The 57,671-nt window shown below is 67.2% G+C and carries 45 protein-coding genes; 17 read left to right on the forward strand and 28 right to left on the reverse strand.

Annotation, left to right across the window (positions count from 1 at the left end; translation table 11 throughout):
• Nucleotides 1-91: 91 nt before the first annotated feature.
• The 6 genes from AC1DN0_RS18285 to gatC form a co-directional block, all read right to left on the reverse strand.
• A complete protein-coding gene (locus AC1DN0_RS18285) occupies nt 92-760 on the reverse strand; it encodes a DUF484 family protein (protein WP_477104649.1) in 669 nt (222 codons plus the stop codon).
• 978 nt (nt 761-1,738) lie between these two features.
• Nucleotides 1,739-3,199, reverse strand: coding sequence for an Asp-tRNA(Asn)/Glu-tRNA(Gln) amidotransferase subunit GatB (gene gatB, locus AC1DN0_RS18290; RefSeq protein ID WP_441636962.1), 1,461 nt, complete (start codon nt 3,197-3,199; stop codon nt 1,739-1,741).
• A gap of 118 nt (nt 3,200-3,317) precedes the next feature.
• Nucleotides 3,318-4,274: a dienelactone hydrolase family protein gene (locus tag AC1DN0_RS18295; RefSeq protein WP_477103969.1), complete on the reverse strand. Its 957-nt coding sequence runs from the start codon at nt 4,272-4,274 to the stop codon at nt 3,318-3,320.
• Nucleotides 4,275-4,279: 5 nt separating this feature from the next.
• Nucleotides 4,280-4,747, reverse strand: coding sequence for a hypothetical protein (locus AC1DN0_RS18300; protein ID WP_441636964.1), 468 nt, complete (start codon nt 4,745-4,747; stop codon nt 4,280-4,282).
• Nucleotides 4,744-6,249, reverse strand: coding sequence for an Asp-tRNA(Asn)/Glu-tRNA(Gln) amidotransferase subunit GatA (gene gatA / locus AC1DN0_RS18305; RefSeq protein ID WP_441636966.1), 1,506 nt, complete (start codon nt 6,247-6,249; stop codon nt 4,744-4,746). The genes AC1DN0_RS18300 and gatA overlap by 4 nt, the downstream gene beginning before the upstream one ends.
• Before the next feature lie 94 nt (nt 6,250-6,343).
• Entirely contained in the window at nt 6,344-6,643 is a 300-nt protein-coding gene (gene gatC / locus AC1DN0_RS18310) for an Asp-tRNA(Asn)/Glu-tRNA(Gln) amidotransferase subunit GatC (protein ID WP_441636968.1), read from the reverse strand.
• 626 nt (nt 6,644-7,269) lie between these two features.
• Here gatC and AC1DN0_RS18315 point away from each other — a divergent pair.
• From AC1DN0_RS18315 to AC1DN0_RS18340, 6 genes are all read left to right on the forward strand, one after another.
• Nucleotides 7,270-8,313, forward strand: a complete 1,044-nt coding sequence (locus tag AC1DN0_RS18315; protein WP_035859663.1) for a rod shape-determining protein — start codon at nt 7,270-7,272, stop codon at nt 8,311-8,313.
• A 202-nt stretch (nt 8,314-8,515) separates the two neighbouring features.
• Nucleotides 8,516-9,556 carry a rod shape-determining protein MreC gene (gene mreC, locus AC1DN0_RS18320; RefSeq protein ID WP_045238331.1) on the forward strand — a complete coding sequence of 347 codons (1,041 nt, stop codon included), beginning with the start codon at nt 8,516-8,518 and terminating at the stop codon, nt 9,554-9,556.
• Nucleotides 9,553-10,065 (forward strand): rod shape-determining protein MreD, encoded by a 513-nt coding sequence (gene mreD / locus AC1DN0_RS18325; protein WP_035859668.1) that lies wholly within the window; start codon nt 9,553-9,555, stop codon nt 10,063-10,065. The genes mreC and mreD overlap by 4 nt, the downstream gene beginning before the upstream one ends.
• Before the next feature lie 72 nt (nt 10,066-10,137).
• A complete protein-coding gene (gene mrdA, locus AC1DN0_RS18330) occupies nt 10,138-12,462 on the forward strand; it encodes a penicillin-binding protein 2 (protein ID WP_477103967.1) in 2,325 nt (774 codons plus the stop codon).
• A gap of 12 nt (nt 12,463-12,474) precedes the next feature.
• Nucleotides 12,475-13,617 carry a rod shape-determining protein RodA gene (rodA, locus tag AC1DN0_RS18335; RefSeq protein WP_441631045.1) on the forward strand — a complete coding sequence of 381 codons (1,143 nt, stop codon included), beginning with the start codon at nt 12,475-12,477 and terminating at the stop codon, nt 13,615-13,617.
• Between the two features lie 82 nt (nt 13,618-13,699).
• The gene (locus AC1DN0_RS18340) at nt 13,700-14,467 is read left to right on the forward strand and encodes a ParA family protein (protein ID WP_035859677.1); all 768 of its coding nucleotides are present in this window, start codon (nt 13,700-13,702) and stop codon (nt 14,465-14,467) included.
• Between the two features lie 771 nt (nt 14,468-15,238).
• On the opposite strand, the gene AC1DN0_RS18345 is transcribed toward AC1DN0_RS18340, so the two are convergent.
• The 6 genes from AC1DN0_RS18345 to AC1DN0_RS18370 form a co-directional block, all read right to left on the reverse strand.
• A complete protein-coding gene (locus AC1DN0_RS18345; protein WP_441631042.1) occupies nt 15,239-16,171 on the reverse strand; it encodes an alpha-E domain-containing protein in 933 nt (310 codons plus the stop codon).
• A gap of 78 nt (nt 16,172-16,249) precedes the next feature.
• Nucleotides 16,250-17,188, reverse strand: a complete 939-nt coding sequence (locus tag AC1DN0_RS18350) for a transglutaminase family protein (protein WP_441631040.1) — start codon at nt 17,186-17,188, stop codon at nt 16,250-16,252.
• An 8-nt stretch (nt 17,189-17,196) separates the two neighbouring features.
• On the reverse strand, nt 17,197-19,860 hold the full coding sequence (locus AC1DN0_RS18355) for a circularly permuted type 2 ATP-grasp protein (RefSeq protein WP_441631038.1): 2,664 nt from the start codon (nt 19,858-19,860) through the stop codon (nt 17,197-17,199).
• 27 nt (nt 19,861-19,887) lie between these two features.
• Entirely contained in the window at nt 19,888-23,433 is a 3,546-nt protein-coding gene (locus AC1DN0_RS18360; RefSeq protein WP_441631036.1) for a transglutaminase family protein, read from the reverse strand.
• A 168-nt stretch (nt 23,434-23,601) separates the two neighbouring features.
• On the reverse strand, nt 23,602-24,342 hold the full coding sequence (locus tag AC1DN0_RS18365; RefSeq protein ID WP_441631034.1) for a tetratricopeptide repeat protein: 741 nt from the start codon (nt 24,340-24,342) through the stop codon (nt 23,602-23,604).
• Nucleotides 24,343-24,434: 92 nt separating this feature from the next.
• A complete protein-coding gene (locus AC1DN0_RS18370) occupies nt 24,435-25,034 on the reverse strand; it encodes a MarR family winged helix-turn-helix transcriptional regulator (RefSeq protein WP_441631032.1) in 600 nt (199 codons plus the stop codon).
• Between the two features lie 283 nt (nt 25,035-25,317).
• Here AC1DN0_RS18370 and AC1DN0_RS18375 point away from each other — a divergent pair, with 283 nt between their 5' ends.
• The 3 genes from AC1DN0_RS18375 to AC1DN0_RS18385 all read left to right on the forward strand — a co-directional run bounded on the left by AC1DN0_RS18375 (nt 25,318) and on the right by AC1DN0_RS18385 (nt 28,804).
• Nucleotides 25,318-26,265: a tripartite tricarboxylate transporter substrate-binding protein gene (locus tag AC1DN0_RS18375; protein WP_051648081.1), complete on the forward strand. Its 948-nt coding sequence runs from the start codon at nt 25,318-25,320 to the stop codon at nt 26,263-26,265.
• Between the two features lie 158 nt (nt 26,266-26,423).
• Entirely contained in the window at nt 26,424-27,983 is a 1,560-nt protein-coding gene (locus AC1DN0_RS18380) for a sulfatase-like hydrolase/transferase (protein ID WP_441631030.1), read from the forward strand.
• A gap of 161 nt (nt 27,984-28,144) precedes the next feature.
• A complete protein-coding gene (locus AC1DN0_RS18385; RefSeq protein ID WP_441631028.1) occupies nt 28,145-28,804 on the forward strand; it encodes a response regulator transcription factor in 660 nt (219 codons plus the stop codon).
• Here the strand turns inward: AC1DN0_RS18385 and AC1DN0_RS18390 are convergent.
• The 10 genes from AC1DN0_RS18390 to AC1DN0_RS18435 all read right to left on the reverse strand — a co-directional run bounded on the left by AC1DN0_RS18390 (nt 28,771) and on the right by AC1DN0_RS18435 (nt 43,423).
• Nucleotides 28,771-30,813 (reverse strand): sensor histidine kinase, encoded by a 2,043-nt coding sequence (locus AC1DN0_RS18390; RefSeq protein ID WP_441631026.1) that lies wholly within the window; start codon nt 30,811-30,813, stop codon nt 28,771-28,773. The two genes, AC1DN0_RS18385 and AC1DN0_RS18390, sit on opposite strands and share 34 nt — an antisense overlap.
• Before the next feature lie 136 nt (nt 30,814-30,949).
• Nucleotides 30,950-31,645: a two-component system response regulator KdpE gene (gene kdpE / locus AC1DN0_RS18395; RefSeq protein WP_441631024.1), complete on the reverse strand. Its 696-nt coding sequence runs from the start codon at nt 31,643-31,645 to the stop codon at nt 30,950-30,952.
• The gene (locus tag AC1DN0_RS18400; RefSeq protein ID WP_441631022.1) at nt 31,635-34,550 is read right to left on the reverse strand and encodes a DUF4118 domain-containing protein; all 2,916 of its coding nucleotides are present in this window, start codon (nt 34,548-34,550) and stop codon (nt 31,635-31,637) included. Before AC1DN0_RS18400 ends, kdpE begins: the two co-directional genes overlap by 11 nt.
• Before the next feature lie 159 nt (nt 34,551-34,709).
• Nucleotides 34,710-35,327, reverse strand: a complete 618-nt coding sequence (gene kdpC / locus AC1DN0_RS18405; protein ID WP_441631020.1) for a potassium-transporting ATPase subunit KdpC — start codon at nt 35,325-35,327, stop codon at nt 34,710-34,712.
• A 36-nt stretch (nt 35,328-35,363) separates the two neighbouring features.
• Nucleotides 35,364-37,586 (reverse strand): potassium-transporting ATPase subunit KdpB, encoded by a 2,223-nt coding sequence (gene kdpB / locus AC1DN0_RS18410; RefSeq protein WP_441631018.1) that lies wholly within the window; start codon nt 37,584-37,586, stop codon nt 35,364-35,366.
• 129 nt (nt 37,587-37,715) lie between these two features.
• Complete coding sequence (gene kdpA, locus AC1DN0_RS18415) at nt 37,716-39,536, reverse strand: potassium-transporting ATPase subunit KdpA (protein WP_441631016.1); 1,821 nt, start codon at nt 39,534-39,536, stop codon at nt 37,716-37,718.
• Nucleotides 39,536-39,625, reverse strand: a complete 90-nt coding sequence (gene kdpF, locus AC1DN0_RS18420; RefSeq protein WP_006164365.1) for a K(+)-transporting ATPase subunit F — start codon at nt 39,623-39,625, stop codon at nt 39,536-39,538. The genes kdpA and kdpF overlap by 1 nt, the downstream gene beginning before the upstream one ends.
• A complete protein-coding gene (locus AC1DN0_RS18425) occupies nt 39,625-39,792 on the reverse strand; it encodes a hypothetical protein (RefSeq protein ID WP_200876704.1) in 168 nt (55 codons plus the stop codon). Before AC1DN0_RS18425 ends, kdpF begins: the two co-directional genes overlap by 1 nt.
• 263 nt (nt 39,793-40,055) lie before the next feature.
• On the reverse strand, nt 40,056-42,149 hold the full coding sequence (locus AC1DN0_RS18430; protein WP_477103968.1) for a hypothetical protein: 2,094 nt from the start codon (nt 42,147-42,149) through the stop codon (nt 40,056-40,058).
• A 302-nt stretch (nt 42,150-42,451) separates the two neighbouring features.
• Complete coding sequence (locus tag AC1DN0_RS18435; RefSeq protein ID WP_441631012.1) at nt 42,452-43,423, reverse strand: magnesium and cobalt transport protein CorA; 972 nt, start codon at nt 43,421-43,423, stop codon at nt 42,452-42,454.
• Nucleotides 43,424-43,642: 219 nt separating this feature from the next.
• Here AC1DN0_RS18435 and minC point away from each other — a divergent pair, with 219 nt between their 5' ends.
• From minC to AC1DN0_RS18455, 4 genes are all read left to right on the forward strand, one after another.
• The gene (minC, locus tag AC1DN0_RS18440; RefSeq protein WP_441631010.1) at nt 43,643-44,461 is read left to right on the forward strand and encodes a septum site-determining protein MinC; all 819 of its coding nucleotides are present in this window, start codon (nt 43,643-43,645) and stop codon (nt 44,459-44,461) included.
• Nucleotides 44,462-44,523: 62 nt separating this feature from the next.
• Nucleotides 44,524-45,339, forward strand: coding sequence for a septum site-determining protein MinD (gene minD, locus AC1DN0_RS18445; RefSeq protein ID WP_441631008.1), 816 nt, complete (start codon nt 44,524-44,526; stop codon nt 45,337-45,339).
• Between the two features lie 15 nt (nt 45,340-45,354).
• The gene (minE, locus tag AC1DN0_RS18450; protein ID WP_006164360.1) at nt 45,355-45,609 is read left to right on the forward strand and encodes a cell division topological specificity factor MinE; all 255 of its coding nucleotides are present in this window, start codon (nt 45,355-45,357) and stop codon (nt 45,607-45,609) included.
• 339 nt (nt 45,610-45,948) lie between these two features.
• The gene (locus AC1DN0_RS18455; RefSeq protein ID WP_441631006.1) at nt 45,949-47,031 is read left to right on the forward strand and encodes a porin; all 1,083 of its coding nucleotides are present in this window, start codon (nt 45,949-45,951) and stop codon (nt 47,029-47,031) included.
• An 81-nt stretch (nt 47,032-47,112) separates the two neighbouring features.
• On the opposite strand, the gene AC1DN0_RS18460 is transcribed toward AC1DN0_RS18455, so the two are convergent.
• Complete coding sequence (locus tag AC1DN0_RS18460; protein ID WP_441631004.1) at nt 47,113-47,928, reverse strand: histidine kinase; 816 nt, start codon at nt 47,926-47,928, stop codon at nt 47,113-47,115.
• Nucleotides 47,925-48,623, reverse strand: a complete 699-nt coding sequence (locus AC1DN0_RS18465; RefSeq protein WP_441631002.1) for a response regulator transcription factor — start codon at nt 48,621-48,623, stop codon at nt 47,925-47,927. Before AC1DN0_RS18465 ends, AC1DN0_RS18460 begins: the two co-directional genes overlap by 4 nt.
• Nucleotides 48,624-48,920: 297 nt before the next feature.
• Between AC1DN0_RS18465 and AC1DN0_RS18470 the strand changes: the two genes are divergently transcribed.
• A complete protein-coding gene (locus AC1DN0_RS18470) occupies nt 48,921-49,697 on the forward strand; it encodes a response regulator transcription factor (RefSeq protein WP_441631000.1) in 777 nt (258 codons plus the stop codon).
• On the opposite strand, the gene AC1DN0_RS18475 is transcribed toward AC1DN0_RS18470, so the two are convergent.
• The 3 genes from AC1DN0_RS18475 to AC1DN0_RS18485 all read right to left on the reverse strand — a co-directional run bounded on the left by AC1DN0_RS18475 (nt 49,684) and on the right by AC1DN0_RS18485 (nt 52,106).
• Entirely contained in the window at nt 49,684-50,673 is a 990-nt protein-coding gene (locus tag AC1DN0_RS18475) for a Bug family tripartite tricarboxylate transporter substrate binding protein (RefSeq protein ID WP_441630998.1), read from the reverse strand. The genes AC1DN0_RS18470 and AC1DN0_RS18475 overlap by 14 nt on opposite strands.
• 101 nt (nt 50,674-50,774) lie before the next feature.
• A complete protein-coding gene (locus AC1DN0_RS18480; protein WP_441630996.1) occupies nt 50,775-51,098 on the reverse strand; it encodes a hypothetical protein in 324 nt (107 codons plus the stop codon).
• A gap of 24 nt (nt 51,099-51,122) precedes the next feature.
• On the reverse strand, nt 51,123-52,106 hold the full coding sequence (locus AC1DN0_RS18485) for an EamA family transporter (protein ID WP_441630994.1): 984 nt from the start codon (nt 52,104-52,106) through the stop codon (nt 51,123-51,125).
• Nucleotides 52,107-52,228: 122 nt separating this feature from the next.
• On the opposite strand from AC1DN0_RS18485, the gene AC1DN0_RS18490 reads away from it, so the two are divergent.
• Nucleotides 52,229-52,834: a MarR family winged helix-turn-helix transcriptional regulator gene (locus tag AC1DN0_RS18490; protein ID WP_441630992.1), complete on the forward strand. Its 606-nt coding sequence runs from the start codon at nt 52,229-52,231 to the stop codon at nt 52,832-52,834.
• A 103-nt stretch (nt 52,835-52,937) separates the two neighbouring features.
• Complete coding sequence (locus AC1DN0_RS18495; protein WP_441630990.1) at nt 52,938-54,251, forward strand: M20/M25/M40 family metallo-hydrolase; 1,314 nt, start codon at nt 52,938-52,940, stop codon at nt 54,249-54,251.
• Nucleotides 54,252-54,420: 169 nt separating this feature from the next.
• On the opposite strand, the gene AC1DN0_RS18500 is transcribed toward AC1DN0_RS18495, so the two are convergent.
• Nucleotides 54,421-55,680 carry an MFS transporter gene (locus tag AC1DN0_RS18500; RefSeq protein WP_441630988.1) on the reverse strand — a complete coding sequence of 420 codons (1,260 nt, stop codon included), beginning with the start codon at nt 55,678-55,680 and terminating at the stop codon, nt 54,421-54,423.
• A gap of 110 nt (nt 55,681-55,790) precedes the next feature.
• Here AC1DN0_RS18500 and AC1DN0_RS18505 point away from each other — a divergent pair, with 110 nt between their 5' ends.
• Nucleotides 55,791-56,687, forward strand: a complete 897-nt coding sequence (locus tag AC1DN0_RS18505; protein WP_441630986.1) for an AraC family transcriptional regulator — start codon at nt 55,791-55,793, stop codon at nt 56,685-56,687.
• Nucleotides 56,688-57,671: the final 984 nt, after the last annotated feature.

The raw sequence follows: 57,671 nt of genomic DNA on the forward strand, positions 1-57,671 counted from the left end.
GCGCGGCCGCGCGGCCGCGCCACCTGATCTGGGCGGACGGGATGCCGTCATTGCCCGGCCACGGCGATGGGATTGCGGTGCATCGCCCGGTTTAGTCACGCAGCCGGTTCAGCGCGGCGCCGGCCACTTCGCCGATCTGCGCCAGGTAGGCAGTGCCCATGCCCTCGTGGAAGCGCCGCGGCTCGGGCGAACCCAGCACCAGCAGCCCGAAGGCCGCGCCAAGCGTGCCGGCTTCACGCGCGGGCACGCGCAGCGTCACCATGGCCAGCGAGGCGATATCGTCGCGCTCCAGCCAGGCCGCCGCCTCGAAGCCGCTGTTGGCGCCGCAATACGGCGCGCGCAGGCCTTCGGCGAACAGGCGGACGTCATCGCTCGCGCCCTGGGTCACTTCCATATGCGCGTAGCTCTCGGCCACGTTCCAGAGCTTGAGGGCCACACCCGGTACTTCGAACACCTGCTGCAGGCCGTCCTGCACCGCATAGGGCAGCGCGTGCGAGTCCACTTCTGCCAGCAGGCGCAGTTGCCAGGCGTGCATGCGCTGCTGGGTGCGGTCGTTGTCGTGGCCGTGACGGACGAGGTCCGCGAGCTTCAGTTCCAGGCCTTTGTTCTTCTCACGCAGGATTTCCATCTGGCGCTCTTGCAGCGAGACTGCGCGGTGGCTGTGCGGGCTGGTGAGTTGCACCGTGGCCAGCAGCTCGGCGTGATCTTCGAAGAACTGGGGGTTGGTTTGCAGGTAGGAGGCAACTTCTTGGGGGTTCATTGGCTTCAACCGGGATGTTTGGGGGGCAGTGTAGCAAATGGTTAGGGGGTGGATTTGGGGAGGGGGGGGTGTTGGCCTTTTTGGGGTGAGGGCTTGGGCTTGCTGGCTCCTTTGCGGTTTCTTTTTGCGGCGTTGGTTATTTAACCCAAAGGAATACGACATCCCCCTGCGGGGGACGCCGGTCACTCTTCTTTGCCTCGGCAAAGAAGACTAACGAGAAGAAAGCCGACCCTGCCGGGGGCAGAGCAATCGCGGGTGCGCAGGGTGCTGGTTTCGTCGTATGGGCAGCGGTTCTGCTGGTATCTGCCGTTACCGGCTTGCAGGGCAGCGCAATGGCCTGACCCATGGGTTTCGTGGTGCGGCCCCTGATCGCTTTGCTCGGTGCCTCTTCCCACATCTGCCGTTCGCGGCGCGAAGGACCGCGATCCTGCCTGCATTGGTGGTTTCGTGGTTTTGTCTCTAGCGGTGGCCGCCCAGCCATTTGATGCCCTGCCTACCGGCGCGAGCGGCACCTTGCTACCAACGCCCTTGGTTTCGTGGTGGGCACCATGGCCCGGTTCGCGAGGGTCACGCTCGAACATCACCGCGCCTGCTCTCCGAGACAAAACCACGAAACCAGCCACACTCGAAACGGCGCAGCCACTCGCGCCGCGAACGGCAGATGTGGGAATGGTCACCGCATACGAGGTCAGGGGCCCCACCACGAAACCCATGGGGCAGGCCAATGCGATGTCCTGCAAGCCGGTTGGACACGCTAGGCAACACTCAGGGCCGTACGACGCAATCACCGAGGCCTACAAGCCCGATTGCTCTGCCCCCGGCAGGGTCGGCTTTCTTCTCGTTAGTCTTCTTTGCCGAGGCAAAGAAGAGTGACCGGCGTCCCCCGCAGGGGGATGTCGTACGCACTTGGGTGCAAGAGCCAACACCGCAAAAAGAAACCGCGAAGGAGCCAGCAAGCCCCCCCCAAAAAAAGCCGCCTTACGCCCCCAACTTCTTCTTCAACAACTCATTAACCTGCGCCGGATTCCCCTTCCCCTTGGTAGCCTTCATAGCCTGCCCCACCAGCGCATTAAACGCCTTCTCCTTGCCAGCCCGGAACTCGTCGACAGACTTCGCATTGGCCGCCAGCACATCATCGATGATCTTTTCCAACTCACCTGAGTCGGACATCTGCTTCAGCCCCTTGGCCGCGATGATGGCGTCGGCGTCACCGCCCTCGTCCCCCGCCCACATGGCCGGGAAGACATCCTTCTTGGCAGTGTTGTTCGACACCGTGCCATCGGCAATGCGCACCAGCAGCCTGGCCAACTGCGCCGGCTTGACCGGGGCCGCTTCCAGCGCAATGCCTTCGCGGTTGAGCAGCGACGACACATCGCCCATCAGCCAGTTGGCAGCGGGCTTGGCATTGGCCGCACCGGCTTCGGCGACCACGGCCTCGAAGTAGCTAGCCAGTGCCTTGGACGCGGTCAGCACGCTGGCGTCATAGGCGGACAAGCCATATTGCGACACCAGGCGCGCCTGCATGGCCACCGGCAGTTCTGGCAGCGCGGCCTTCACCCGCTCGATCCAGGCCGCGTCGATCTCCAGCGGCAGCAGGTCGGGGTCGGGGAAGTAGCGGTAATCGTGCGCATCTTCCTTGGTGCGCATCGCGCGCGTCTCGCCGGTGTCCGGATCGAACAGCACGGTGGCCTGCTGGATGGCGCGGCCGTCCTCGATCTCGGCGATCTGCCACTGGACTTCGTAGTCGATGGCCTGCTGCAGGAAGCGGAACGAATTCAGGTTCTTGATCTCGCGGCGCGTGCCCAGCGTGGGGCTGCCGTAGGGGCGCACCGACACGTTGGCGTCGCAGCGGAAGCTGCCTTCCTGCATATTGCCGTCGCAGATGCCCAGCCACATCACCAGCGCGTGCAGGGCCTTGGCGTAGGCCACGGCCTCGGCCGAGCTGCGCATGTCGGGCTCGGTAACGATCTCCAGCAGCGGCGTGCCGGCGCGGTTCAGGTCGATGCCGGTCATGCCGGCGAAATCCTCGTGCAGCGACTTGCCGGCGTCTTCCTCGAGGTGGGCGCGCGTGAGCTGCACGGTCTTCTCGTAGGTCTCGCCCTTCTTGCCTTCGACCTGGATGCTGATGCTGCCGCCCTGCACCACCGGGATCTCGTACTGGCTGATCTGGTAGCCCTTGGGCAGGTCGGGGTAGAAGTAGTTCTTGCGCGCGAAGATGCTGCGCGGCGCGATGGTGGCGCCGATCGCCAGCCCGAACTCGATGGCGCGCTCGACCGCGCCGCGGTTGAGCACCGGCAACACGCCGGGCAGCGCCAGGTCGACCGGCGAGGCCTGCGTGTTCGGCGCCGCGCCGAAGGCGGTGGAGGTACCGGAAAAAATCTTGGAGGCCGTCGACAACTGCGTGTGCGTCTCGAGGCCGATCACCACTTCCCATTGCATGGCGGTATTCCTGTTCGTGTGCTGTATGTGTTGCTACGTGTTTGCTACGTCTGCTACGTGTTCATCGGCATCGCGCGCGCATTTCGCATCCGACCGCGGCGCCATGCCGGTATTCATCTCACGGATTCGGGCTGGCCAGCCACGAATCCAGTTGCGCCAGCGCCGCGCCGCGCGCGACCGGGTCGCCGCCCTCGGTCACGCCCAGGCCGGGACGCGCGCCGTTGGGCACATCGCGCCGCACCCGCAGTTCGCTGGTGCCGTCAAAGCCGTGATACGCGCCAGGGTAGATCTCCAGCCGGAAGCGCGCATCGGGCTGGCGCGCCGTGACCGCCTCGCGCAACATGGCGCAGCGGGTGGCGGGGGTCCAGTCGTCGGCGCCGCCGGTCATCAGCAGCAAGGGCGTGCGCAGGCGGTATTCATGCCGTTGCACGGCGCGCTTGCAGCCAGGATAAAAGGCCACGGCGCGCTCGATTGCCGGCGCGCCCGCCGGCCAGTCGCGGCTGGCGTCGATGGTGCTGAGCACCGCCTGCGCGCCGTTGGACCAGCCCAGCAGCACAATGCGCGCCGTGTCGATGCCGGGCTGCCGCGCGAGCCAGCGCAGCGCCGCCAGGACATCGCCGCGCCGCGTTTCGTCGTCGATGTCGCGCCCGGCCAGCGCTTCGGTGCAGATGCCCTGCGGCTTGCCGCGCGGACCGAAGCTGTCGGGCAGCAACACGGCGTAGCCGCGCGCGGAGAGCCATTGCACGTATTCCCGGTAGCGCTCCTGCAGCGCCGCGGCATCCGCGCCGCCGTTCTGGTAGAGCCCGGCGCAGCCATGCAACGCAATGACCACCGGCAATGCCTGCGCCGACGCCAGCGCGCCGCGCTGCGGCAAGAACCAGTGGGCGCTGAGCGCATTGCCCTTGTCGGCATCGGGAAAATGCACCGTCCGCGCCGGCGGCATGGCGTGCATGCCGGCCTCCGGCACGAAGGCATGCGCGAGCGCGCCGTGGCTTGCCAGCACCAGGGCGCACGCGCCAAGGCAAAAATCCCGCAGGCGGGCGGCGAGTCCGGACAGGGCGCTGAGCGGGTGCATCGGATTCATCGGGTCTGTGCACAGCCGCCAGTGCCGGGTTCGAACATCACCGGCCAGGCTTCCTCGTAGATGCCCGGCGAGCACCGTGCCTCGCAATTGGCGTGGGCCAGCGTGACCCGGCGCGGATCCTGCCAGACCATCAGCTTGCAGGCGCTGCCGTCGTTGGCGCGCAACTCGATATGCGGCTTCTTCTGCGTCTGGCGGAATTCGGCCAGGTTGAAGCTGCACGAACCGCGCTTGCCCACCCACAGCTTCCACGACAACTGCTGCACGCTGTTGTCCGCCACGCGCAGCTGGGCATCCTCGCGGAAGCCGTCTTCCTCGGTGCGGCGGCAATCGCCGGCAAGGTCGATGTCGCGGCTGGCGATCGGGGTGGGCCCGCCGCCGAAGCGCGGCAGCGGGATGCAGGCCGCCAGTGCGGCGGCCAGCCCGATGCCGAGTGCGAGCCGGACCAGCCAGCGCCGCGCGATCATGCCTTGGCAGGCCGGCGCAGGTGCCAGTCCGTTGCCTGCTGGAAAGCGTGCGCCGTCTGCAGCAGTTCGGCTTCGCCGAAGTAGTTGCCGATCAGTTGCAGGCCAACCGGCATGCCGCCCTCGCCCAGCCCGCAGGGCACGCTCATGCCGGGCAGGCCGGCCAGGCTGGTCGACAGCGTGAAGATGTCGGCCAGGTACATCTGCACCGGGTCGGCGCTCTTCTCGCCCAGCTTCCAGGCTACCGTGGGCGCCACCGGACCCATGATCACGTCGCACTGGGTAAAGGCGCGCTGGAAATCGTCGGCGATGATGCGGCGGATCTTCTGCGCCTGCAGGTAGTAGGCGTCGTAGTAGCCATGCGACAGCACATAGGCGCCCACCATGATGCGGCGCTTGACCTCGGGGCCGAAGCCTTCGGCGCGGGTCTTCTTGTACATGTCCATCAGGTCGCGGTACTCGGCGGCGCGATGGCCGTAGCGCACGCCGTCGAAACGCGACAGGTTGGACGAGGCCTCGGCCGGCGCGATCACGTAGTACACGGGGATCGACAGCTCGGTCTTGGGCAGCGACACCTCGACCAGCGTGGCGCCCAGCTTCTCGTACTCGGCGAGCGCGGCGCGCACGGCCTGTTCCACGTCTGCCGACAGCCCCTTGCCGAAATACTCGGTGGGCAGGCCGATGCGCAGCCCGGACAGTGGCCTCTCAACGCTGGCGCCGGTGCGCGGCTTGCCCAGCAGGCGCGTGTAGTCCTCGTCGACACCACCCTGGGCGGGCGCGAGGCTGGTCGAGTCGCGCTCGTCGAAGCCGGCCATGGCGCCCAGCAGCATGGCGCAGTCCTCGGCGGTATGTGCCATCGGGCCGCCCTGGTCGAGCGAGGAGGCGAAAGCGATCATGCCGTAGCGCGACACGCGGCCATAGGTGGGCTTGATGCCGGTAATACCCGAGAACGAGGCCGGCTGGCGGATCGAGCCGCCGGTGTCGGTGCCGGTGGCGGCGGGCGCGAGCCCGGCTGCCACGGCGGCGGCCGAGCCGCCCGAGGAGCCGCCCGGCACGCGGCTGGCATCCCAGGGGTTCTTCACCGGGCCGAAGTGCGAGTTCTCGTTGGACGAGCCCATCGCGAACTCGTCCATATTGGTCTTGCCCAGCGTGACCATGCCGGCGGCGGCCAGGCGCTCGACCACGGAGGCGTCGAACGGGCTTTCATAGTCGGCGAGCATGCGCGAGCCCGCTGTTGCGCGCCAGCCACGCGTGACGAACACGTCCTTGTGGGCGATCGGCACGCCGGTCAGCAGGCCGGCTTCGCCGCGCGCGCGGCGCTCGTCGGCGGCGCGGGCCTGCGCCAGCGTGAGTTCGGGGTTGACGTCGACAAAGGCGTTGAGCGCGCTGGCCTGCTCGATGCGGGCCAGGTAATCGCGCGCCAGTTCTTCGGCGGAGACGGTGCGTGCCGCCAGCGCGTCGGAGAGCTCGCGCAGGGAGGTCACGGTAGATGCGGAAAAGGACATGTCGGTCGGTTTGGCTTGGCAGGTGATGGCTGCCGGCGCCGCCTGGCGGCGGCGCGGCGCAGCCGCTGGTTCGAGGGCCGGTGTTCGATGACCTTTATTCGATGACCTTGGGCACCAGGTAGAGGCCGCCTTCGGTGGCCGGCGCGGGACGCTGGTAGTCCTCGCGGCGGTTGGGCTCGGTCACGGCGTCGTCGCGCAACCGCTGCGACATCTCGCGCACCGCGGACAGCGGGTGGGCCAGCGGCACGATGCCGGTGGTATCGACCGCCTGCATCTGTTCGACCAGGGAGAAGAATTGATTGAGCTGCACAAGCGTCTGCCCGGCCTCGGCATCGTTGATTTCGATGCGGGCAAGGTGGGCGATGCGCTTGACGTCGGATAGGTCGAGAGCCATGGCTTGGGGTCGGTGCGAAAGGCGATGCGGGCGCGGCCGGGGCGGGCCGGCGAGTGCTGCCGGGAGCGCCCGGGAATCGTCAAAGTTACAGGTTTTTTCGGGGTAGAAGCCCCCGAAACAGGGGGAATTATAAGGTATCATTGCGCGTTGCCATCCTTTGGCAGCGCCTTCGTCACATTGGTGCACATTGGTGCAAAACCGCGTGCCGCGGAGCTTTGTGGGTCACCCTACGGTCCCCCGGACCCACGGATCGCAGCATTGGCCACATCGCCAGGCCACCAGCCGGCGGTGCGATGCCGAAGGCAGGCAAGGGATACAGACAGGTTCCTCCGATTAGACCGCCCCCGCCAGCAATTAAATTGTAATTGCGGTGCCGTTCCACCGAACTTTCGCGCGTGGTCTAATCAAAGGTACCCGTACAGGTCGTTTCCGCCACCCGGCGAGACGGCCTTGGTTGGCGGCCCCGGCCCTGACAGCACGCCCCCTGTGGCAGGCTGGCAACGGCGCCGGCCCCACCGAACGACCGGGGGCCTTAATACTACCCGTCGCTATGAATATCGTGGCTGGCCCCGCAGCGGCGCCGGCCACTTCGCATACTCGCGAACCACCAGAAAACAGGATTCCTGATGTTCGGATTTCTCCGCAGCTACTTTTCGAACGATCTCGCGATCGACCTCGGCACCGCCAACACCCTGATCTATATGCGCGACAAGGGCATCGTCCTTGACGAGCCGTCCGTCGTCGCGATTCGCCAGGAAGGCGGGCCCAACGCCAAGAAAACCATCCAGGCGGTCGGCAAGGAAGCCAAGCAGATGCTGGGCAAGGTGCCGGGCAACATCGAGGCCATCCGCCCGATGAAAGACGGCGTGATCGCCGACTTCACCGTCACCGAGCAGATGCTCAAGCAGTTCATCAAGATGGTGCACGACACCAAGCTGCTGCGTCCCTCGCCGCGCATCATCATCTGCGTGCCGTGCGGCTCGACCCAGGTCGAGCGCCGCGCCATCCGCGAATCGGCGCTGGGCGCCGGCGCCAGCCAGGTGTACCTGATCGAGGAGCCGATGTCGGCCGCGATCGGCGCCGGCCTGCCCGTGTCGGAGCCGTCCGGCTCGATGGTGGTGGATATCGGCGGCGGCACCACCGAGGTGGGCATCATCTCGCTGGGCGGCATGGTCTACAAGGGTTCGGTGCGCGTGGGCGGCGACAAGTTCGACGAAGCCATCGTCAACTACATCCGCCGCAACTACGGCATGCTGATCGGCGAGCAGACCGCCGAAGCCATCAAGAAGGCCATCGGTTCGGCCTTCCCCGGCTCCGAAGTCCGCGAAATGGAAGTCAAGGGCCGCAACCTGTCCGAAGGCATCCCGCGCGCCTTCACGGTGTCCTCCAACGAGATCCTGGAAGCCCTGACCGATCCGCTCAACCAGATCGTGTCGGCAGTCAAGATCGCGCTCGAACAGACCCCGCCGGAACTCGGCGCCGACATCGCCGAGCGCGGCATGATGCTGACCGGCGGCGGCGCGCTGCTGCGCGACCTGGATCGCCTGCTGGCCGAGGAAACCGGCCTGCCGGTGCTGGTTGCCGAAGACCCGCTGACCTGCGTGGTGCGCGGCTCCGGCATGGCGCTCGAACGCATGGACAAGCTGGGCAGCATCTTCTCTTACGAATAAAGAATCAGCAGAGGAATCGCTCGTGGCGCGACGCGGCCTGCCGGACTACCTGGTCGGGGCCGCGCCGTGCCGCGCCACCCTCCCGACCCGGCCCGAGCCCGTGCAACACACCGCGCCGCGACGCCCCAGCCACGCTGGCTGGCGCGCCGCGGCGCTGTCGTGCCTACGGGACCGGGAGACCTTTCTGCCAGCGCACGGGTAAATGGATTACACTCCGCCGCCGCTCTTCAAGCAGGGCACTTCCGCCGTCGCGCGCCTCGTCTTCTATGTGACGATCGCGCTGGCGCTGCTCATCGTCGATGCGCGCTTTGACGCCCTGCGCGTGGTGCGCCAGGTTGCCGCCACCGTGCTGATGCCGGTCGAGCGCACCGTGCTGGTGCCGCGCGATGCACTGCGCGCCACCTTCGACTACGCCCAGTCAGCGGCCGCCCTGGCCAGCGAGAACCGCGAACTCAGGCGCCGCATGGTGGCCGAGGCCGAGGGCTCGGTGCGCCAGTCCCAGCTCGAAGCCGAGAACAATCAGTTGCGCAAGCTGCTCGGCCTGGTGCAGCAGTCGGCCACGCCGGTGACGTCGGCCGAGATCCTGTACGACGCCCGCGACCCCTACAGCCAGCGCATCGTGATCGACCGCGGCAGCCAGCACGGCCTGCGCGCGGGCTATCCGGTGATCGACGAACGCGGCGTGATCGGCCAGGTGACGCGCGTGTCGCCGTTCCAGTCCGAAGTCACGCTCCTGACCGACAAGGAACAGGCCATTCCGGTGCAGGTCGTGCGCAACGGCCTGCGCAGCGTAGCCTTCGGCGGCGCCCGCGCCGGCCTGCTGGACCTGCGCTTCATGGCCGCCTCGGCCGACCTGCAGCAGGGCGACCTGCTGGTCACCTCGGGCCTGGACGGCACCTACCCGCCCGGCCTGCCGGTTGCCCGGATCGTGCAGATCGAGCGCAAGGCGGATACCGCCTTCTCGCGTGTGTACTGCGAGCCGGTGGCCGGGGTGCGCTCGCACCGCCAGCTGCTGGTGATCCGCTACGAAGCCCAGCTGCCGCCGCGCGAATCCATCGACGGCCCGCGCGACGCCAAGGAAGCCAGGATCGTCAGGGCCGACCGGCCGGGCGTGAAGGACGCCGAACGCGCCGACGCCAAGCCGGCGGCGAAGCCCGCCGCAAAGCCAGCCGACAAACCTGCCGACAAGGCGGCGGAAAAACCCGCGGACAAGCCCGCCGCCGCCAAGGAGGTCAAGCGTTGACCAATCCCCAATACCTGCTGCGCCCGGTCAACCCCGCGTTTATCGCGCTGAGTTTCGTACTGGCCTTCCTGTTCAACCTGATGCCCTGGGGCACCACGCTGTGGGTGCCCGACATGGTGGCGCTGGTGCTGGTGTTCTGGAACATCCACCAGCCGCGCAAGGTCGGCATGGGCGTGGCGTTCGCGCTCGGCCTGCTGATGGATGTGCACGATGCGCGCCTGCTGGGCGAGCACGCCATGGCCTACTCGCTGCTGGCGTACTTCGCCATCACCATCCATCGGCGCGTGCTGTGGTTCACCGTCTATACCCAGGCGCTGCACGTGCTGCCGCTGCTGTTCGTCGCCCACGCGGTGCCGGTGGTGATCCGCCTGGCCATGGGCGCGCCGCTGCCCGGCTGGCAGCTGCTGCTGGCGCCGGGCATCGAGGCGCTGCTGTGGCCGCTGGCCACCGGCATGCTGCTGGCGCCGCAGCGCCGCAGCGCGGACGTGGACGAAACCCGGCCGATCTGACGCTTTACCCCAACCGATGTCCCGCCGCGGCCCCCTGGGGTGCGCGGCAAACCGCAAGGCTGACGCAGTACCATGACCGAAATACGCAATGTCGAACAGGAGCTCGGCCGCTTCCGCATCCGCGTAGCGGCGGCGGGCCTGTTTGCCGTGATCTGCTTCGGCCTGCTGTTCACGCGCTTTCTCTGGCTGCAGTGGTACAAGCATGACCAGTACTCGGCCAAGGCCGAGGACAACCGCATCTCGGTGGCGCCGATCGAGCCCAACCGCGGCATCATCATGGACCGCAACGGCGTGGTGCTGGCGCGCAACTATTCCGCCTACACGCTGGAAATCACGCCGTCCAAGCTGTCCGACACGCTCGACAACACCATCGAGGAACTAGCCCAGCTGATCGACATCCAGCCGCGCGACCGCCGCCGCTTCAAGCGGCTGATGGAAGAATCCCGCAGCTTCGAGAGCCTGCCGATCCGCAGCCAGCTCACCGACGAGGAAGTGGCGCGTTTCTCCGCGCAGCGCTTCCGCTTTCCCGGCGTGGACGTGCGCGCGCGGCTGTTCCGCCAGTACCCGATGGGCGAGTCCGCCTCGCACGTGATCGGCTACCTCGGCCGCATCTCGCAGCGCGACCAGGAACGCATCGAGGCCATGGACGAGGCCAACAGCGCCGAAGGCGCCAAGTACGATCCGCGCAAGGACGCCGACAACTACAAGGGCTCCAACTACATCGGCAAGATCGGCATCGAGCAGAGCTACGAGACCGAACTGCACGGCCTGACCGGCTTCGAGGAAGTGGAAGTGAGCGCGGGCGGACGCCCCATCCGCACGCTGTCCACCTCCCCCGCCACGCCCGGCAACAACCTGATCCTGTCGCTCGACATCCGCCTGCAGCAGCTGGCCGAGGCGCTCTTTGGCGACAAGCGCGGCGCGCTGGTGGCGATCGAGCCGGCCACCGGCGACATCCTGGCCTTTGTTTCCAAGCCGACCTACGACCCCAACCTGTTCGTCGAAGGGATCGACACCAATACCTGGAACGAACTCAACGGCTCGCCCGACAAGCCGCTGCTGAACCGTCCGCTGCGCGGCACCTACCCGCCCGGCTCGACCTACAAGCCGTTCATGGCGCTGGCGGCGCTCACCACCGGCAAGCGCACCGCAGCCTGGGGCATGCACGATCCGGGCTCATTCACGCTGGGCAACCATACCTTCCGCGACGACAAGCCGGGCGGCCACGGCTGGGTGGACATGAACGCCTCCATCGTGCAGTCGTGCGATACCTATTACTACATGCTGGCGCGCGACATGGGCGTCAACGCCATTCATGACTTCATGAAGCCGCTGGGCTTCGGCCAGATCACCGGCATCGACATCGAAGGCGAGAGCCGCGGCATCCTGCCGTCGACCGAATGGAAGCAGCGCGCCTACCGCAAGCCCGAGCAGCGGAAGTGGTATGACGGCGAAACCATCTCCCTTGGCATCGGACAGGGCTACAACAGCTTCACCATCCTGCAGCTGGCCAACGCCACCGCCATCCTGGTCAACAACGGCTCCGCGATGAAGCCCCACCTGGTCAAGGCGGTGGAGGATTCCGTAACCCGCGACCGCGAGCTCACGGTGCCCAAGGAAAGCTACCGGCTGCCGTTCAAGCAGGCCGATATCGACGTGATCAAGCGCGCCATGGTCGGCGTGACGCACTCGGGCACGGCTGCGCGCGCCTTTGCCGGCGCAGCCTACGAGTCGGCCGGCAAGACCGGTACCGCCCAGACCTTCACCATGGGCAAGAACGAGAAGTACAACCACCACGCGCTGGACGAGCGCAAGCGCGACCATGCGCTCTATACGGCATTCGCCCCGGCGGACAACCCGAAGATCGCGCTGGCGATGATCGTGGAAAACGCCGGCTTCGGCGGCGCCGTGGCCGCGCCGATCGCGCGCAAGGTGATGGATTACTACCTGCTCGGCAAGTGGCCGGCAGAGCTGGAGAACATCGCCCCGCCCGCATCGGAGCGCGCCGGCGGCAAGCCGCCGGTGGATACGCCCAGCGTGTTCACCACCGGCCACACCGCCAGCATCGCCAGCGCCACGGTCATGGGCGCCAGCGAGGCCGCCGCCACCAGCGAAGGCGCCAGCGCGCCGGCCGCGCGCGTCGCAGCCCGTGCCGGTGCTGCCGCCACGGCCGCTTCCGCCGTGCAGGCGCCGGTGATCGACCCCGCCGCCATCGCGCCGGCCTCGGCGGTACAGACGCTGGACGAGCGCATGGCGCAGGCCCTTGGCCACAGCCGCCCGGCTCCGGCCCCCGCCCCTGCCGCGCAGGCCGTGGTGGGGCCGGCCAGTTCCAAACCCCGCGCCAAGCCGGCAACCGCGCCCGCCGCGGCCGGCGGCAACGCCAACGCTACACGCTGAAGGAGACGCGCCATGGATCGCCGCCGCGTCCTATCGTTCATCAAGACGGCCATCACCGGCTTCGACAAGCCGCTGGCGCTGATCGTCTTCCTGCTGTTCGCCACCGGCATCGTGGCGCTCTACTCCGCCGCCATCGACATGCCCGGGCGGGTCGAGGACCAGTTGCGCAACATCCTGCTGTCCTATGTGGTGATGTGGGCCATCGCTTACCTGCCGACCCAGACGCTGATGCGGGTGGCGGTGCCGCTCTACACGGTAGGCGTGGCCCTGCTGGTCGCGGTGGCCATGTTCGGCCTGATCCGCAAGGGTGCGCGCCGCTGGCTCTACGTCGGCATGGTGATCCAGCCCTCCGAGATCATGAAGATCGCCATGCCGCTGATGCTGGCGTGGTACTTCCAGAAACGGGAGGGCTCGGTCAGGTGGTTCGATTTCGTGCTGGCGCTGGTGCTGCTGCTCGTGCCCGTTGGCCTGATCGCCAAGCAGCCCGACCTCGGCACCGGCCTGCTGGTCATGGCCGCCGGCCTCTATGTGATCTATTTCGCCGGCCTGTCGTGGAAGATCATCCTGCCGCTGCTTGCCATCGTGGTGGTGGCCATCACCGCGCTGGTCACCTTCGAGCACGATATGTGCGCCCCCGGCGTGAACTGGCCGATCCTGCACGACTACCAGCAGCACCGCATCTGCACGCTGCTGGATCCCACCACCGACCCGCTCGGCAAGGGTTTCCACACCATCCAATCGATCATCGCCATCGGCTCCGGCGGCGTCTTCGGCAAGGGCTGGCTGAAGGGCACGCAGACGCACCTGGAGTTCATCCCGGAAAAGCACACCGACTTTATCTTCGCGGTCTTCTCGGAGGAATTCGGCCTGGTGGGCAATGCGGTGCTGCTGGTGCTGTACCTGCTGCTGATCTTCCGCGGGCTGTATATCGCGGCCAACGCGCCGACGCTGTTCTCGCGGCTGCTGGCGGGGGCGATCACGCTGATCTTCTTCACCTACGCGTTCGTCAACATGGGGATGGTGAGCGGCATCCTGCCCGTGGTGGGGGTGCCGTTGCCGTTGATGAGCTATGGCGGGACGGCGCTGGTGACGCTGGGCATGGGGATCGGGATACTGATGAGTATCTCGCGTCAGAAGCGGCTGATACAGACGTAGCCTGTCGCGCGATTTGGCCGCTGAAATGACACCGCGCTAGGGTATCCTCTTCCCTTTGGCACGTTCACATCCAAGGGCTCAAATGCGGCGCGTCGTATTCAATCAGAAGGGCGGTGTCGGTAAGTCGACCATCGTTTGCAACCTGGCCGCCATCAGTGCCAGCGAAGGCCTGCGCACCCTGGTCATCGACCTGGATGCGCAAGGCAACTCCAGCCAGTACCTGCTCGGCACGCAGGCCGCGGAAGCCACCCCGACCGTGGCAGACTTCTTCAACACCGCGCTGACGTACAGCTTCAAGCCGGTGGAAGTCACCTCGTTCATCCATGCCACGCCGTTCGAGAACCTCGATGTGATGCCCGCCCATCCCGAGCTCGACGCGCTGCACGGCAAGCTCGAATCCCGCTACAAGATCTACAAGCTGCGCGATGCGCTGATCGAGCTGGAAGCGGTGTACGACGCGATCTACATCGACACGCCGCCGGCTTTGAATTTCTACACCCGCTCCGCGTTGATCGCTGTCGAGCGCTGCCTGATTCCGTTCGACTGCGACGACTTCTCGCGCCGTGCGCTTTATACGCTGCTCGACAATGTGAAGGAGATCCAGCATGACCACAATGCGGATCTCGAAGTCGAGGGTATTGTGATCAACCAGTTCCAGCCGAGGGCCAGCCTGCCGTTGCAACTGGTTGAGGAGCTGGTTGGCGAGGGGTTGCCGGTGCTGAATTCACGGTTGTCGTCGTCCGTGAAGATCCGGGAGTCGCATCAGCATGCGATGCCGATGATTCATCTGGATCCGCGGCATAAGCTGGCGTTGGAGTATTTGGCTTTGCATCGGGAGTTGGTGGGATAGGGGTTTTTTGAGCGGTGTTGGCTCTTGCACCCAAGTGCGTACGACATCCCCCTGCGGGGGACGCCGGTCACTCTTCTTTGCCTCGGCAAAGAAGACTAACGAGAAGAAAGCCGACCCTGCCGGGGGCAGAGCAATAAGGCTCTCGAATATCGGGGGTTTCGTCGTACGGCCCAAAGTGCCGGCGGGCTTCTGCCGGTACCGGCTTGACTGACCACGAACCTGCCAGCATCCGGGATTGACGGTGAGGCCCCCGGTAGCGCACATCACTTGCTTCAAGCCGTCTGTCGCTCGCGGAGTGGCCGGCCACGAAGTTGCAGGCGCACCGGTTCCGTCGTGGGCGCGGTGGCACCGGGTTGATTTGCCCAAGACCTTGACCACCGCGCCCGCCCCACCACGAAACCATTGACGGGCGATGTGTCGTGATGGCCCGCGCCGGTAACGGCAGATTGGCGAATGGCCAAGGATTCTCCTACCGGGGGCCGCACCACGAATCCCGGAAACTTGCAGATTCGTGGCCCTTTAAACCGGTACCGGCAGATGCCCGCAGAACCGCTGGCCATACGACGAAACCAGCACCCTGCGCACTCGCGATTGCTCTGCCCCCGGCAGGGTCGGCTTTCTTCTCGTTAGTCTTCTTTGCCGAAGCAAAGAAGAGTGACCGGCGTCCCCCGCAGGGGGATGTCGTACGCTGTTGGGTGCAAGAGCCAACACCGCTCAAATCAAAGACCAAGCACCGACAAAAAAGCCAATGGTTTGCCCCTACCCCTACCCCTACACCCCCTTCATCAAAAAATCCCGACTAACCCCACCCCCCAACTCATGGATCCTGCGAAGAAAATCACTAAGCCACCCATGAATCCCAACAGAAAAAATATCCTCGATCCGAGTGAATTTAAGCTCGGCATGCAGCTTCCCCGCCCGCCTCTCCGTCTCCACTGACTGCGCATTCCTGACCTGCGCCAGCAACGAAACCACCTCCCGCAAACTCGCCGCCAGCGACCGCGGCATATCCGGATGCACGATCAGCAACTCCGCCACGCGTTCCGGCGTAACCACCGATCGATAAACCTTGCGATACATCTCCAGCCCCGACACCGAACGCAATACGGCAGCCCACTGATAGAAGTCGTCCTGCTGCTGCCCCAGGTCGGTAGCCTGGAACTTGACATCGAGAATGCGGGCCGTGTTATCCGCCCGTTCCAGGAACGTCCCCAGGCGCATGAAGCAATAGGCTTCGTCCTTGAGCATGGTCCCGGCTTCCACGCCGCGCGTAAGGTGAGAGCGGAACTTCACCCACTCGAAGAACTGCGCCGGGTCGTGCCGCAGGATCCCGTCGGCAACCATCTGCTGCACATCGAGCCAGGTGGTGTTGATGGTCTCCCAAAGCGGCGTGGTAAGCGCGCCGCGCACCGCACGGGCGTTTTCGCGGGCGGCGCGCAGGCACGACATGATCGACGCGGGATGGCTCAGGTCCCGCACCATGAAGTCGATCACCTCCCCGTGCGCCACCGCGCCGTGATGCGCGGCAAATACCGGCGTGAGTTCGGTCACATCGAGCATCGCCAGCCAGCCTTGCCGGGCCACGTCGGGCGACTGCGGCAGCATTGAGGCCTGGTAGTTGACGTCGAGCATGCGTGCGGTGTTCTCCGCACGCTCGGTGTAGCGGGCCATCCAGAACAGGTGGTCGGCGGTGCGGCTTAGCATGATGATTCCCCCTTTTCTCGGCAAACCCAGGCTACCGACAAGCAATTGGCTTGCCAGCCGCTGACCGCTGCGGCGTCGCTACACGAGCGGCAACACGCTGACCTCCACTTCGACATCGTGCGCGCCGCCGCCGAAGATGACACCGCGCAGCAGCGAGACATCGCTGTAGTCGCGCCCGAATGCCAGCGTGACGTGGCCGGTGTCGGCCAGCACATCGTTGGTGGGATCGAGGTCGACCCAGCCGGCCAGCGGGCAGTAGACCGACAGCCACGCGTGCGAGGCGTCGGCGCCGATCAGCCTGGGCTGGCCGGGCGGCGGTTCGGTGCGCAAGTAGCCGCTGACATAGCGCGCGGCGAGGCCAAGCGAGCGCAGGCAGCCGATCATCACCTGGGCGAAATCCTGGCACACGCCGCTGCGCAGGCCGAAGGCCTGCAGCGCCGGCGTATCGACCTCGGTGGCGGTGGCGTGGTATTCGAAGTCGGCATGGATGCGGTGCATCAGGTCGATGGCGCCCGCCACCACTGTCGTGCCGGGCGCGAAGCTGGCCAGCGCGTAGGCCTTGAGGTCCGGATGCAGCGCTATGTTGGGCGAGGCGAAGCAGAACTCGCTCTGCGGCATGAAGGGCTGGCCGGCGCGAAAGCGCAGCGCTGCCACGGCGGCTTCCCACGGCATGCTGGCGGCGGGATCGAGCGCCTCCCAGCGCGGCGTCAGGCTGACCGTGCTCTCGCAGGCGAGCTGCATGAAGTCGTGCGGCACGTCGATGGTGAAGTACAGCACGTTGTTGCCGAAGGCATCGGTGTCGGCACGCTGATGCGACGGCGCCGGCTCGATCAGCGTGCTGTGCGAGAGCACCGCCTGCCACGGGCAAGTGACCGGGAACACCACGGCGCGCTGCTGGGCGTTTTCCACCGGCGCGGTGTAGTCGTAGATGGTCTTGTGGTGGACGGTTAGCACGGATGCGGCGCGCGGCGCGGGTGTCGCGGGCGCGACGGCGGCGGCGGCGGTCGTCTCGTTCATCGCCGCGGTCATGGCTGCACCCCGGCCCAGGCACCCGTCCCGGCCATGCCGGCATGGCTGAAGTAGCGCGCACTGATTTCGTCGGACAATTGCACCATCATGCTCGTCAGTTGCCCGCACAATTGCACCAGATTGGTGTATTGCCCGTCGGCATCACGCTCGCATAGCGCCTCCCAGCCAGGCAGCGTCTCCACCGTGGGCAGGAACTGCGGCAGCGGCAAACGCCCGGTGCCTGCCGGACTGGCCGGGGGCGTGACCTGGCCGAGCTTGACGCGCAGCCGCGCCAGCACGCCATAGAGCCCGCGCGGATTGGTGGGCTCGATCACGATCTGGTCGACCAGCGCCGGCACATCGGAGCGGCCGGGATAGAGCGCGCGGAAGGTCAGCGTGCTGTCGAACAGGTGCAGCACCAGGTCGAAGCAGGTCCGGTGCAGCAGCGCGCCGTTGTGCGCGAACACCTGCAGGAAGGTCGACAGCGTGGCCACGCGTTCGATATGGCGGCCGATGAACAGCAGGCGCCAGGCTTCATCCCGGGTCATGCGGTCGCCCTGGGCGCCGCTGATGGCGGCGAGCTGCATGCCCAGGTGATCCAGCGCCGCCAGCACGCGCGGCCGGTCGTAGTAGCCGGCGTCGCTGCCCGCCGCGCCCGGGCTGCCGCCACAAGCGGCCGCCATCGCGTCGCCGAAATCGTTGCGCGCGGCCAGGATGGTGCGCCAGTGATCGTTGGACAGCCGGTTGCGGATCTCGGTGGCGGCATGCACATGACTGGCCAGGTTCTGGCCCACGCTGGTCCAGCCGGCGTCTTCCGCCAGCGCGGATACCAGGCTGCGCTCGAACACGCGCAGCGAGGCCCGCGGCTGCGGGGCGCCGGTCGGCAGCAGGCCGCAGGCCTGCACCAGTTCGCCGATCACGTCGAGCGCGCTGTCGTCGCGGTCGTCGCTGCTCTCGATCGAGCCCAGCACTAGCCGGCACAGGCGCACATTGTTCTCCGCACGCTCGGCATAGCGGCCGGCCCAGAACAGGTTCTCGGCGGCGCGGCTCGATACCGCCAGCGGCTTGGGGGCTGGCCCCAGGCCCGTGCTGCCCATCGGGAACGGCGGCGGCATCGGCACCGGCTGTGCCGGCTGGCTCGACAGCACCCAGGTATCGACGCTGGACCCGCCGAGCTGCATCGAAACCGCCGGCTGCCCTTCTCCCGCGAGCCGGGTAAAGCCGCCCGGCATCACCTGCCAGCCGCCGCGCCCGTCGGCGATGGCGTAGACCCGCAGCATGGCCATGCGCGAGCCGATATGCGGGCCTTCCCAGCGCGGCGCGTGCGACAGCGGCAGATCGGCCTGGATGGTGAACAGATCGGGCACCTGCTCGATGCGCTCGCGCCAGTCGGCCAGCCGCTGCAGGCCGCGCTCCATGCCCAGCCGTGGCCCTTCCCACGGCTGCGCCATGCCGCGCGGATAGGTCGGCATCAGGAAGGCTTCGCTGAATTGCGCGAGCGCTTCCGCGCGCGCGGTGGCCTCGCCGCACCACCAGCTCGGCACGCCGGGCAGCAGCAACGGCTCGCCCAGCAGTTCGCGGGCGATGGCGGGCAGGAAACCGTGGATGGCCGGCGTTTCCAGGAAGCCCGAGCCGGGCGCGTTGGAGACCAGCACATTGCCCGCGCGCATCGCCTGCAGCAAGCCGGGCACGCCAAGCGTGGAGTCCTGCCGCAGCTCGACCGGATCGCAATAGGCATCGTCCAGGCGGCGCAGCACCACGTCGACGCGTTCCAGCCCGGCCAGGGTCTTCAGGTAGACCACGTCGTTGCGCACGGTCAGGTCCTTGCCCTCGACCAGCGTGATGCCGAGGTAGCGGGCCAGGAAGGTGTGCTCGAAATAGGTTTCGTTATAGGGGCCCGGGGTGAGCAGCACGATGTGCTTGCTGACCGCCGCCGCCATGCCGGCAGCGGATTCGGGCGCGGGTGGCTGCGCCGCGGGCTGCTGCGCCAGCGTGGCCACCAGTTGCGTGAACGCGGCGGGCAGGCGCCGCACGCGCAGCTCGCGGAACGCATCGGTGAACAGGCTGGAGATGATCAGCCGGTTTTCCAGCGCGTAGCCCATGCCCGAAGGCGTTTCCGTGCGGTGGGCCATGACGGTCCAGCCGCCCGCCACGGTATGCGCCAGGTCCACCGCGACGATATGCAGGAAATTGCCGCCCGGCGGCTGGTAGCCCTTGAGCGGGCGCAGGTAGCCGGGATGGCCGAAGACCAGGCCGGCCGGCAGCAAGCCCTTGGACAGCAGGGTCTGCGGCCCGTAGATGTCGGCCACCACGGCGTTGGCCAGCTCGGCCCGCTGGATCACGCCGCGCTCGATCCGCTCCCAGTCGTCCTCGGGGACCAGGAAGGGCAGCAGGTCCAGCGCCCAGGCGCGTGCGCCAGCCTTGTCGGCGTTGTCCGCGTACACGTTGTAGGTCACGCCGTTGTCGCGGATCTGGCGCGCCATGGCGGCGGCCTGCTGGTCGAGGCCGTCGATGCCTTCCTCGCCCAGCACCTGGAAGAAGCTCGCCCACGGCGCGCGCAGCCCGTCGCCGCACGCGCCCAGTTCGTCAAGGTGGCCGGGCGGCACCGGCCGCGCGCGGTGCATCACCGCGTCTGCCGCGGGGGTGGATTCATCGAAAGGCAGTGATGGCTGTTGAGGCACGGGGGCGCGGCTTGGGGGCGAGCCGGATCAGCGTTGCCGCAAATCCAGCGTGAACGGAAACTCGAGGCCGCGGCGGGGTTCCTCCACGCGCATCACGCCCGGTGTGTGTCCGAGTGTGAAGAAGCGTGTCAGGCGCCGGCTTTCGGCCTCGTAGGCATTGACCGGGAAGGTCTCGTAGCTGCGCCCGCCCGGATGCGAAACATGATACTGGCATCCGCCGATGCTGCGTCCCATCCAGGTGTCCACCACGTCGAAAGTCAGCGGCGCGTGCGACGCGATGGTGGGATGGAGCGCGGACGGCGGCGCCCAGGCCCGGTACCGCACCCCCGCCACGAACTCGCCCACGCGCCCGGTGGGCTGCAGCGGCACCGCGCGGCCGTTGACCGTAACCACGTGGCGGCTGTCGTTCAGGCCCAGCACGCGCACTTCGATGCGTTCCAGCGAGGAATCCACATAGCGCACGGTGCCGCCGGCGCTGCCCTCCTCGCCCATCACGTGCCACGGCTCCAGCGCGGCGCGCAGCGTCAGCGCCAGCCCGCCCGCCGCCAGTTCGCCCACGCGCGGGAAGCGGAACTCGAAATGCGGGGCGAACCAGGCGTTGTCGAAGGCGAAGCCCGCCTCGCGCATCTCGGCGAGCACGTCGTCGAAATCCATCTGCACGAAGGTGCCCAGCAGGAAGCGGTCGTGCAACTCGGTGCCCCAGCGCGTGAGCCGCGCGCGATACGGCTCGCGCCAGAAGCGTGCCACCAGCGCGCGCAGCAGCAGTTGCTGCACCAGGCTCATGCGCCCGTGCGGCGGCATCTCGAACGCGCGCAGCTCCAGCAGGCCGAGCCGGCCGGTAGGGCCGTCGGGCGAGTAGAGCTTGTCGATGCAGAACTCGCTGCGGTGGGTGTTGCCGGTGACATCGATCAGGATATTGCGCAACGCGCGGTCGACCAGCCACGGCGGCACGTGCGCGCCATTGGCGCCCGCCGCCCCTTGCGTGCCGCTCAGGCGGTCGAGCTGGTGCTGCAGTTCGGCAAAGGCGATCTCGAGTTCGTACAGCTGGTCGTTGCGTGCCTCGTCCACACGCGGCGCCTGGCTGGTGGGGCCGATGAACATGCCCGAGAACAGGTAGGACAGCGAGGGATGGTTGTGCCAGTACGCGATCAGGCTGGACAGCACATCGGGGCGGCGCAGGAAGGGACTGTCGGCCGGCGTGGCGCCGCCCAGCACGAAGTGGTTGCCGCCGCCGGTCCCGGTGTGGCGGCCGTCGAGCATGAACTTCTCGGTGCTGAGGTAGGTTTCGTGGGCGGCCTGGTAGAGAAACTCGGTATGGTCGACCAGTTCGTCCCAGTTGGCCGCGGGATGGATATTGACCTCGATCACGCCGGGATCGGGCGTGACCTGCAGCACCTTCAGGCGCACGTCGCGCGGGGGCGGGTAGCCTTCGAGCACGATCTTCACGCCCAGCCCGGCGGCGGTGGCTTCCACCGCCGCCAGCAGTTCCAGGTAATCCTCCAGCACGGTCAGCGGCGGCATGAAAACATAGAGCATGCCGCGCTTGTCGCCAGCAGCCTTGCTCTCGGCCTTGGGGCCCGCGGCGCGGCTGGGGTGGCGCACCTCCACGCAGAGCGCGGTGCGGGTGATCCAGCCCGCGGATTCGCCGCGTCCGGGCACGCGCGCCAGGTCGGCCGCCTGGCCGCCGGGCGTGCCGGCACCGACGGCAATGCCCGCGGCCCTGCCGGCACCGGCAACTGCGCTCCTTGCCATCGCGGAGCCGGGTGCCGGGAAAGCCGCGGTGCTGGCGCGAATCCCGTGACCCTGGCCAGTCTCGGCGCCCGAGCCGGCAAGGCCCGGCAACTGCGTGCGCAGCTGTGCGCCGGTGGGTAGCGGCGAGCGTACCGCGAACGGGTCCTGGTCGAACTGCCAGGGGTAGTCCGCCTCGCTGACCCAGGGCAGGGCATCGAGCGGCAGGCGATAGCCCATCGGCGAATCGCCGGGCAGCAGGTACATGCGGTCGTCGCGGAAGAACCACGGTCCGCTGATCCAGCGCTGGCCGGACAAGGCAGGGCCATCCTCCTCGCCGGTGCGGCGCAGCGGCAGCACGTAGCCGGTCGGCCGCGACAGCCCGCCATCGAACACGCGGCGCAGGCGCATGCGCTCCATCTCGTCGTCCAGCCGCGCGTCCATGGGGTCGACGTTGACCGGCAGCCGGCGCTCGCGCCAGAGGTAATACCAGGTGTCTTCATAGCCGGGCTGCACAAAGTCCGGATTGAGGCCGAGCCGGCCGGCCAGGCTGTCGAGGAAACGCTGCGCGTCGGCCTCCGTGTAGTCGCCCGGCTCGCGCTCGTCGGCGAACAGCGACGGATCCTGCCAGCAAGGCTGGCCATCGGCGCGCCAGCAGATCGACAAGGCCCAGCGCGGCAGTTGCTCGCCGGGGTACCACTTGCCCTGGCCGAAGTGCAGGAAACCACCCTCGCCGTATCGGCCGCGCAGTTTATGCACCAGTTCGGTGGCATAGGCGCGCTTGGTGGGACCGAGCGCGTCCGTGTTCCACTCCGCGCCGTCGCGGTCCCTGACCGCGACAAAGGTAGGCTCGCCACCCATGGTCAGGCGCACGTCCTGCGCGTTGAGCAAGCGATCGACCTCGGCGCCGGTGGCGGCCACGGCCTGCCACTGCTCCTCGGTATAGGGCTTGGTCACCCGCGGCGATTCATAGATGCGGGTGATCGACATCTCGTGGTGAAAGCTCACCTCGCTCTCGTCCACCGCGCCGCTGACCGGCGCCGCGCTGCTGGGCTCGGGCGTGCACGCCACCGGGATATGGCCCTCGCCGGCCAGCAGGCCGGAGGTGGGATCCAGGCCGACCCAGCCCGCGCCGGGCAGGTACACCTCGCACCAGGCGTGCAGGTCGGTGAAGTCCACCTCGGTGCCGCTGGGGCCGTCGATGGATTTCACGTCGGGCGCCAGTTGCAGCAGGTAGCCGGATACGAAGCGCGCCGCCAGACCCAGGTGGCGCAGCGTCTGCACCAGCAGCCAGCCCGAATCGCGGCAGGAGCCCGCGCCGGATTCCAGCGTCTGCTCCGGCGTCTGCACGCCGGGCTCCATGCGGATCAGGTAGCGGATGTCCTCCTGCAGGCGCTGGTTCAGGCCCACCAGGAAATCGATGGTGACCTGCGGCGTGCGCGGGATGCTCTCCACGAAGGCGGCAAAGCGCGGCGTCGGCTCGCCCTTGACCATATAGGGCGCCAGTTCGTGCGCCAGGCCCGCCTCGTAACTGAAGGGGAAACGCTCGGCGTAGGGTTCCAGGAAGAAGTCGAACGGGTTGTAGACTGCCATCTCGACCACCAGGTCGACGGTGATCTTGAACCCGGTCGTGGGCTCGGGAATCACCAGCCGGGCCAGATAGTTGGCGAACGGGTCCTGCTGCCAGTTGATGAAATGCTGCTCGGGCTCGATACGCAGCGAATACGAAAGAATGGGGGTGCGGCAGTGTGGGGCGGGCCGGAGCCGTACCACTTGCGGCGAGAGTTTCACCGGCCGGTCATACCGGTAGTGGGTGACGTGGTTCAGTGCGACGTGCGTTGCCACTCGGGCCTCCCATTGCGCAGGTTTTGTGTTGTGCTTACAAGCAAGAGTTGTACCGCCCCGGGCTCGACGAGGCGCGGCTTCCTCCTTGATTACGCTCTGCTCCGGCCGGCGTCAGCCTGGCCGCGGCTACTCCACCTGATATGGCACCATGGCAATGCGACCGGGGCATTACATGGCACCGGCTCCTTTGGGATTGGCTTTCGCCTTGTCTTTCAGCCCCTGCTCCAGCAGCGAGCGCAGCTTGGCCAGCGCGCCGGGGTCTCCGTGCGAGGCGGAGCGGGCGTACCAGATCTTGGCCTGCTCGATGTCTTTTTCCACCACGCCGGGCTCGCCACGCTCGTAATAGCTGCCGACGATGTATTGCGCGCCGCCGTCGCCGGCGCTGGCGGCGCGGCTGTACCACTGGAATGCCTTGCCGTAGTCGCGCGCCACGCCGCGCCCGGTAAAGTAGTTCGTCGCCAGCTCGACCTGGGCCTGCACATGGCCGCCTTCCGCCGCGCGGCGGTACCACTCGTTGGCGGATTCCAGCGAGCGCGGCACCAGTTCGCCGTGCTCGTACAGCTCGCCAAAAGTGAACTGGGCGTGGGTCATGTCGTTGTCGGCGGCGCGGCGCAGCCAGACCAGCGCCTCCTGCGGGCGCACCGGCGTGCCCTCGCCGCGCAGCATCATCATCGCGTAATTGAACTGGGCCAGCCGGTTGCCCTGCTCGGCCGCCTTGGCAAAGTCGCGCAAGGCCGCATCGAAGGCGCCTGCGTCGTAGGCGGCCACCGCCTGGCGCGTCAGCGCTTGCGCCGGTGCGGGAGGCTGGGGCGCGGCAAGGGCAAGCGGGGCAGCGAGCAGGCAGGCGGGCACCAGCGCCGCGGCGGTGGCGGCGCGCAGCCGGGGCGAAAAGAGACGAACAAGCGGCATGGCAGGCTCCAGGCAGTGCACGCGCTGACTCCAAGTCTACAAGTGTAGGAGCAGGAAGTCGCAGGGTGCAGTCGGAAGCCAGCGGCCGGACCTTACGGCTGGCGCCACCAATCCTGGGGCAACTGCGCAGGCGCGGGTACGGTATCGGGCAGCGCTTGCGCCTGCGCCAGCAAGGTTTCGGCCTCGGCTTGCAGGCGGGACAGGCAACGCCCCAGCACCCGCGCCTCCTCCGGAGCCAGGCAGGCGGCCAGGCGCGCGTTGAAGGCCTGCGCCTGCGCAAAGGCCTGCCGGTAGACCGCCTCGCCCTCCTCGCTCAGCACGAACGCCGCCGCCCGCCGGTCCGTCTCGCGCGTGGCGCGCAGCACCAGACCACGCGCCATCAAGGCATGCACGGCGCGGCTGGCCAGCACCTTGTCCAGCCCGGCGCTTTGCGCCAGCTCCGTCAGGCGCGTGCCCGGCTGCTCGCCGAGGAAGGACAGCATGCGCCACTCGCGCCGGCTCACCCCGACCGCGACGCGCAGGTGATGCCCGCTGGCTTGCAGGGCGACACGGCTCAGGTGATAGAGGCGGTAGTTCAGGAAGTCGGCCAGCCGGGCGGGATGCTGCAGCGTCTCGCCGGCATCCCGTTCCCGTTCGTCCGCCAGCTCCCCGGCGTTCCCGCTGCCCTGCCTGCCCGTTTCGTCAGCGCTCATGCCGCATCCGCAAATTTAGTTGATTTTGTCAATTATATGGGTGGGTGTTAGCGTCTGTGCCGCTGCACAAGAACTGGCGAGCCGCATGGACAACGCAGCCGCCGGGGTACGGCCGGGCACCCGGCGACAAGGAACGAAACGCGCGGATCGATCCGCGAAACCCTTCTTTGGCTCACCACGACCGTATCGATAAATTGGCCGGCTTCCCGCCGATGCCGAACCAACAGGAGAATCCGTGAAACCCGCCAAACTGCTGCGCGCGCTAGTTCCCACCCTCGCCACCATGACCGTGCTGGCCGCCACCTGCCTGCCCAGCGCACCGGCCAGCGCCCAGAACGACCGTCCTCTGCGCATCCTCGTGGGCTACCCCGCCGGCGGCACCGCCGACCTGGCCGCGCGCCTGATCGGCGACAAGCTGCGCGACGAGCTCAGGCAGACCGTGGTCATCGAGAACAAGCCCGGCGCCGGCGGCCGCCTGGTGATGGACTACGCCCGCACGCTGCCCGCCGACGGCAACACGCTGGTAATCGCCAACTCGGCGGTAATGACCATCGCCCCGCTGGTCTACCGCAAGCTCAATTACGACATCCAGCGCGACTTCACCCCGGTGGCGCAGGCCGCCAACTTCCAGCTGGCGCTGGCCGCCGGCCCCGGCACGACGGCGAAGACGCTGAAGGAGTACATCGACTGGCTCAAGGCCAATCCTGCGAAGAACAACTCGTACGCGTCGCCGGCGCTTGGCAGCATCCCGCACTTCTTTGGCTTGCTGGTCGGCAGGCAGGTGGGCGTCGAGATGCTGCATGTGCCGTTCAATGGCTCGGCACCGCTGATGAATGCGCTGGTGGGCGGGCAGGTGCCGGCGTCGGTCGATACGCTGGCCGACCTGACCGAGATGCACCGGGCCGGAAAGATTCGCGTGCTGGCGAGTTCGGGAACGCAGCGGTCGGTGGCGCTGCCGGATGTGCCCACGTTTACCGAGCTTGGCTATAAGGATATCGAGGGCGTAGGCAGGTACGGCTTCCTGGCGCCGGCTGGCTTGCCGAAGGCGGCCATCGACCGGCTGAACGCGGCGATTGTGCACGCGGTGCAGTCAGGAGACCTGAAGGAGCGCTTCCTGAAGCTGGGACTGGAGCCGCTGACCGGGAGCGCGGAGCAGTTCGGGAAGGTGCTGGCGGCGGACGCAGGGCGCTGGGGGCCGGTGGTCAAGGCATCCGGTTATACGGGAGACTGAAAATCCCCCCAGAAAATATCGCCATGATTATTCATCAGATCAATATCATCTTCTTGACTGATGTAGTCATCGTCGAATCCCATTCTGTTATTTGTTGAGTTGATGGAATCCGGGTCGGGCGGCAATCGTCCGACCCCAGGCAGATCGTCAGGAAAGCCATGTCCACGAGAAACACCCTCTTCATCATGTGCGACCAGTTGCGTCAGGACCACCTGACCTGCTACGGCCACCCCACCCTGCGCACCAGGAACATCGACGCCCTCGCCGCGCGCGGCGTGCGCTTCACCAAGGCCTTCGTCACCTCCGGCGTGTGCGGCCCGAGCCGCATGAGCTTCTACACCGGCCGCTACCCCAGCAGCCACGGCGCCACCTGGAATCGCGTGCCGCTGTCGGTCGGCGAAGTGACGCTGGGCGAGTACCTGAAGGACAGTCACCGCTCACTGGCGCTCGCCGGCAAGACCCACGTCATGCCCGACAACGCCAACATGAAACGCCTGCACCTCGACGGCGGCAGCGAGCTGGAAACGCTGCTGCGCAGCGGGCATTTTGTCGAAGTCGACCGTCATGACGGCCATCATGCCGAGCCCCGCGGCGCCTATGCCGACTGGCTGCGCCAGCAGGGCTACGACAGCGCCGATCCCTGGACCGATTACGTGATCAGCGCGGAGAACGCGCAGGGCGAGATCGTGTCGGGCTGGCAGATGCGCAATGCAGGCCTGCCGGCGCGCGTGGCGGAGCCGCATTCGGAGACGGCCTATACGGTAGGCCAGGCCATGCAGTACATCGCCACGCGTGGCGACGATCCGTGGGTACTGCATCTCTCGCTGGTCAAGCCGCACTGGCCCTATATGGCACCGGCGCCTTACCACGCGGCTTACTCGCTGGACGACTGCCTGCCGCTCAAGCGCCACGACGCGGAGCTGGAGGACCCGCACCCGGTGCTGGACGCATACCGCACGCAGGAGGAATGCGCCAACTTCATGCGCAGCGAAGTCTCGGACACGGTTCGCCCCGCCTATCAGGGGCTGGTGCAGCAGATCGACGACCGGCTTGGCGAGCTGTGGGAGCAGCTCGAACGCCTGGGCCGCTGGGAAGATACGCTGATCGTCTTCACCGCCGATCACGGCGACTTCCTCGGCGATCACTGGCTCGGCGAGAAGGAGCAGTTCTACGACACCGTGCAGAATATCCCGCTGATCGTCTACGACCCATCGCCCGACGCCGATGCCACGCGCGGCAGCGTCGATGCGCGCATGGTCTCCGCCGTGGACGTGGTGCCGACCGTGCTGGACGCCCTGGGCCTGCCGCCGGCCGACCATCGCGTCGAAGGCCGCTCGCTGCTGGATCTCACGCGCGCGCGCAGCGCCGGTCCGTGGCGCGATTTCGTGGTGTCGGAGCTGGACTACGCCTATCGCGGCGCGCGCGTGGCGCTGGGCCGGCACCCGGGCGAATGCCGAGCCTGGATGGTCCGCAACGCCCGCTGGAAGTATGTTCACTGGCAGGGCTTCCGCCCGCAGCTGTTCGACCTGGAGCGCGACCCCGATGAGTTCTTCGACCTGGGCGGGGATGCCGGCCATGAGCCGATCCGCTCGGCCATGCGGGGGCATCTGCTGGAATGGTTCTGCACGCTGAAGCCACGCACCACGGTCAGCAGTGCGGAAGTGGCGGCGAAGACCAATGTGTATAAGCAGGCGGGCGTGTTCTTTGGCGTGTGGTGAGCGGTCAGTTGTGAGCGGGCCTCGCAGCGGGGGCAGGGTCGATTAGGCAGAGATGCAGCCCAGGGGTTAAGATTCCACCCATTCTTACCGTAATATCGCAGGAGCAGGCTGAAACCTGCCCTGGCCACGATCATTTAAGGTAACCGCTGCAAGGTATTGGGATGGGCAATGTCATCTTGCTCGAGGATGAGATCGAGCTACGCGAGGAACTGGCGGCTTTCCTGCAAAAGCGCGGCTGGATGGTAAGCCAGGCAGGCAGCCTGGCGGAATTCCTGCCGCTGGCCGCGCAGGCGGAAATTGCCGTCATCGATGTCATGCTGCCCGACGGAACCGGTTTTGATGCGGCAAGCCGGCTAAGACAGGAACGGCCCGGCTGCGGCATCGTCATGCTCACGGCCCGCGGCGAATCGCAGGACAAGATCCACGGCCTGAACGGCGGGGCGGACCACTATCTGGTCAAGCCCGTCAAACTGCTGGAATTCGACGCCATCCTTCGCGCCCTGAGCCGCCGGGTGATTGCCAACTGGCGGCTCGACCGCCAGGCCTGCACGCTGGTCGCGCCGGCCGGAGACCGCCTGGCCGTCTCCTCCAATGAGAGCAAATTGCTCGAGATGCTGGCACGCAACCCGGCCCAGCCCGTCAATCGCCGCCAGATCGCCGAAGGCTTCGGCTTCGACTGGCTAAGCTACGACGAACGCCGGCTGGAAACCATGGTCAGCCGTCTCCGGCAGCGCTGGCGGAGCGAATCGGGAACTGAGTTGCCGCTCAGGACCGCCCACCGGAAAGGCTACACGTTCACCGCGCCCATCTCGCTGGCCTGATTGCCGGCCTGCAGGCCCGGCTGCGCCGACGGCAGGAAAATCCTCGCGCGACAGCCCTGCCCCGGCATGCTTTCCAAAGCCAATGTGCCGCCCTGCATTTCCACCATGCGCCGGGCCAGCGACAAGCCTAGCCCGGTCCCGGGCTTCTGCCCGGCATTCTGGCCGCGATAAAAGCGATCGAATATGCGCGGCAGGTCCGCCGGATCGATGCCCGGCCCGTTGTCCCGCACCTCCAGCTCCACGCCTGCGGCCACCAACCTGCCGCCCAGGACCACCCGGCTGCCCACGGGTGTGTACTTCACCGCATTGTCGGCCAGCGTGCGCAACGCCAGCCGCAACAGGCTGGCATCGCACAGGAAGGCCTCCGGCAAGCGGCTCCCGTCAACCTCCAGCTGGTGCCCCTCCGAAAGCAAACGGGCTGCCGCCGCGGCATCCTCCAGCAAGTCCGGCAGACTGGTGCGCGAAGGCCGGGAGCCATGCCGCAGCAGCTCGAAGCCATCCTCATGCAACGAGTCATTCAGCAGCATGGTCAGGCGCTGCGTGGCACGCAGGATCTTCTGGTACCGGGCCGAGGTCCGCGGATCATCGTGGGCATCGTCCAGGTCCAGGTTCTGGGCCGTCGCATCGATCACGGCCAGCGGCGTGCGCAGTTCATGCGACACCGTGGACAGGAACTGCCGCTGCTCTTCCTGCGCCCGGCGCTCCAGCGACAGGGACGCCTCCACCTGCGCCATGGCATCTCTGAGCGCCTGCGTGCGCAGGGCAACCTTGAGTTCCAGATCGCGCTCGGCCTGATGGGCCACGCGCAAGGCTTCGGCCTGCGCGGCTTCTTTTTCGGCCCGCATATCCGTGTATCGCCAGCTGATGGCCGAATTCATGATAAGCAGGAAAGCCACCATGCCCAGGTAGTTGGCGTTGTCGACGAACGAGCCGGGATCGATCCAGCCGACATTGCGCGCCAGGCGCAACACGGTGCCGCCCAGCAGGAGAACCAGGACAAACACCAGCACCCGCGCGGCCTTCTGGCCGCGCCAGGCCATCACCGTGGCAACGATCAGCTGTATCACCATGATGGCGATACCCCACAGCAGGGCCAGTGGACGTATCCACCAGACATTGTCCAGGAGCAGCCAGGATGCCGAAACCAGGGCCACACCCCAGGTCAGCAGGGAGAAGCCGACCGCCCAACGCCGCCAGGGCGCCTCGAACAGGCCGTGATAGTGCGCCGTGAACATGACGCCAAGTGGCGTCACGGAAAACCAGCTCAGCACGTAAAGGGTTTCGCTCGCAAGCGGCCATTCGCGCAGCAGATACTGATAGGTGAAACCTTCGGCGCCCAGCGAAATAAACAGATTGGCCAGCACGGTAAGACTGAACAGCCCGAAGGAAATATTGCGGGTCACCCAATAGAACCAGACGCTGGTGATCAGCAAGACCAGGTGCGCCGCGTAGAACAAGCCAAACAGAAGCAGTTCGGTGCCGATAAAGGAAATGAACGCTTCTGGCGACCACACCACCAGGGGAAAGCTCAGTGTGCTGGTACTGCGCACGCGCAGATACAGGGTGACCGGCTGGTCCGCCGGCAGGTCGAGCCGGAACACCGGGCTGCGGTAATTCACGTCACGCCCCGCGACCGGCTGCCTGTCGCCAGCCACCCGCTGCTCGTACCCGCCCCCACGCTGCGGCAGGAACAGGGTGACGTCGTCCAGCAGCGCCGAGCGCAACTGCAGCAGCCATATCGGTGCGGCTTGCGCCGGCCGCGTCAGGGTGATGCGCAGCCAGACGGTCCCCTTCACGTAACCAAGGGCGGGAGGCGAGTCCTGGGGCTGGAAGGCGGCCGCGGTCTCGGGCCGGGATAGCTGCGCCACGGTCAGCGCATCCTGCGGATCGCGCAGCAGTTCCCAATGCTGGCCAAGGGAGACCTCCCCCGACTGCGGCAAACGCACTTCCGCCCATGCCGCGGACTGGCCCACCCAGCACAAGAGAACAATCAGGAAGAGCCGAACCATTGCCCCCTCAGCTGGCGTTTGGCGGAAAGGGCATGACTATATCCCACCGCCGACCGGGCTTTTTCGCTTCCCCGGGCCATGTCAGCTTTTGTCAGTTTTTTCAGTGATTTCAAACCTGTTGCGTACGGCCGCCCTGTCACCCCACGAACCGGTACCCCACCCCCACCTCCGTCATCAGATGCGAAGGCTGCGCGGGATCGGTTTCCAGCTTGTGCCGCAGGTGCCCCATGTACACCCGCAAGTAATGGCTGCTCTCGGAATGCGCGGGCCCCCACACTTCACGCAGCAGCTCGCGATGCGTCATCACCTTGCCGCGATGCGCGATCAGTACGGCCAGCAGGCGGTATTCGATCGGCGTGAGATGCACGTCGTCGCCGGCGCGCGTGACTACCCGGTTGGCCAGGTCGATCCGCACTTCGCCAAAGGTAACCAGCGGCGTGCCTTGCGGATTGATCTTGGCATGCCGGCGCAGCAGCACGCGCACGCGCGCGATCAGCTCGCCCACGCCGAAGGGCTTGGTCAGGTAGTCGTCGGCGCCGGCATCGAGCGCGGCGATCTTGTCGGCTTCGCCGGTGCGCGCCGACAGCACCAGCACCGGTACTTCGGTCCAGGTGCGCATCTCGCGGATCAGCGTCATGCCGTCGCCGTCGGGCAGGCCCAGGTCGAGGATCACCACGTCGGGCTGGCGCGTGCCGGCATCGATCAGGCCGCGCTTGAGCGTCTCGGCCTCATGCACGGTGCAGCCCTCCGCCTGCAATGCCTCGCGCACGAAACGCCGGATATGCGGCTCGTCTTCGACCAGCAATACCGTGGGCGAAAATTCAAACGTCATTTCGGTTGGATTCCTTGTTTGCTGCTTCGTGCGCGAGCTCGGGCGGCTCCGGCTCGATCGCCGGCGGATTGCCGCGCGGCAGCGCCACCACGAATCGCGCGCCGGTACCCTGCGTGCCACCGGCACGCGCCACGCCGGCGCTTTCCACCCAGATGCGCCCGCCGTGCGCCTGCACGATGGCTTCGCAAACGGCGAGCCCCAGGCCCACGCCGGCGGTGGCCGACTCGCGCTCGCCGCGCGTGAATTTCTGGAAGATCGACAGCTCCTGTCCGCGCGGCACGCCGGGGCCGTCGTCCTCCACCACGAGCCGCACCTCCGCGTCAGCCACCTCGCCGGCAATGCGGATGCCGGTGCCCGGCGGCGTGTACTTGGCGGCATTCTCCAGCAGGTTGCACAGCACCCGCTCCATCAGCACCGCGTCGCACTCCACCAGCGGCAACGCCGACAGATCGGCCACCGACACGCGGTGCCGCGAGAGCGCGTCGCGCATGCCGGCCAGCGCCGCGCCCACCAGCTCTTCAAGCGATTGCCACTCCTTCTGCATGCGTACATCGCGGCTTTGCAGGCGCGCCATGTCGAGCAGGTTGACCACCATGGTACGCATGCGCAGGGCCTGCTCGCGCATCGCGTCCACGGTTTCGGACAGCGGCGGAGGCAGCGGCGGTTCGGTGCGCTGCATGGTTTCGGCCATGCCGATCAGGCTGGTCAGCGGCGTGCGCAGATCGTGCGAGACGGCGGCCAGCAGCGAGCTGCGCAGCCGCTCCGACTCCATCGACACCAGCGCCTGCTGCGCCACCTCCACATAATGCAGGCGCTCGATGGCGATCGCGATCAGCGTGGCGAACACATCGATCTGCCGGCGCCGCTCGGGCCGCGCGAAGGCGCGCCACTCCTGCGGCTCCACCGCCAGCACGCCGCGCGTCTGCATCGGCGCCTTGAGCGGCAGGTAGAGTACGGTGCTGCCCGGCAGCGTGTGGGTGCCGGTGCCTGCGGGCTGGCCATGATCGAATACCCATTGCGCCAGCACCGGGTCGATGGCGTCGCTGCCGCGCTGCGCGGGATCGATTACCGGCGGCATCAGCCGCCCCTTGGGCGACACCAGGAAGAACGCCGAACGCGCCCCCAGCGCGGCGTGCAGGAAGCGGCCGCTGATCTCGATGATCTGCTCTGGCATCAGCGCGGCGGACAACTCGCGCGCCAGCTCATAGAGGGTGCGGGCATCGGTCTCGCGCTCAACCGAAACCTGGGCCTGCTCACGCAGCCCGGCTGTCAGCTGGCCGATCACCAGGCCCACCGCCAGCATCACCACGAACGTCACCAGGTATTGCACGTCGCTGACCGCGAAGGACATGCGCGGCGGCACGAAGAAGAAATCGAAAGCCGCCACCGATAGCACCGAGGCCAGCGCGGCAGGGCCGCGGCCGTGGCGCAGCGCCACGCCGACCACCGCCGCGAGGAACAACATCGCGATATTGACCAGGTCGAACCAAGGCCGCGTCAGCGCCGACAACAAGCTGGCGCCGCCGCACCACGCAACCGCCCACAGGTAGTCGATGCGGCGCGCCACCGCGCTGCTGTCGTCATTGCGCGCCGGATCCTCGCGCACGTCGGCGCGCCCGGACACCGGTTGCGCACGGCCGCGCGTGTCGGCGCCCATGGCATCGGCGGCGACACGGATCACATCGATCTCCGGGCAGCCGAGCGCCAGCGAATCGGCAAAGCTATGGCGCCCGAACAGCCAGGCGCGCGCGCCCAGGAACGGCGACAGGCCCAGTGCCAGCAGCTCCCGCGCGCGCGCCAGCGGGCTGCCGCCACTATGGTGCCAGGTTCCTGGCGCACGCCCGACCACTACCTTGGTGAGATTGTGGCGCCGCACATAGCCCGCCACCGCCTGCACGATATCGCTGCCGGCCAGGGTCTCGGTGCGCGCGCCGAGCTCTTCGGCCAGCCGCATCGCCTCCTCGATGTTCGCGCGCTCCTGTTCGGCGAACCGCGCCAGCCGCGGCGTGGCCACCGTCACCACATGCCAGTCGCAATCGAGCTGCCCGGCCAGCCGGCGCGCGCTCTTGACCACCTGCGCCGCATCGTCGCCCGTGCCGATGCAGGCCAGCACCGCTTCGCGCGTGCGCCACACCGGGCGGATCGATTCGGCGTGCCGGTAGGCGCGCACATCGTCGTCGACGCGGTCGGCGGTGCGGCGCAGCGCCAGTTCGCGCAGCGCGATCAGGTTGCCCTTGCGGAAGAAGTTGCTGGCCGCGGTCCGTGCCTGTTCCGGCAGGTAGACCTTGCCGTCGCGCAGCCGCCGCAGCAGTTCGTCGGCGGGCAGGTCCACCAGGATGACTTCGTCGGCGTCGTCGAACACCGTGTCGGGCACGGTCTCCCACACGCGGATGCCGGTGATGCCGCCCACCGCCTCGTTGAGGCTGTCCAGATGCTGGACATTGACGGTGGTCCAGACATCGATGCCGGCCGACAGCAGTTCCTCGATGTCCTGCCAGCGCTTGGGGTGACGGCTGCCGGGCGCGTTGGAATGCGCCAGCTCGTCGACCAGGATCAGCGCCGGGCGCCGGGCCAGGGCGCCGTCCAGGTCGAACTCGTGCAGCACGTGGTCGTCGAGCTTGTGATGCGGCATGGCCTTCATCGGCAGCCGCTCCAGCCCCACGATCAGCACCTCGGTCTCGGCGCGACCGTGGGTTTCCACCACGCCGATCACCACGTCGCTGCCTTGCTCGCGCAGCGCCCGCGCGGCGGTCAGCATGGCGAAGGTCTTGCCGACGCCGGCGGAAGCGCCGAAATACACACGCAGCTTGCCGCGTGCGGCGCGCTCGCCCTCCTCCTGCATGCGTTGCAGCAAGGCATCGGGATCGGGCCGGCCGGGGGCGTCGCGCGTGGCGGTGTCAGGCATGGTGGGGGTCATTGCCCGGGAGAGGGATGGATACAAACGATTGTGCCACGCCTGGTGCGCAAGAACCGTTTGCCATGCCGACGGCTGTCACTCGCTCTCCCCTCCTGGAGAGGGGCGCAAACCAGCGGGCATTGCCAGCGCGCCAATGGCCCCCCAACCTCACCGCTTCTCGCCATCCAGCGCGAGATTCAGCTTCAGCACATTCACCACCGGATCGCCCATCACCGCCAGCAGCGGCCCGTCCGTGTTCGCCGCAATCAGCGCCTGCACGCGCTCCAGGGGCAGGCCGCGCAGCCGGGCCACGCGTGGCGCCTGATACTGCGCCGCGGCCGGGCTGATGTGCGGATCGAGCCCGCTGCCTGAAGCGGTCACCAGATCCACCGGTACCGGCGCCTGGTTGCCGGGATCGGCCTCGCGCAGCGCTTCGATGCGGCCACGCGCCGCATCGGTCAGCGCAGGATTGCTCGGGCCGAGGTTGGAGCCGGCGGATGCTGCCGCGTTATACGGCATGGGCGCGGTAGCCGACAAGCGGCCCCAGAAGTACCTGGGGTCAGAGAACGGCTGGCCGATCAGTTCCGAACCAACGGCCTTGCCGTCCTTGACGATCAGCGAGCCTGCCGCCTCATGCGGAAACACCGCACTCGAAATGCCGGTGATCACGCCGGGATACAACAGCCCGGTGACGGCCGACAGCACGACAAACACCGTCAGCAAGGGCCGCAGCAGGCCACCCTGGATGGGCGCAACAGGCTGCGCGGTCTGGACTTTCGTATTCATTGATTGCTCCGTTAACATGCCACGCGTTCGACGCGCTCAGACCCAGCCGAACAGCGCCAGGATCATGTCGATCACCTTGATGCCGACGAACGGAACCAGGATGCCGCCCAGCCCATACACCAGCAGGTTGCGCCGCAGCAGCACGGCGGCGCCGAGCGGGCGGTACACCACGCCGCGCAAGGCCAGCGGAATCAGCACCACGATGATCAGCGCGTTGAAGATCACCGCCGACAAGATGGCCGAGGCCGGCGTCGACAAACCCATCACGTTGAGCTGGTTGAGCTGCGGATACGTGGTGGCGAAGGCGGCCGGGATAATGGCGAAATACTTCGCCACGTCGTTGGCCACGCTGAAGGTGGTCAGCGAGCCGCGCGTCATCAGCATCTGCTTGCCGATCTCGACGATCTCGATCAGCTTGGTCGGATTGCTGTCGAGGTCGACCATATTGCCGGCTTCCTTGGCCGCCTGCGTGCCGCTGTTCATCGCCACGGCCACATCGGCCTGCGCCAGCGCGGGGGCGTCGTTGGTGCCGTCGCCGGTCATCGCCACCAGGCGGCCTTCGGCCTGGTAGTCGCGGATCAGCTTGAGCTTGGCTTCGGGCGTGGCTTCGGCAAGGAAGTCATCGACGCCGGCCTCGGCGGCGATCGACGCCGCGGTCAGGCGGTTGTCGCCGGTGATCATCACGGTCTTGATGCCCATCTTGCGCAGCTCGCCGAAGCGCTCGCGGATGCCGGCCTTGACGATGTCCTTGAGCTCGACCACGCCGAGCACGCGCACGTTCTCGCCATCGGCGCTGGATTCCGCCACCACCAGCGGCGTACTGCCGGCGCGCGCCACATCATCCACGGCCTGCATCACCGCGTCGGGGAACTTGCCGGCGCGCTCGGTCACATACTTGCGCACGGCATCGGCGGCGCCCTTGCGCACGCTGCGGCCGCCGGCATCCACGCCGCTCATGCGGGTCTGCGCGGTGAACGGCACGAAGATCGGGCGCAGCGCGCTGATATCGGGCGTAGCCGCGCCGGCCTGCTGGCGCGCCAGCGTCACGATGCTGCGGCCTTCCGGCGTTTCGTCGGCCAGCGACGACAGCCAGGCGGCTTCGGCCAGTTGCTGCGCCGACACGCCGGGCGCGGCGATAAAGCGCGAGGCCTGGCGGTTGCCGTGCGTGATGGTGCCGGTCTTGTCGAGCAGCAGCACGTCCACGTCGCCCGCGGCTTCCACCGCGCGGCCCGAGGTGGCGATCACATTGGCTTCCATCATGCGGCTCATGCCCGCCACGCCGATGGCCGACAGCAGGCCACCGATGGTGGTCGGGATCAGGCACACCAACAGCGCGATCAGCACGGTGATGGTGACCGGCATGCCGGCCTTGGCCACGAGTACGCTGAACACCGAGAACGGCTGCAGCGTGGCGGTGGCCAGCAGCAGCACGATGGTCAGCCCGACCAGCAGGATGGTCAGCGCCAGTTCGTTGGGCGTCTTCTGGCGCTTGGCGCCTTCGACCATGGTGATCATGCGGTCGATAAAGCTCTCGCCCGGATTGGTGGTGATGCGCACCACGATCCAGTCGGACAGCACGCGCGTGCCGCCCGTGACTGAAGAGAAATCTCCGCCCGACTCGCGGATCACCGGCGCCGATTCGCCGGTGATGGCGCTCTCGTCCACCGAGGCCACGCCTTCGATCACATCGCCGTCGCCAGGCACCATGTCGCCGGCCTCGACCAGCACCACGTCGCCACGGCGCAGCGCGGCGGCGCCGCGCGGCTCCGTGGCGCCGGCGGCGCGGTAGTCGCGCCGGCCTTCCTTGATCAGCTTGGCGGTGACCGTGGTCTTGAGCCCGCGCAGCGCCTCGGCCTGCTGCTTGCTGCGCCCTTCGGCCAGCGCTTCGGCAAAGTTGGCGAACAGCACGGTGAACCACAGCCACACCGATACCGCAAGGATGAAGCCGGCGCTCTCGCCGCCCGCCGTAGCTGGCGCGAACAAGGCACGGAAAAACAGGATAGTGGTCAGGATGCTGCCCGCGTAGACCACGAACATCACCGGGTTGCGCAACTGGTCGCGCGGCGAGAGCTTCTTCACCGAGTCGAGCAGGGCCGGCTTGACCAGCTCGGGCGCGAACATGCCGCCGCGCGCCGGACGATGATGGCCGCCGCCCTTGCCGGATCCGTGGGCCGGCGTGGCCACGCTGGTCGCCGGCGTCGTGTTTGCCGGTGCCGCGCCGGCAGTCTTGCCGCGCGTCACCATGGATTCTTGTTGCATGCGTTTCTCCGCAATACGCTGATACGCTTTTCTTGAGGGCCGGCGCCGCCTGCGCGGACGGCAGCCCTCATTGCTTGCTGGTTTGCTGCCTCGCCATGCCGCGCGGGTCGCCGCGCGGCAGGCGCTCCGTCACTTGCCCGCCGCCGTCACCGCGGGGGGCTGCAATTGCTCCGCCACCGGACCCAGCGCGAGCGCCGGGATATAGGTCAGCGCGCCCACCATCAGCACCGAGCCAACCAGCAGCACCACAAACAGGGGACCGTGCGTGGGCATGGTGCCGCCGGTGACCGGAAGCCGGCGCTTGGCCGCCAGCGAACCCGCCATGGCGAGAATCGGCACGATGATCCAGAAGCGCCCGAACCACATCGCCGCGGCCAGCGCCACGTTGTAGAAGGGGGTGTTGGCCGATAAGCCGCCAAAGGCGCTGCCGTTGTTGTTGGCGGCCGACGAGAACGCATAGAGGATTTCCGAGAAGCCGTGCGTGCCAGGGTTGAACACACCGGCGCGGCCCGGCTCCACCATCACCGCCACCGCCGTGCCCAGGAGCACCAGCAAGGGCGTGACGAGGATCGCCACGGCAGTCATCTTCATCTCGTAGGTCTCGATCTTCTTGCCCAGGTACTCCGGCGTGCGGCCGATCATCAATCCTGCGATGAACACCGCCAGCACCGCGTACACCAGCATGCCGTACAGGCCCGAGCCGACGCCGCCGAACACCACCTCGCCAAGCTGCATCAGCAGCATCGGCACCAGGCCGCCGATGGCGGTGAAGGAGTCATGCATGGCGTTGACCGCGCCGCACGATGCCGCCGTGGTGATGGTGGCGAACAACGCGGTGGCGGCAATGCCGAAGCGCGTTTCCTTGCCTTCCATATTGCCGCCGGCCTGCAACGCGCTGGCCGCGTGGTCGATCGGCAATCCCGCCAGCGCGGCGTTGGCCATCTGCTCGGAGAGCGCCGCCACGCACGCCATGACGATAAAGATCACCGCCATCGAGGCCAGGATCGCAACGCCCTGGCGGCGGTCCTTGACCATCTCGCCGAAGGTGAAGCACAAGGCCGCCGGAATCAGGAAGATGGCCAGCATCTGGATCAGGTTGGCGAGCTCCGTCGGGTTCTCGTAGGGATGGGCCGAGTTGGCGTTGAAGAAGCCGCCGCCATTGGTGCCGAGCATCTTGATGGCTTCCTGCGAAGCCACCGGGCCCATTGCCAGCGTCTGCTTGTCGGTCTTCATGGCCTCCGTCACGGGCGCGCCCTTGGCGTCGAGCACGGGCTGGCCGGCTGCGTCCACCTTGGGCTGGCTGTACTCGACCGGCGTCACCAGCGTGACTTCCTTATAGCTGTCGAAATTCTGGATCACGCCCTGGCTGACCAGCGCCAGCGCGATGGCGGCGGAGATCGGCACCAGCACGTAGAGCGTGCAGCGCGTCATGTCCACCCAGAAGTTGCCGATGGTGGTTGCACTCTGCCGCGCGAAGCCGCGGATCAGCGCGAATACCACGGCGATGCCGGTGGCCGCCGAGAAGAAGTTCTGCACTGTGAGCGCCAGCATCTGCGTCAGGTAGCTCATGGTGGATTCGCCCGCATAGCCCTGCCAGTTCGTGTTGGAGACGAAGCTGACGGCTGTGTTGAAGGCGGAGTCCGGCGTGACGGCGCCAAAGCCTTGCGGGTTGAGCGGCAGCCAGACCTGCACGCGCTGCAGCACGTAGACGGCCACCACGCCCAGCATATTGAAGGCGATGACCGCGACGGCGTACTGCTTCCAGCCCATCTCGGCATTGGCGCGCACGCCGGCCACGCGGTACAGCACGCGCTCCAGCGGTCGGCCCCAGGCTGTGGCGAGGTAGCGCTCGTCCTCCATCGCGCGGCGGATATAGCGCCCCACGAAGGGCGCGAGCGCCAGCAGGATAGCCAGGTAGAGGACCAGAAGTCCCAGGAATTCGGTTGACATCAGAATTTCTCCGGCCGGAACAGGGCGATCAGGAGGTAGATAAAAACAGCGACGGCGAGCACGCCGCCCAGCAGGTCAGCCCAGTCCATCACAGCCTCCTGTCGGTGGCGCTGTCCTTGCGGCGCACTTCGGCACCCTCCGCGCCCGGCCCCTCGGCCGCGCCGGGCGGTTTGCTTCCCAGCGCGGCGCATAAGGCCAGCAGTGCGCCAGTCAGCGCACCGAACAGCAACAAACCAATGAAATAGATCCCGTCCATGGCAACACACCGTGAGTGATTCACAGATGGCAGATTAGGGATGGCGCGGTAAAAACGGGGTAGAGAGGGGAGGCGGGGGTGTAAAGAAGATATAAAGATCGCGTAAAGACGGCGCGCAAGTGCGCTGCAGCCTCCTCCGCGGCCGTGGCGCGGCGTGCCGGGGCGAAAAAAAGGCCCCGCAGGCCTTTTGGCCTTGCGGGGCTATGCAGGACGCCGAAGCCGGCTGTGGCGCCGGCCGCGTCAGGAGCGCCTGATTCCTGGAATCAGTTGTAGGTGTAGACCACCGACTTGTTGCTGTTGTCCAGCATCCGGTACCCGAACAGCAGGCCGCGCGTGGTATTGGCCGAGAAGGCCGGCACCGCCGCATTGACCACGATCGAGGTCGCGCCCTTGGGCGCTGGCATGGATGTGCTCCAGGTGCCGTTGCTGTCGACCGAGACGGCAACGCTGCCGATCTGCTGGGCGGAGACATTCTGCACCCAGTCCGCCGTCAGCGACGTCTGCGCGCCAGCCAGGCTGGCGTTGGACGGGTCCAGCGCGGCCAGCGACTGACTGCCCAGCGTGTTCCACGGCAGGTTCACCCCTTGGGTGGCCGGCACGAGGTCGCTCAGCAGGGTCTTGTTGTAGCTGTAGGTCGGCGTGGTGTTGGTGCCATGGAACAGCTCGATGCGGTACTTCGCACCCTTGACCACCTTGGAGGCATCGGCGTTGTCCGCTGCTTGCGCCCACGCCAGGCCGGCGGGATTGCCCGCCAGCGTGCTGGCCGCGCTGCCGCTGAGGCCCGCAGTCCGCGAGAACCAGAAGTTCGGGCAGTTGTACGACGGCGAGGGCGGGCTGAACTCGTTGCCGCACTGGGCGGTGACGGGCACCGTACCGGTCTTGTTGCTCACGTCCATGTAGGTCTGGCCTACTTCGGCCGGGACCGGCGCAATATAGACAATGCCATTGCTCGGCAAGCCGGGCCCGGTCACGCGCGCATAGCTCAGGGGGGCGTTGTTGACGACGCTGCCCGGGCCCGTGGCGTTGATCATGAACTGGATGCCGCTCTGGAAGTGGCTGTAGTTATTGTTGTTCTTGCTGAAGCCGGGGTTGAGCTGTTCGACACGCCGGATCTGGAGCTTGACGGTCACATCGACGGGCTGCTGGTTGCCGACCAGCCACCAGTTCGAGGGATGCGCGCTGGTCGCGCCGTTGGCGATATTGCGTGCCGTCGTGATGATGTTGCCGGGGTTGCCGCCGGCGTCCAGGTACCGGATGTTGAAGATGGCTTCGTCACGCCCCGAGGCCGTCGACGCGGCGGGATAGAACGCCATGATTTCCGGCACGCTGAACTGTGCGCCCGTCATGGTATCGCTGGTCAGGATGCCGTAGAGCAATTGCCCGAAGTAGAAGCCGTTTTGCAGGAAATCGATACCGGCTGCGTTGCTGCTGTCGGCAGCGATGTTCTGGCATGCGGACGCCACCCCGTCGACCTCCGGGCCGCCCTGCGACGCGCTCAGGTTGGCATTGGAGGACGTCACGCGCTGCGCGACGGGCAGCGCGAAGCAGGCCGAGAGCCCCTTGGCGACGGCCTGTGCGGCCTGCGGCAGGGCCGCGACGGCGGCGGGCGGCGCGGCGAGCGTGCCGCCGGTGCTGGTGGCGGTAGCAATGGCTATGGGCGTCGGGTTGTCGACGGTGGTCAGCGCCAGCTTGCCGGTGGCCGGGTCCGTGACCACCTTGACGATGTCGAGCACCTGGTCGGCGGTATTGCCCACGCCGGCCGCCGTGGCAGCGGTAATGGCGGTCGAGAACGGATCGTAGCTGGCGGGCGCTCCGATGGCGGCGAGCACGCTGGCGAGCTGCGCGACCACATTGGCGGTGACCTTTTGCAAGGCGGCGGCGTCCACCGTCTTGCCACTGACGACAGTCAGCGGATTGCCGTCGGCGGCGAGTTGCGCCACGATGGCCGTGGTCAACGGCGTGGCGTTGAGCGTCAGCTTGGCGCCGGCGGCCGGCGTGACGGTGCTCACACTGACCAGCGGGGCGGTGTTGCCGGTGGGGTCCGTGACGACCACGAAGAACGGCGCCACCACGCCCGTCTTCAGGGTGCAGGTGTAGGTGCCCAGCGCGCTGGTGGTGACCGCGGCTTCCTGGCAGGGCGAGGCGCCCGCGCTGTCGGTAATGGCCACCTTGGCGTTGGCGAGGGCGGCGCCGGTGGCGGCCGTGCCAGTCACCGCGGACGCGGCCACGGCCACGACCGGCTTGTCGCTGGTGGAACCGCTGCTGGCGCTATCGCTGCTTCCGCCGCCGCAGGCGGCCAGCGCCAGCAGCGCCGCGCCGCTCAGCGCGACCCCGAATGTCTGAAATTGAAGCTTCATTGGATTTCTCCCCCCCGAGAATGGATGCTGCACTTCTTGTGTTCTAGTGACCTTGTTTGCCGCGCCATGGCGCGTCCGGTGGCGCGACCCACGCCAACCCGGCCCACGCACGGGCGCGGACCGGGGGCCAGACTATCCAGCGCGCCGGAAGGAGGGAATCCCATAAACATGGCATGGCGTGCCGCCAAAGCATCGGGAAGCGGGAGGGGGAAGCGAGGAAGGCGGTGTGACCGGAGTCGCGGCGGCCCCCGTGGGCTGCCGGCCGGCGTGGTGCCGGCGGCCGGGCGGCCGCGCCACGCGCCTCAGATCCAGCCCGACTTGTGCAGCTTGCGCCAGAGGCCGCCGCAGGCCAGCACCGTCACACCGACCACCACCGGATACGCATAGTGGAACTGCAGCTCAGGCATGAAGCTGAAGTTCATGCCGTACAGGCTGAACACCACCGTGGGAATGGCCAGGATGGCGCCCCAGCCGGCAAGGCGCTTGACCACCTCGTTCTGGCCCACGGTGACCAGCGCCAGATTCACCTGCACCGCGGTGGTCAGCATCTCGCGCACCACGTCGAGGGTGCGCACCAGGCGGCTGGCATGGTCCGCGATATCGCGGAAGTACGCGCGCAGTTCCTTGGGCACCAGCTCCTCGTGCAAGCGGATCAGTTGCCCGCAGATTTCCTCGATCGGGTAAACCGCATTGCGCAGGCGCAGCACCTGGCGCTTGATGTGGTACAGGCGTTCGATCGCGGCGCGGTCGAACTCGTCGCGGAAAATGCCTTCCTCAAGCCGCTCGAAGGCGTCCTCGAGCCGGGTGACGATGGGCATGTAGTGATCGACCACGAAATCCATCAGTGCGTAGAGCACATAGCCCGGGCCGTTGGCCAGCGCGCGCGGATCGCTCTCGCAGCGCTCGCGCACCGGCGCGTAGCTGCTGCTCACGCCGTGGCGGACCGATATCACATAGTTGGGACCGACGAACAGGTGGGTCTCGCCCACCACCACTTCCTCGTCCACCAGCTGGGCGGTGTTGAGCACGATGAAGATGGAGTCGCCGTAGGTTTCCAGCTTGGGCCGCTGGTGCGCGTCCAGGGCATCCTCCACCGCCAGGTCGTGCAGGCCGAACTCCTGCTGCACCTTGCGCAGCAGCGCCAGGTCCGGTTCGTGCAGTCCCAGCCACACAAAGGTGCCGGGCACGGCGAGTGACTCGCTGATTTCGTCCACGGCCACGTCGCCCACCCGCTTGCCGCCCCGGTAGGCCACACTATTGACGATCGCGCCCATGAGCACTCCGTTGTTCAGATGGCGCAATCGTAACAAGAGCGACGGCGGAACGGCGCGCCGGTGTGCCGCCGCCTGCGCGCGGCGCCGAAGACAATGCATCCGCCCGGGAAAACGGGCCATCAACGCGCCGCATCCGGCACTGGCCTGCCTGCATCGGTCATTTGTTACAGTTCTGCACCCAGACGAAGTTAGAATGTCCCATTTCCACGGTCACCGACTATGTCCCAGAAGAAATCGCCACGCTTCGAGCTGCGCAGTGGCAATGTCGACGCCCTCCTACTCGCTCTCAAGACCGCTGACATCGCAGCGCTGCGGGACGATCTTCTGTCCCGCTTCGAATCGACCCCCGATTTCTTCTCCAATGATGTGGTCGCCCTGGACCTGCGCCGCCTGGAAGGCGACGACAGGGTCGCACTGGACACCGTGATCGAAACCCTGGCCCTGCTCAAGGCCCGCGCCATCGGCGTGGTTGCGCGCGAGGCGCAGCGCGGCTGGGCCGAGTCGTTCGGCCTGCCCCTGCTGGACAGCCAGAGCCGGCGCGGCGGACGCGACGAAGCGCCGCAGGCCGTAGCGGCACCGGCCGGGATCGAAGCCCAGGCCGAGGCACAGGCCGAAGCGAAGGCGCATGCCGAAGCCAAAGCCGCGGCAGCGGAGGTGGAAGCCGCGGCCGCCGCCGCGCTGGCCGAAGCCGCTTCGCGCGGCATGGCCACCATGTTGATCGACAAGCCGCTGCGCTCCGGCCAGCAGATCTACGCCGCCGGCGACGTCGTGATACTCGACCTGGTCAGCTACGGCGCCGAGGTGATCGCCGAAGGCAATATCCATATTTATGCCCCGCTGCGCGGCCGCGCGCTGGCGGGCGTCAAGGGCAACGCGCAGGCGCGCATCTTCTGCACCTGCCTGGAGCCCGAACTGCTGTCGATCGCCGGCATCTACCGCACCGCCGAACTGCCGTTGCCCGCCGATGTGCTGGGCAAATCGGCCCAGGTGCGGCTGGCCGGCGAGAAACTGATACTAGAACCGCTCCGGATGAAGTAACACCCGCCGCAGAGCCCAAACCACAGCAGCGCAAGCTTCAACCATTACTGGATCCAAGAGCCATGGCAAAAATCATCGTTGTGACCTCCGGCAAGGGAGGCGTAGGCAAGACCACCACCAGCGCCAGCTTTTCCGCCGGCCTGGCCTTGCGTGGCCACAAGACTGCCGTGATCGACTTCGACGTCGGCCTGCGCAACCTCGACCTGATCATGGGTTGCGAGCGCCGCGTCGTGTATGACCTGGTCAACGTGGTGCAAGGCGAGGCCAACCTGAACCAGGCCCTCATCAAGGACAAGAAGTGCGAGAACCTGTTCATCCTGCCGGCCTCGCAGACCCGCGACAAGGACGCGCTGACCAAGGAAGGCGTGGAGAAGGTCATCAATGGCCTGGTCGAGATGGGCTTCGAGTACATCGTCTGCGACTCGCCGGCAGGCATTGAATCCGGCGCCTTGCTGGCGATGTATTTCGCCGACGAGGCACTGGTCGTGACCAACCCCGAGGTGTCCTCGGTGCGCGACTCGGACCGCATCCTCGGCATCCTCTCGTCCAAGACCAAGCGGGCCGTGGACGGTGGCGATCCGGTCAAGGAACACCTGCTGATCACCCGCTACAACCCCAAGCGCGTGCATGGCGGCGAAATGCTGTCGCTGACCGACATCCAGGAAATCCTGCGCATCAAGCTGATCGGCGTGGTGCCGGAATCCGAGGCGGTGCTGCACGCATCCAACCAGGGCACGCCCGCCATCCACCTGGAAGGCTCCGACGTAGCCGATGCCTATGGCGACGTGGTGGACCGCTTCCTGGGCAAGGACAAGCCGATGCGCTTCACCGACTACCAGAAGCCGGGGCTGCTTTCGCGCATCTTCGGCAACAAGTAAGGAGGGTCCACCATCATGTCGATTCTGTCCTTCCTGCTCGGCGAGAAGAAAAAGTCCGCCTCGGTTGCCAAGGAGCGGCTGCAGATCATCCTCGCCCATGAACGCACCGGCCATTCCGCGCCGGCCGACTATCTCCCCGCCCTGCAGCGTGAACTGGTCGCGGTGATTTCCAAGTACGTGAAGATCAGCGACCAGGATCTGCGCGTGAGCCTGGAGCGCCAGGACAACCTCGAGGTGCTCGAGGTCAAGATCGAGATCCCGCAGGGTTAAGCCGCGCCCCCTCGCCCGAAGTCCGGGCGGCGGGCCGTCATGCCGCAGCTCCCTGGCCATACCGTGGCCAGCCACACGCCTGCGCGCCACCGGTGCGCCCCACGACCGCGGGGAAAGCGAGATGACGCCGACGCCATCTCGCTATGCACCATTTAATGGTTCTGTCGCGGCGTCGCAACGCTTTTGCACCAATTGCCGGCAAAGGGCCCGTCAACAGTGTGCATTAGTGTCTAAATCTTTTCTGTTTTGTTAAATTTCCGCGAGCGTTTACACGAAACGTAAACCTCGTTCGCCGCCGTGATCCGGCCGCAGACAAATACAGAACAGAAAAGGAGCCACATGAAGAGATCAGCCCTCACCCTTGCCATTGGTACGCTGCTGGCCGGCAGCGCCTACGCTCAATCGTCGGTGACCCTGTACGGCATCGTCGACCAGAGCCTGCGCTACACCAACAACTCGAACGCCAACAACGACAGCCTGTACCAGTTGACCAACGGCGCGATCACCAACAGCCGCTGGGGCATCAAGGGCAGCGAAGCCCTGGGCAACAACCTGAAGGCAATCTTCCAGTTGGAAAACGGCTTCGATCCGGATACCGGCAGGGCAAACCAGGGTGGCCGTCTGTTCGGCCGTCAGGCATATGTGGGTCTGTCCGGCGACTTCGGTACCGTGAAGCTGGGCCGCCAGTACACCGAGGGCTTTACTTTCTTCGGCGACTTCGATCCGCTGACCATCGGTAACTACACCGCCAACGCCTGGCCGTTCTTCCTGACGAACTTCCGCAATGACAACGTAGTCAGCTACGACGGCAAGTTCGGCGGCCTGAACGTGGGCGGCAGCTATGGCTTCGGCGAAAAGGCCGGCTCCTTCACCTCGTCGCAATACTATGGCTTCCGCGCTGCATACACCGTTGGCCCGTTCGGCTTCGGTGGCGTATACCAACTCACCCGCGACACGGCTGGCAACAAGCAGCAAATGTGGGGCGCGGCAGGTAAGTACAGCATCGGCCCGGCAAAGATCTTCCTGGGCTACATCGGCGGCCTGGACCGCACCGGCAGCGTCGACGCCAGCCTGAACGGCGACGCACTGGCAGCCGGTACCGCCAATCCGGTCCCGACCGGCAACTTCGCGGCAAACCCGCGCAAGGACATGACCGGCTACCTGGGCCTGACCTACCAGGTCACCCCGGCGCTGGCCCTGACCGGCGTGTTCTACGGCGACCACGTCCAGAACACGAACGGCGTGTCCAACAACCAGGGCAACCGCTACACCGGCGTGCTGCTGGCCGAGTACTCGCTGTCCAAGCGCACCCAGGTCTACGGCACCGTGGACTACAACAAGCTGACTGGCGGCACGAAGACCGAACTGCCGGGCAAGAACAACCAGACCGGTGTGGCCGCAGGTATCCGCCACATTTTCTGATTGTCCTTTCAGGCTTGACCTCTGCTCGCGCGGGGGTGACGCCAAACGACAAAAAAGCACCTTCGGGTGCTTTTTTGTTTTTCATGACAGCACGGGCAGGCGCAGCTGCCAGGTGACCGGCCGGCCGGCATGGTCGTCCGCATCCGCGCTGCCGCCGATGTCGAGTGTGCCGCCATGGCGCAACAGCACGCGGCGGCAGAACTGCGTCGCAACCGGCTCCGCCGCCTGCGCGGACTCGGCTCCGGGCACGAAGGCGACGGACAAGCGGCAGATGCGTCCGTCGACTTGCTGGCGCACCAGCGGCCGCGTGTCCCCGGCGGCGTCCAGTGCCAGGGCCAGCAGCACGCGCAGGGCTTCGGACAGCATCGCCGTGTCACCCCGTATCCAGACCCTGGCCCCCGCCAGATGGAGTTCGGTGCCGGGCCTGGCCGCCTGCCACAGCGCGTCGGCGGCCTCGCGCAGCAGCGCGGTCAGGTCAAGCACCTCCATGCGATAACCGTGGACCAGCTCGCGCAACAGCCGCGCAATGCCGTCGGTGAGACGCAGCGAAGCCTGCGCATGGCCTGCCGCCTGCGCCGCGAACACATCGTGCGCAAGCGCCTCGGGTGCGACCAGTTGCAGCTCGGCCAGTGCCAGGATGGCACTCTGCGGCGCGCGCAAGTCGTGCGACAGGGCGCGCAGGCCGGTTTGCCAGGACGCCTGCGCCTCGCTGTCATACGCCGCCACATCGATGGCGCCGGCGCTGGCCGGCAGGAGGCGCATGACGGCGGCGCATGCGTCGGCCTCCCGCTCCTCCCGCCCCGCCCCCATGTCGACAGCGAGACGCCCGATACATTGCTCCGCCGCGCGCAGGCACGCCGCCAGCCGCGCAAGCACGTTACCAAGCCACGCCCTCATCGCTCGCCTCCGGTCAGTTCGAGCCGGTAGCCGAGCGTGTAGACGGGCTGCAGCCGCAGCCCGTGCTCGGGATGCAGGGCAAGCTTGCTGCGCACCCGCGATATATGCGTATCGATGGTGCGCGACAGCTGCGAAAGCTCGCGCCCCCACACGGCCGCCACGATATGGTCCCGCGACACGATGCGTCCTTCGTTGCGGAACAGCAGCACGGCCAGGTCGAATTCCTTGGGGGTCAGCCTGAGCGGCCGGGCCCGGTGGGCCACCGTGCGCGCGGCGCAGTCGATGACATAGTCGGCCAGCTTGACGTGCTCGCCGCCCGCGGCCGGGTCCGGGTAGGCGCGCCGCAGCAGGGACTGCGTGCGCGCCAGCAGCTCGCCGCGCCGCACCGGCTTGAGCATGTAGTCGTCGGCGCCCGCGGCGAGGCCTTCGATGACGTCTTCCTCGGCATTGCGGCAGGTCAGGAACATCACGGGCACGCGCCGGTCCAGGTTGGTGCGCACCCACATCAGCACCTCCTTGCCGGAAAGATCCGGCATCTGCCAGTCGAGCAGCAGCAGGTCGAAGTTTTCTTCGCGCAGGTGCAGCAGCAGTTCGCGGCTGCGCCTGAAGGTCATGCAGACATGCCCGGCCTCGCCGAGTATCTGCCGGATCAGGGCCGCCTCGGCCGGTTCGTCTTCGAGAGAAGCGATCTTCATTCCCATGCTTGGTTGGCCGGTACGGCTTGGTGGCCCGCCGGTCTCGCTGTGATTGGCGCCGCTGGCGCCAGTGGGGCCCGACGCTGCGGGGCTATCCGCTATTAAAAACCGCGCGAAGACGCTTTCGGATGGGAATTTTCTCAAATTTCGCTAGCGATGCCTTTTTGCTTTCCGCTGCGCGCGGCACAAAGCTAAGATGCTCTGGCAGTGCCGCGCCATCCCGGCGCCGCCATGCGCAGCGCGGCGACCAGACCCGGGAGGCAGGCGCGCCGAAGCCCGCGCGCGAGGAGAGACTTCATGCGAATCGCTGTACTGGAGGACAACCCGGCCCGTGCCATGCTGCTGGAGCAGGCACTCAGCCTCAGCGGCCACGACTCGGTGCGCTTTCGCGAAGGCGGCGCGCTGATGCAGGCCCTGCGCAACGAGCCTTACGAGCTGCTGCTAATGGCCTGGGAGATTCCCGGCATCCCGGCACCGGACATATTGCAGTGGATACGCCGCACCCTCGGCGACGAACTGCCGGTCATGCTGCTGAGCCAGAGCGGCGACGACGACCACATCGCCAAGTGCTTCGCGCATGGCGCGGATGCCTTCCAGGCTGCCCCGATCCGCCACGCCGAACTGGCTGCGCGGGTGGAGGCGCTGCTGCGGCGCATGGCGCCGGTGGCGCAGGCCTGCGGCGAACTCACGCTTGGTGCCTACCGCTTTGTCCTCGGCGAGCGGCGCGCCTATGTCAACGACCACCCGGTCAAGCTGGCGCCCAAGGAGTACGAACTGGCCGTGCTGCTGTTCCGACATGCCGGCCAGTTGCTGCTGCGCCAGACCATCGAGGAAGAAATCTGGCAGCGCGACGTGCCGCCGGCATCGCGCACGGTGGACAGCCATCTCTCGCGCGTGCGCACCAAGCTCGCGCTGGGTCCGCGCAACGGCGTGCTGCTGTCCTCGGTATACGCGAGCGGTTGCCGGCTCGATCTGCTCGACCAGCCGGACCGGCCATCAGGGCCCCCGCACGGCGCCGGCAACGGCGGCAGTTGCCGCCAGTGGCCAGCCAGCCGGCGGCTCAGTCCGCCTTGATGCCCGCGTCTTTCACGATGCGGGCGTTGTCGTCATACTCCGCGCGGATCGCCGCGGCGAACTGCGCGGCGGTGCCGCCGGTGGGCACCTCGCCACCCTTGAGCAGGCGCTCGCGCACCTCGGGCTCGGCCAGGGCCTTGTTCAGTTCGGCATTCAGCTTCGTGACGATGGCCGCCGGCGTGCGCGCCGGCGCGAAGATGCCGAAAGTGGAAGTCAGGTTGGCCTTGGGGTATCCCAGCTCGGCGAAGGTCGGCACATTGGGGAGCGACTCGATGCGCCTGGGCGCCCCCACCGCGAGCGCGCGCAGCCGTCCGGCCTGCATGTGCTGCGTCAGCATGGGACTGGCATTCGTGCTCATCACCTCGAACTGGCCGCCAAGCGCGTCGTTCATCTGTTGCCCGGCGCCTTTGTAGGGAATCAGCGTCAGGTCGGCCCCGGACTTCGCCTTGACCTGCTCCAGCATGACATGGCCGACCGTGCCCAGGCCCGACGTGGCCCAGCGCACCGAGCCGGGCCGGGCCTTGGCCTGTGCGAGCAGGTCCTGGAACGATTTGCCACCGAAGCTTGACGTGGCGATCACCAGCACCGGCGAGTACATCACGCTCATGACCGGCGCGATATCGCGCTGCGGATCGTAGTTGACGTGTCCGACGTGCGGGTTGAGCGTGAGCGGGCTGGTCGAGGAGAAGCCCAGCGTATAGCCGTCCGGCGCGGCCTTGGCCACGGCGTCCATGCCGATGCTGCCACCCGCGCCCGCCTTGTTTTCCACCACCACCGAGGCGCCGGTCTGGGCCGACAGGCGCTCGCCGAGCGCGCGCGCCACGGCATCGCTGATGCCGCCGGTCGGATAGGCGACGATCAGGCGGATCGGGCGCGCGGGATACGCGTCGGCGGCAGTGGCGGCGAGCGGGCTGGCCAGGGCGGCGGCAGCCACCGGCACAGCAGCCAGCAAGGGAATTCGGCGGGAAGCGGACATGAATGGGGGAACGGCGAAGACGACGGTTGGAGACGGGACCGGCCGCGCTAGCGCCGCTGGGCGGCCCGGGACGGGTGCCGGCCTCAATGCAGGAACGGGCGCTATTTTATCCGATCGGCCACGCCTCCCGGCGCCGCCGGGCCGCGGGGAGCCAGCGGACACTCAGGTACCCACGATACGAACAGTTCATTGGCACGGTCGTACAGCCGCCATACGGTGCCGCACTCGCGGCAAGTGAAGGTGAGCATGCTGAACGGCACGCCGGCCGCACTCTGGCTCACCAGCGGGGCGGTGTGCTTGAGCGCCAGGCGCGCATGCGGCTCACGCCGGCGGGAATCCGCCGCGAGCGCGAGGCAGTGGTCACAGGCAGGCCGGGCGGGCCGCGGCGCGTTGGGGGGAGGCACGGCAGACGTCATGCCCGCCATGATGCCGTAAAAACGGCGCGCCTTTCACCCCTGTCGGTGCGGCAACGGCAATCGCGCGCCATCGGCTGCCTGCGGCCCCTGCCCAGGCTGCACCGCAGCCACCGGCGCGCGCTGGCCCAGCCACACGCTTGCCAGCACTAGCAAAGCCCCCGCCATTTGTGCCGTGCTCAGGGTCTGGCCGAGCACCAGGAAACCCAGCACCGTGGCGCTCACCGGGCTCAGCAAGCCCAGCGCGGACACCGCCGCGGTCGGCAGGCGGCCGATGCCGCGAAACCAGAATGCGTAGCTGACGCCGGCGCCGGCCACGCACAGCCACGTGTAGCCAAGTACATTGGGCAGCGTCAGGCGCGCCGGCAGGGTTTCGAAGGCCAGCGCGAACGGCAGCAGGAACAGGGCGCCGGCGGTGAGCTGCCAGGCCGTGAGCACCAGCGGCGAGACCGGCGGGCGCCAGCGCTTGGCCAGCACCGTGCCCAAGGCCATCGATACCGCGCCGGCCGCGGCGGCGGCCACGCCCACGGCATCCAGCCGCGCGGCAGGCCCCAGCACCAGCAAAGCCACGCCGCCGATGCCCCCAAGGCCGGCCAGCCAGGCGGCAAGATGCGGCCGCGCGCCCAGCAGCAGCCAGGCCAGCAAGACCACCAGCAACGGCTGGATGGCCCCCACGGTGGCCGCGACCCCGCCCGGCAGGCGGTAAGCGGCAATAAACAGCATGGCCTGGAACAAGCCGATATTCAGCACGCCCAGCAACGCCGCCTTCCACCACCAACTGCCGCGCGGCAGTTGCCGGCCCCAGGCCAGCATCGCCAGCCCGGCGGGCAGCGCGCGGATCACGCCGGACAGCAGCGGCTGGCCCGGCGGCAGCCACTGGCTGGTGATCAGGTAGGTGCTGCCCCAGATCAGCGGGGCGGAGGCGGTCAGCAGGATATCCGCCGCGCGTACCTGCGCCTGCGGGACCGGAGCAACCTGCCGGGATGACAGCGGGAGGGCGGACTGGGCGTCGGGCTTCATGTCGTCATGCCTTTATTTTTCTTCATGAAAAGAATCTTGATATCAAGATTTAAAATCCACTTTACGAAGTGAAAGGCTTGATGTCAAGATTCTTGTCACTCAGTCAAATCGCAGCGTACATCATGGCCACCCGCGGCAAACCCAAGGCACACGGCGCAACGGCGCCCACCGACGAAGCCGGCGGCGGCGCGTCTCCCCAAGCCAGCCAGCCGGCCCAACCTGCCGAAGCGCAAGGCGATCGCGTCGACCGCATCCTGGCCCAGTGGGCGCGCGAGCGCCCGGACCTCGATGCCGCGCCGATGGGCATCATCGGCCGCGTCTGGCGCCTGGCGCGCCACACCGATCGCGCGGTGGAGGCGGCGTTGGCGCCGGCCGGCCTGAATAGCTGGGAGTTCGACGTGCTGGCCACGCTGCGCCGCTCGGGGCCGCCCTATGCGCTGTCGCCGGGTGCGCTGATCGATTCGCTGATGATTACCTCGGGCACCATGACCAACCGGCTCGACCATCTCGAACGCGCCGGGCTGGTGCGCCGCTGCCCCAATCCGGATGACCGGCGCGGGCTGCTGATCGAGCTGACGCAGCCCGGCCGCGACCGCGTCGACCACGCGCTGGAGGTGCACGTGGCCAATGAGCATCGCCTGCTGGAGCCGCTGACGGCCGCTGAGCGCAAGCAGCTGGCAGGACTGCTGCGGCGCTGGCTGCAGGGTTTCGAGCCGGCTGACGAATAACGCTGTCCCATACACCGGCGCGGCTTCGGGGCTCCCGGCCCCCGGCCTGTTACCCCTTCGACCGCGCCGATTACGCCCCCCACCGCATCCCGGAGACTATCGCATGCTTTTGAACCTTCGCCCGCGCGCCAGCGCCCTTTCCCGCCGCCCGTCACTGAAGGCCGCCGCCACGCTTGTCGCTTTGCTCTGCGCCGCCGCGGCGCAGGCGGCGCCGGTGGAGCCCGCCTACCAGCTCTCCCAGCAGGAAAAGCCCGCGCTCATCGCCACCCTCAAGGACCTGGTGTCGATTGAATCGGGCAGCAAGGACATCGAAGGGCTGGACCGCATCGCCGCGCTGATCCGCGACCGGCTGGCCGCCATGGGCGGCGACGCGAAGCTGATCGAGCCCACCGAGGTCTACCGCATGGAAGACACGCCCAGGCAGGTCGGCAAGATGGTGATGGCGCAGTTCAAGGGCACGGGCAAGCGCAACATCATGCTGATCGCCCATATGGACACGGTCTACCTGCGCGGCATGCTGGCGCAGCAGCCGTTCCGCATCGACGGCGAACGCGCCTACGGCCTGGGCATCGCCGACGACAAGAACGGCGTGGCGGTGATCCTGCACACGGTAGCCATCCTGCAGAAGATGGGCTTCAAGGACTACGGGACGCTGACCGTGCTGATCAACGGAGACGAGGAGATCAGCTCGCCCGGCGCGCGCGCCATGCTGAGCAAGATGGGCAGCCAGCAGGACGCGGTGTTCTCCTGCGAAGCCACGCGCGTGACCGGCGACCGCCTGTCGCTCGCCACCAGCGGCATCGGTGCGATCTCGCTGACCGTGCATGGCAAGGCCTCGCACGCGGGCAGCTCGCCCGAACAGGGCCGCAACGCGCTGTATGAACTCTCGCACCAGATCCTGCAGATGCGCGACCTGTCCAACCCGGACAGCGGGCTCAAGGTGAACTGGACGATCTCGTCGGCCGGCACCAACCGCAACGTGATCCCGGCTACCGCCACGGCACAGGCCGATGTGCGCGTGCTGCGCACCGCCGACTACGACAACCTGGAGCGCACGCTGCAGGAGCGCGTGAAGAAGCAGCTGATCCCGGACACCAGGGTGGAAGGGAAGTTCGAGCGCCGCCGCCCGCCGCTGGAAGCCACCGATGCCGCGCGCAAGCTCGCCGCGCACGCGCAAGGCGTATATGCCGAGATCGGCGAGAAGCTGGCCGTGTACGACACCGCCGAAGGCGGCGGCACCGATGCGGCCTTTGCCGCGGCCGCCACCAAGGCGCCGGTGATCGAGCGCTTCGGCCTGCGCGGCTTTGGCGCGCACTCCAACGACGCCGAGTATGTCGACCTCAACTCGGTCACGCCGCGCCTGTACCTGCTCACGCGCATGATCATGGACGTGTCGCAGGACAAGACTGGCCGCTGATCTGCTCGCGGCCGGCGGCAGGCATCCGGCAGGACACGCCTGATGCGCTGACATGGCAGCCCCACAGGTGCTCCGGGCACCGCGTGGGGTTGCTGCAATGTGGCGCACAAGCACCGCGAGGGTGCATGGAATTGAACACCGGTACGCCCGCGTGCCACCGCACGCGGGCTCAGGCCAGCTTTTTGCGCCCGCCGAGGTCGGGCAGGAAGATGGCCAGCAGCCCAAGCAGCGGCAGGAACGCGCACAACGCGTAGACCGACTGGATGCCATGCGTGTCCGCCAGCTTGCCCAGCACCGCGGCGCCGATGCCGCCCATGCCGAAGGCAAAGCCGAAGAACAGGCCCGACACCATGCCCACCTTGCCAGGGATCAGTTCCTGCGCGAACACCAGGATGGCCGAGAAGGCGGACGCCAGGATAAAGCCGATGATGAACGACAGCACGCCGGTCCAGAACAGGTTGGCGTGCGGCAGCATCAGCGTGAACGGCGCCACGCCCAGGATCGACGCCCAGATCACGCGCTTGCGGCCGATGCGGTCGCCGATGGGACCACCCAGGATGGTGCCGGCCGCCACCGCGAACAGGAACACGAACAGGTAGAGCTGCGAACTCTGCCGTGTCAGGCCGAAACGCTCCATCAGGTAGAAGGTGTAATAGGTGTTCAGGCTCGCCATGTAGAAATACTTGGAGAACACCAGCGCCATCAACACCAGCATGGCGCGCACCACGGTGCTGCGCGGCAGCGGTGCGTGCGCGGCGACCGCCTTGCGCTTGCGCGTGGTATGCGCCAGCTCGCGGCCGTACCAGATACCGATCTGCCACAGCACGGCGATGGCCAGCAAGGCCGCGAGCGAGAACCAGGCCACGCTGCTCTGCTGGTGCACGATCCATGCCGCCAGCAGCGGCCCCGTGGCGCTACCCGCGTTGCCGCCGACCTGGAAGATCGACTGCGCCAGCCCGTGCTGGCCGCCCGAAGCCATGCGCGCCACGCGCGACGACTCCGGATGGAAGATCGACGAACCGGTGCCCACCAGCGCGGCCGCCACCAGCAGCACGCCATAGGTCGGCGCCACCGACAGCAGCAGCAGGCCGCACAGCGTGAAGCCCATGCCGATCGACAGCGACTGCGGCTTGGGATGCTTGTCGGTGTACAGCCCCACCACCGGCTGCAGCAGCGAAGCCGTGATCTGGTAGGTCAGCGTAAGCAGCCCGATCTGGGTGAAGCTGAGATTGAAGCCGCCCTTGAGCATCGGGTAGATGGCCAGGATCAGCGACTGGATCATGTCGTTGAGGAAATGCGAAAAACTGATCGCCCCCAGCACGCGGAAACCGGTCCGCTCGGCGGCGGCCTGCGTAGTGTGAAGACTCGGGGCCGGGCCCTGCGGCGAGGCGTTCGCGCCGCCTGGCGCGGTATCGATGCGGCTGCTCATGATGGAAACGGGGGCTGAGAGAAAACAAGAGGGGAATCCTGGCGCCCATCGTAAATGGCGCAATTCCGCCTGTCCTGCGAGAATAGGGCCGCAACCTTGGAGAAAAGGACATGCCCCGTCCCGTGACTCGCCGCAACGCCGGTGTGGATGCTGCGCCGTCCGCGCCACACGGCGCCATCGCCCCGCCCTCGGCCGCGCGCTATCCCGCCGATATTCCCGGCACCGACCGCGCCGACAGCTACGCGGCGGTGCCCGCCTATCTCAGCTACGACCGCAGCCTGATGCCGGTCACCGCCATGGCAGCCGACTACGTGTCGGGCCATGTCACCAAGCCGCACCAGCATCCGAACGCCCAGTTGATCCACGCCGTGCATGGCGTGATGGTGGTAGCCACCGCAGAAGGCCAATGGATCGTCCCGCCCACGCGCGGCATGTGGATGCCCGGCGGCACCGTGCACTGGATCCGCATGGTTGGCCACGTGCGCATGCGCACCGCCTATATCCGCCCGGACGCCGCCGCCAACCTGCCTACGCGCTGCACCGTGCTCGGCATCACGCCGCTGCTGCGCGAACTCATCCTCGCCGCGATCGACATTCCCACGCCTTACGCCGCCGAATCGCGCGACGGACGGTTGATGCGGTTGCTGCTGGATGAAGTGATGCTGGTGCCAACGCTGCCCTTGCACTTGCCACGTCCCGCCGATGCCGGGTTGCGGCAGATCTGCGATGCGATTGTCGGTGCGCCGGATACGGCGCTGACGCTGGCTGAATGGGGGGAGCGGCTGGGCGTGGATCCCAAGACGATCCAGCGGCGGTTTGCGCGGGAGACCGGGATGACGTTTGGGCAGTGGAGGCAGCAGGCGAGGTTGCTGGCGGGGTTGGAGGGGCTGGCCGCCGGGGCTAAGGTGGTGGATGTGGCGCTGGATCTTGGGTATGAGAGTCCTAGTGCGTTTTCTACTATGTTCAGGAGGCAGTTTGGGGTGCCGCCTAGTGGGTTTTTTCGGTGAGGTTTTTGGGCGTTGAAAGGCTTACAACGTTGGTGTGCGGGGGGTGGGGGGTTATTTTTGGGCGGTGTTGGTTGTTGCACCCAACAGCGTACGACATCCCCCTGCGGGGGACGCCGGTCACTTTTCTTTGCGTTCGGCAAAGAAAACTAACGAAAAGAAAGCCGACCCTGCCGGGAGCAGAACAATCAGGCTATTGCACGTTGGTGGTTTCGTCGTCAGGCACAAGGTCTTGGCTGGCGTGCCTTACCGGCTCGAAGGGCAGCGCAATAGCATTACCCAGTGGTTTCGTGGTGCGGCCCCTGATAGTGGGCACCCTGCCCATTCGGCCATCTGCCGTTCGCGATGCAACGGGCCACGAATCTTCGGGATTTGCCGGTTTCGTGGTTTTGTCTCTGACGGCGAATACCCTGCAAATTTACACCCTGCCGTACCGGCGCTAGCCGTGACTGCATACGGCCGTCTTCGTTACGTGGTGGGCGCCGTGGCCCGGTCAGCGAACACGGAGGGATCTGACGATGGTGTTGTGCGCGGTTCTCGACCAATCCGTGAACGAAGCCGCATGGGGGCTGAGCACGGGCCACCGCGCCCACCACGAAACCCATCAATGCAAAGTTGCGCGGCGCCCACCCCCCAAGAACGGCAGGGACCGAACAATCACCGCGCTTGCCGTCAGAGACAAAACCACGAAACCAGTAGGACTCGAAGAATCGTGGCCCGTTGCATCGCGAACGGCAGATGGCCGAATGGGCACGGCGCCCGCCACTAGGGGCCGCACCACGAAACCCGTGTGGTACGCAGGGGAGCAGCTGTTGAAGCCGGTAGGGCATGCCAGCCGAAGCCACCACCCGCACGACGCAATCACTGCCACCAAATAGCCTGATTGCTCTGCTCCCGGCAGGGTCGGCTTTCTTTTCGTTAGTTTTCTTTGCCGAACGCAAAGAAAAGTGACCGGCGTCCCCCGCAGGGGGATGTCGTACGCTGTTG

The sequence above is a fragment of the Cupriavidus sp. 05N39 genome (genome assembly GCF_056397325.1).

Bases quoted from the DNA above. Each gene is read 5' to 3' on its own strand.
- AC1DN0_RS18285 (WP_477104649.1), bottom strand. From the start codon at position 760: ATGAACCCCCAAGAAGTTGCCTCCTACCTGCAAACCAACCCCCAGTTC.
- gatB (WP_441636962.1), bottom strand. From the start codon at position 3,199: ATGCAATGGGAAGTGGTGATCGGCCTCGAGACGCACACGCAGTTGTCG.
- AC1DN0_RS18295 (WP_477103969.1), bottom strand. From the start codon at position 4,274: ATGCACCCGCTCAGCGCCCTGTCCGGACTCGCCGCCCGCCTGCGGGAT.
- AC1DN0_RS18300 (WP_441636964.1), bottom strand. From the start codon at position 4,747: ATGATCGCGCGGCGCTGGCTGGTCCGGCTCGCACTCGGCATCGGGCTG.
- gatA (WP_441636966.1), bottom strand. From the start codon at position 6,249: ATGTCCTTTTCCGCATCTACCGTGACCTCCCTGCGCGAGCTCTCCGAC.
- gatC (WP_441636968.1), bottom strand. From the start codon at position 6,643: ATGGCTCTCGACCTATCCGACGTCAAGCGCATCGCCCACCTTGCCCGC.
- AC1DN0_RS18315 (WP_035859663.1), top strand. From the start codon at position 7,270: ATGTTCGGATTTCTCCGCAGCTACTTTTCGAACGATCTCGCGATCGAC.
- mreC (WP_045238331.1), top strand. From the start codon at position 8,516: ATGGATTACACTCCGCCGCCGCTCTTCAAGCAGGGCACTTCCGCCGTC.
- mrdA (WP_477103967.1), top strand. From the start codon at position 10,138: ATGACCGAAATACGCAATGTCGAACAGGAGCTCGGCCGCTTCCGCATC.
- rodA (WP_441631045.1), top strand. From the start codon at position 12,475: ATGGATCGCCGCCGCGTCCTATCGTTCATCAAGACGGCCATCACCGGC.
- AC1DN0_RS18340 (WP_035859677.1), top strand. From the start codon at position 13,700: ATGCGGCGCGTCGTATTCAATCAGAAGGGCGGTGTCGGTAAGTCGACC.
- AC1DN0_RS18345 (WP_441631042.1), bottom strand. From the start codon at position 16,171: ATGCTAAGCCGCACCGCCGACCACCTGTTCTGGATGGCCCGCTACACC.
- AC1DN0_RS18350 (WP_441631040.1), bottom strand. From the start codon at position 17,188: ATGAACGAGACGACCGCCGCCGCCGCCGTCGCGCCCGCGACACCCGCG.
- AC1DN0_RS18365 (WP_441631034.1), bottom strand. From the start codon at position 24,342: ATGCCGCTTGTTCGTCTCTTTTCGCCCCGGCTGCGCGCCGCCACCGCC.
- AC1DN0_RS18370 (WP_441631032.1), bottom strand. From the start codon at position 25,034: ATGAGCGCTGACGAAACGGGCAGGCAGGGCAGCGGGAACGCCGGGGAG.
- AC1DN0_RS18375 (WP_051648081.1), top strand. From the start codon at position 25,318: ATGACCGTGCTGGCCGCCACCTGCCTGCCCAGCGCACCGGCCAGCGCC.
- AC1DN0_RS18380 (WP_441631030.1), top strand. From the start codon at position 26,424: ATGTCCACGAGAAACACCCTCTTCATCATGTGCGACCAGTTGCGTCAG.
- AC1DN0_RS18385 (WP_441631028.1), top strand. From the start codon at position 28,145: ATGGGCAATGTCATCTTGCTCGAGGATGAGATCGAGCTACGCGAGGAA.
- AC1DN0_RS18390 (WP_441631026.1), bottom strand. From the start codon at position 30,813: ATGGTTCGGCTCTTCCTGATTGTTCTCTTGTGCTGGGTGGGCCAGTCC.
- kdpE (WP_441631024.1), bottom strand. From the start codon at position 31,645: ATGACGTTTGAATTTTCGCCCACGGTATTGCTGGTCGAAGACGAGCCG.
- AC1DN0_RS18400 (WP_441631022.1), bottom strand. From the start codon at position 34,550: ATGCCTGACACCGCCACGCGCGACGCCCCCGGCCGGCCCGATCCCGAT.
- kdpC (WP_441631020.1), bottom strand. From the start codon at position 35,327: ATGAATACGAAAGTCCAGACCGCGCAGCCTGTTGCGCCCATCCAGGGT.
- kdpB (WP_441631018.1), bottom strand. From the start codon at position 37,586: ATGCAACAAGAATCCATGGTGACGCGCGGCAAGACTGCCGGCGCGGCA.
- kdpA (WP_441631016.1), bottom strand. From the start codon at position 39,536: ATGTCAACCGAATTCCTGGGACTTCTGGTCCTCTACCTGGCTATCCTG.
- kdpF (WP_006164365.1), bottom strand. From the start codon at position 39,625: ATGGACTGGGCTGACCTGCTGGGCGGCGTGCTCGCCGTCGCTGTTTTT.
- AC1DN0_RS18425 (WP_200876704.1), bottom strand. From the start codon at position 39,792: ATGGACGGGATCTATTTCATTGGTTTGTTGCTGTTCGGTGCGCTGACT.
- AC1DN0_RS18430 (WP_477103968.1), bottom strand. From the start codon at position 42,149: ATGAAGCTTCAATTTCAGACATTCGGGGTCGCGCTGAGCGGCGCGGCG.
- AC1DN0_RS18435 (WP_441631012.1), bottom strand. From the start codon at position 43,423: ATGGGCGCGATCGTCAATAGTGTGGCCTACCGGGGCGGCAAGCGGGTG.
- minC (WP_441631010.1), top strand. From the start codon at position 43,643: ATGTCCCAGAAGAAATCGCCACGCTTCGAGCTGCGCAGTGGCAATGTC.
- minD (WP_441631008.1), top strand. From the start codon at position 44,524: ATGGCAAAAATCATCGTTGTGACCTCCGGCAAGGGAGGCGTAGGCAAG.
- minE (WP_006164360.1), top strand. From the start codon at position 45,355: ATGTCGATTCTGTCCTTCCTGCTCGGCGAGAAGAAAAAGTCCGCCTCG.
- AC1DN0_RS18455 (WP_441631006.1), top strand. From the start codon at position 45,949: ATGAAGAGATCAGCCCTCACCCTTGCCATTGGTACGCTGCTGGCCGGC.
- AC1DN0_RS18460 (WP_441631004.1), bottom strand. From the start codon at position 47,928: ATGAGGGCGTGGCTTGGTAACGTGCTTGCGCGGCTGGCGGCGTGCCTG.
- AC1DN0_RS18465 (WP_441631002.1), bottom strand. From the start codon at position 48,623: ATGAAGATCGCTTCTCTCGAAGACGAACCGGCCGAGGCGGCCCTGATC.
- AC1DN0_RS18470 (WP_441631000.1), top strand. From the start codon at position 48,921: ATGCGAATCGCTGTACTGGAGGACAACCCGGCCCGTGCCATGCTGCTG.
- AC1DN0_RS18475 (WP_441630998.1), bottom strand. From the start codon at position 50,673: ATGTCCGCTTCCCGCCGAATTCCCTTGCTGGCTGCTGTGCCGGTGGCT.
- AC1DN0_RS18480 (WP_441630996.1), bottom strand. From the start codon at position 51,098: ATGGCGGGCATGACGTCTGCCGTGCCTCCCCCCAACGCGCCGCGGCCC.
- AC1DN0_RS18485 (WP_441630994.1), bottom strand. From the start codon at position 52,106: ATGAAGCCCGACGCCCAGTCCGCCCTCCCGCTGTCATCCCGGCAGGTT.
- AC1DN0_RS18490 (WP_441630992.1), top strand. From the start codon at position 52,229: ATGGCCACCCGCGGCAAACCCAAGGCACACGGCGCAACGGCGCCCACC.
- AC1DN0_RS18495 (WP_441630990.1), top strand. From the start codon at position 52,938: ATGCTTTTGAACCTTCGCCCGCGCGCCAGCGCCCTTTCCCGCCGCCCG.
- AC1DN0_RS18500 (WP_441630988.1), bottom strand. From the start codon at position 55,680: ATGAGCAGCCGCATCGATACCGCGCCAGGCGGCGCGAACGCCTCGCCG.
- AC1DN0_RS18505 (WP_441630986.1), top strand. From the start codon at position 55,791: ATGCCCCGTCCCGTGACTCGCCGCAACGCCGGTGTGGATGCTGCGCCG.